The sequence below is a fragment of the Methylobacterium crusticola genome (assembly GCF_003574465.1).
Classification (GTDB): Bacteria; Pseudomonadota; Alphaproteobacteria; order Rhizobiales; family Beijerinckiaceae; genus Methylobacterium; species Methylobacterium crusticola.
In genome coordinates this window covers 1-48,377 of record NZ_QOWC01000032.1, presented here as the reverse complement: position 1 = coordinate 48,377, position 48,377 = coordinate 1, and the positions used below count along the sequence as shown (strand labels likewise).

Here is a 48,377-nt window from a genome sequence, read left to right as displayed (position 1 = left end):
ACACCTTCATCAAGCGCGAGGCCCAGGACGCCGTCGCCTGGGTCTCCCTCGGCGGCGCCACGGCACCCGCCACGACGGCGAACCGCTGACCGGCCGCCGAATCAGGCCTCGGCCGACGCGTGCCGAATTGGAACCAAAGTGCGGCAGGGGCGTTAAATGGGGTTTAAATTTTTGTGTTGAGCCCCGCGCGGGCCCGTGGCAGCTTGGATGCAAGAACCGAGCACACAGGTCGATGGGGCAATGCGGGCAGTGATGGACGGCCTTGGCCGGGCGAGCCACGTCGATCGCCAGGGCCTTCTGACGCGCGGCGCCCGTGCCGCGCAACTCGCTCTCCTCGGAGCGACGCTGCTGATCGGGGGCGCCACCACCCAGGCGCAGACCCAGACCCTCGCCGCCCTGCCGGATGCCAGCGCGGCCATCGAGCGCGGCGGCAGCGCCAAGCCCGTCAGCGCCTGGAACGACTTCTGCAACCGCTACCCGGCCGAATGCGCCGTCGACACGTCCGAGCCCACGACCCTCGCGATGACGACCGCGCTCTGGCGCACCCTCACGGCCGTGAACCGCCGTGTCAACGGCCGCATCCGGCCGATGGTCGACCAGCAGCACTGGGGCGTGGTCGACCGCTGGGACTTCCCGGACGACGGGCAGGGCGATTGCGAGGATTACCAGCTCCTCAAGCGCCGCATGCTGGTCGAGCGCGGCCTCGCGCGCCGGGCGCTCCGCATGACGGTGGTGATCGACGAGATCGGCGAGGGCCACGCCGTCCTGATGGTGCGCACCGACCGCGGCGACTACATCCTCGACAACAAGACCAACGCGATTCTGCCCTGGCAGCGCACCGGCTACACCTACGTGAAGCGCGAGGGCCAGGACGGGCTGGCCTGGGTCTCGCTCAACGGCGTCGCCTCCCCGGTCACCACCGCGAACCGCTGAGCGGCGGCCGGGCGGGGGCCGGTCAGGCGCCCGAGACGAGGTGCGCGAGGTCGAGCACGACCCGGCCCGAGACCAGGCTCCAGCCGCAGGCGATCATCGTCGCCAGCATCACGAACGGGATCGGCCGGCCCTCGATCCTGCGCCCGCGCAGCGTGTTGCGCAGGATGATGAACGGCGCGCCGAACGCCAGCACCGGCAGGCACGCCACCGCGGTCAGGCCCCCGCCCTGCAGGAGCCCGAAGCTGGCCCGCCGCTCCGTCAGGAGCTCGAACGCGTTGGCGAGCAGCCCCGCGAAGGCGAGGCCGAGGACGAGGGTCTGAAGGTTCTCCAGAGCCGTCGGGGTCAGGGTCATGGGCGGGGCCTTCCGTCGGTCACGCGTCCGGCTCGCCAACCCGTGCGCGCGGGGCGCGGTGCCGTCGCGGTCACTCTGCCCGAGCCGCCGCGGCTTGTTGCGGTTAACGACGCGTTATCCACAGCCCGCGCGGGCGCGTCCCGATCCGGTGCAAAGCGGGCGCCCCGGCGGGAGGGGGCCGGCCCCGGGCGGCGGGCCGTGCGTCGAAATCCGGGGATCGCGGGTAGACCGGTAATCCAGCGTTAAGGCTGCCCGCGGATCGTCGCGGATGCGCCGCGGGGCGCGGACGACGGGGACGGGCGCGATGGGGCCTGGAGCGGGTGCCGCGACGGCGCGGATGGGACGCGGCGTCCCGGTCGATCGCCGGATCGGCGTCGGGGCGGTCCTCGTGCTCGCCGGCACGCTCGCCGGCACCGGGCTCGTCGCCGCCTGGCTCGCCGTCCCGCCGACCGTGGCCGGAACCCGCACGGTCGCGCGCCTCGCGCCCGCGCCCCTGTCCCTGCCCTCCGGCTGGTTCGTGCGGCCCGGCAGCGTCGCGGACGCGACGCCCGACCGGCTCGACCTCGCGATCCCCTGGGGCGACCTCGTCGGCGGGAGCGATCCGACCCGCATGCGGGTCACCGTGACCCGCGCCCCGGAGACGGAGGCGCCGCTGAGCCCGGCCCGCCGCTACGCCCGCTTCCTCACCGCCGAGACCCAGCCCCAGCCCGAGGGCCTGATGCGGCGCCGCTTCCGGGCCGGCACGCCGTTCGAGGGGGAGGATCTCTACCTGGCCCAGGCCGACGGCAGCCGCTTCGCGGCCCGCTGCGCCACCGGGTCCGTGCCCGATCCGGAGGCTGCCTGCCTGAGCGAGGTGCGGGTCGGCAATCTGTCCCTGCGCCTGCGCTTCGCCGCCGACCGCCTCTCCTCCTGGAGCGCGGCGCTCGACGGCCTCGAGCGGATCTTCGCCGCGAGCCCGTGAGCGGCCCGCTCACTCCTCCAGGTCGGTGTCGAGGATCGCCATCGAGAAGTTGAAGGAGCGGTCGCCGTCCTCGTCGTCCACGGACAGGACCCCGACGAACTCCTCGCCGATGTAGACCTCGGCCGAGTCGGTCTTCTTGGGACGGGCCACGAGGCGGATGGAGTGGTTCGCGAACGTGCGGCGAAGATAGCCCTCCACCTTCGTCATCTCGGTCTTGTTCACGCTGGCCTCTTCGTGCTGGAGCCTGTCCCGGGGCCGGGACCTCCCGCGCCACCGGACATACGACGCCTCGGCCCGCCCGCGCCCGGCCGGGCCCCGGTGAGGGCCGGTCGCGCGCGCGCGGACGAGAACGCCCCGACGCCCGCCGGCCTCGATCACGGCCGTCGGGCGCAAGGGGCGGCTTGGGGAGGCCCGCCTTGCCACGGCGGGCGCGGGGGAGCAAGGCGCGAGGCGTCGCCCGCGGGCGCCCGGGGCGGGCGCCCGGGTCAGATCCCGTCCATCAGGTGGATGAACTGGTCCATGGCGCGGGCCGGGTCGGCGCAGCCGGCCGAGCCGACCACCCGGGCCGGGACGCCGACGACCGTCGTGCAGGGCGGCACGGGCTGGAGCACCACCGAGCCGGCCGCGACCCGGGCGCAGGAGCCGACCTCGATGTTGCCCAGGATTTTGGCGCCGGCCCCGATCATCACGCCGTGCCGGATCTTCGGGTGCCGGTCGCCGCCGTGCTTGCCGGTGCCTCCGAGGGTGACGTCGTGCAGGATCGAGACCTCGTCCTCGATCACCGCGGTCGAGCCCACCACGAGGCCGGTGGCGTGGTCGAGGAAGATGCCGCGGCCGATCCGGGCGGCCGGGTGGATGTCGGTCTGGAAGACCTCGGAGGAGCGGCTCTGGAGGTAGAGCGCGAGGTCGCGCCGGCCGCGCTCCCACAGCCAGTGGCTCAGGCGGTGCGCCTGGATGGCGTGGAAGCCCTTGAAGTAGAGCACGGGCTCGATCGCCCGGGTGGTGGCCGGGTCGCGGTCCATCACGGCGCCGATGTCGGCCCGCATGGCCTGGCCGATGCGGGCGTCGTCCGCCACCGCCTCGGCGAAGCTCTGGGCAATCAGGTCCCCGGCGAGCGCCGGGTGGCCGAGCCGCGAGGCGACGCGGTGCGCGACGGCCGATTCGAGCGTGCCGTGGTTGAGGATCGTGGCGACGAGGAACGAGGCCAGGCGCGGCTCGGCGCGCACCACGGCCTCGGCCTCCTGGCGCAGGCGCCGCCAGACCGGGTCGACCACGCCGGCGACGGGATCGTGCTCGTGATGAGAGGGGGCTGGGCTGGACGACAACGGCCTTCTCCTCGGCAGCGCCTGCGGGCGAGCGGCGTGCCGGCCAGCAGGTCCATACGCGCAACGACGTTCCCCGCATAGCCTGGAGAGACACCCCGGTTTCATCAAGCCCCGGGGACTTTCAGGCGCGGGCGGGTGTCATGCGCGCGCGGCAGGTCTCTGCTGCTCTCTGCTGCAGGTCTCGGCCGCGCGTCGGGTCCCTGGGCGCCCGGTGGGACGGGGCCGGCCGGAGTCCCGCGGCGGGCACCCCGGCGTCAGCGGCGCGCGGCCGTGAAGTGGCCCTCCACGAGGCCGGTGAGCCGGCCCGCCGTCTCCGCCACGGTGTGGCCGGCGGTGTCGACCACGGCCCGGGCCCGGGCGTAGAGCGGCTCGCGGCTCAGCAGCACCGCCCGCAGCTCGCGCAGCGCGTCGTCGTTGTCGGGAAGCCGCGCCGCGCCGAGGCCCTTGGCGGCCTGCTCGCGCACGCGGTGCATGTGCTCCTCCGGACGGGCCTTGAGCCAGACCGTGAAGAAGGCGGACAGCAGCAGGTCGAAGGTGACCGGCTCGGCGACGATGCCGCCGCCGGTCGCCAGCACCATCGGGCCCGGCCGCTCGGCGAGGCGCCGGAGCGCCCCCTGCTCGAGCCGGCGGTAGGTCTCCTGCCCGTAGATCGCGAAGATCTCCGCCACCGAGAGGCCGTTCTCGCGCTCGATCTCCCGGTTGAGCTCGACGAAGCTCCAGCCCGTCCGCTCTGCCAGGATGCGCCCGAGGGTGGACTTGCCCGCCCCGCGCAGGCCGATCAGCGCCACCCGGCGGGCATCGCTCTCCCCCGGCGCCGCGGAGCCCGACAGGACCCGCTTGGCCTGCGCCACCTGCTCGAGGGTCGCCGATGCCAGGAGGTCGCGCACCACCGGCCAGTCCGGCGGGCTCTCCACGGAGGCGATGAGGTCCTCCAGCCGCACGCCCATCGCCTGAGAGACGCGGCGCAGCAGGATGATCGAGACGTTGCCCTGGCCGCCCTCGAGCTGGGCGATGTAGCGCTCCGACAGGCCCGACGTCTGCGACAGCACCTTGCGCGACATCGCCCGGACGGAGCGCATGGTGCGGACCCGCTGGCCGAGTTCCGCGAGGAAGCGGCTCTCCGGCCCGCCCGAATCGGCCTCCGTCCCGGCCGCGCCGGGTCGCGGGTCCGCCGCGCCGGGTCGCGGGTCGGCCGCGCCGGGTCGCGGGTCGGCCGCGCCTTGCCCTGGGTCGGCTCCGCCTGGCCGCGGCTCCGCCTTGCCGGTCACCGCGCCGTCACCCGAATCGGGCGCCAGGACGGGAGGACCGGCCGCAGGGCGGAGGGACCGGAGGGCCGAGCGAGAGGACATCGGGCATCGTGCGGTTTGCGGGGCGCGCGGGTGGGGGTGTCCCGTCGGCGACGGGCCGTCGGCCGCGCGGCCCAGGGAGGGTTGAGAACGGCGCCTGCTTATCCCACGCGGGGCCGGCTGGCGATGGTGCGAACCGCACACGGGACCGAAACGGGACGATCGTCCCGGTCGAGGGTGGGGGCCGCCCCCCGGCCCGCAAGAAACGGGCCGTTTCCGGCGGGACGGTGCGCGGCGCCGTGCGACCCGGGCTCCCGCCTCAGCCGACCCGCTCGACCGCGAGGGCCACGCCCTGCCCCACCCCGACGCACATCGTGGCGAGGCCGAGGCGCCCGCCTCGGCGCCCCAGCTCGCGGGTGACGGCGCCGGCGATGCGCGCGCCCGACATGCCGAGCGGGTGGCCGAGCGCGATGGCGCCCCCGTGCGGGTTGACGTGCTCGGCGTCGTCCGGGAGCCCGAGCCCGCGCAGGCAGGCGAGCGCCTGCGAGGCGAAGGCCTCGTTCAGCTCGACGGCGTCGAAGTCGCTCGGCTTCAGACCGAGGCGGGCGCAGAGCTTCTCCACCGCCGGGATCGGCCCGATGCCCATGACGCGGGGCGGCACCCCCGCCGAGGCGAGGCCGAGGACGCGGGCGAGAGGCGTGAGGCCGTGGCGCTCCGCCGCCTCCGCGGAGGCGAGCACCAGGGCGGCGGCGCCGTCGTTGACGCCCGACGCGTTGCCGGCCGTGACCGTGCCGTCCCGGCGCACGAAGGGCTTCAGCTTGGCGAGCCCCTCCGCGGTCGTGTCGGCCCGCGGGTGCTCGTCGCGCTCGACCCGGGTGTGGGTGCCCTTGCGGTCCGGGATCTCGACCGCCGCGATCTCGGCCGCGAAGGTCCCGTCGTCCTGGGCCCGGGCCGCCCGCGCCTGCGAGCGCAGCGCGAAGGCGTCCTGGTCGGCCCGGCCGATCTGGTAGTCCTCCGCAACGTTCTCGGCGGTCTCGGGCATCGAGTCGATGCCGTACTGGTGCTTGAGCACCGGGTTGATGAAGCGCCAGCCGATGGTGGTGTCGTGGATCTCGGCCTGGCGCTGCCAGGCGCCCTCGCTCTTGCCCATCACGAAGGGCGCCCGGGTCATCGACTCGACGCCGCCCGCGAGGGCGAGGTCGAGGTCGCCGGACCGGATCGCCCGCGCGGCGGCCCCGACGGCGTCGAGGCCCGAGGCGCAGAGCCGGTTCAGGGTCACGCCCGGCACCCGCTCGGGCAGGTCGGCGAGGAGCACGGCCATGCGGGCGACGTTGCGGTTGTCCTCGCCGGCCTGGTTGGCGCAGCCGAGGAAGACCTCCTCGACGCCGTCCTTCAGGCCCGGATGGCGCCGGACCAGCTCGCGCAGCGGCACCGCCGCGAGGTCGTCGGCGCGCACCCTCGCGAGCGCCCCGCCGTAGCGGCCGATCGGCGTGCGCACGTAATCGCAGATGTAGACGTCCCGTGCCGCGCCCATGCGGGTCTCCCTCGGCGGTTGCTCGGGCTTCGGCGCCCGTTTCGAAAATCCGGTACGGCGCACCATAGCGGCGATCGAGCCCGGACGAAATCCGGTCCGCCGCCGGCCGCACGCCATGCTGCGCTGCACAAAGACCGTCTGACACAATGTCGCGGTCTCTTGCGGCACCGTCCCGGAACTCCCACTGTGACGCTCTGTGAAGGTTCTCTGCACATCACTGGCCCGGACCTGCGCGTCGGCTCTGATCGGGCTCGTCCTCGCGCTGGTGGCGGTCTCCGCCGCGGACGCGGCCCCGGGCCGGAACGGCCCCGTGCTGCGCGCCGGCAACGCCCCGGGCGTCCTCGCGAGCCTGCACGCGCAGTGGGCGAAGTCGCCGGCCTGCACCCTGTCGGCGGCGGGCGTGGACAATCCCCGCCCGGACGACGGGGGCGCCGCGGGCGAGCCCGCGGCCGGGCTCGCCGACGGGCAGCGGCGCGCCGCCGTCACGCTCCTGCCGCCGCGCCGCCTCGGCTCCGGCGCCCTCGCCGGCCCGGCCCGGCTCGACAGGCCCCCGAAGACCGAGGCCTGACGAGAGGCCGCCCGCCCGCGTCCCGCCGCCCGGCCCGCATCGTGCCGGCGGCGCGGCCCCGCCCGGTCGGCCCCGCCCACGCCCACGCCACCGCCCCGGATCCCGGAGCCAGGGTGCGCCCCTGCGCCCGTCCGGGAGGCGCGACCGCGTGGGCGCCCCCGCCATCGCCGACCACTTGCCGAGAGCCGCGGGCCGCGCGACATGCACGCCACGCAGGAAAGACCCGACACCGTGACGCACAGCCGCCGCATCCTCATCGGGGCGTCCGCCCTCCTCCTCGGGCTCGCCGCCTGCAAGCCGGCGCAGCAGGCGGGCGCACCCGCGCCGCCGCCGCCGCCGGAAGTCGCCATCGTGACGGTGAAGAATCAGCCGATCCCCTTCGAGCGCGACCTGCCCGGCCGCGTCGCGCCGATGCGCATCGCCGAGGTGCGGGCCCGGGTCGCCGGCCTCGTGGTCAAGCGCACCTTCGAGCAGGGCAGCCAGGTCAAGGAGGGCGACATCCTCTACAAGATCGACCCGATGCCGTTCCGGGTCGAGCTCGACAGCGCCGAGGCCACCCTCGCCCGCACCGAGGCCGCCCTGGTGCTGGCGCGCCAGCAGGCCGAGCGCCTGGAGACCCTGCTCACCCGCCAGACCGCGAGCCAGGCCCAATACGACACCGCCTACGCGGCCCAGAAGCAGGCCGAGGCCGAGGTGGCGGGCGCCAAGGCGATGCGCGACCGCGCGCGGCTCAACCTCGGCTACACGGACGTGCGGGCGCCGATCTCGGGCCGCATCGGCCGGGCCCTCGTCACCGAGGGCGCGCTCGTCGAGCAGGGCGGCGCCAGCAACCTGGCGACGATCCAGCAGCTCGACCCGATCTACGTCGACATCACGCAGTCGGTCGGCGAGCTGAACAAGCTGCGCCGCGACCTCGCCAGCGGCGAGCTCGACCGCCTCGCCCCCGACGTCGCGGGCGTGCGGGTGATCATGGACGACGCCTCGCTCTACCCCGAGCCCGGCCGCCTGCTGTTCTCCGACGTCACGGCCGATCCCAGCACCGGCCAGGTCACCCTGCGGGCCGTCGTCCCCAACGCGCATTACGAGCTGTTCCCGGGCATGTACGTCCGCGCCCGCATCAAGCAGGGCATCGATTCCGACGCCATCGCGGTGCCCCAGCAGGCGGTCCACCGCTCGAACGACGGCCGCGCCCAGGTCTGGCTCGTCGGCGAGGGCGACAAGGTCATGCTCCACCCCGTCGAGGTCGGCCCGGTGGTCGAGGGCCAGTGGGTGATCCGCGACGGGCTCAAGGCCGGCGACCGGGTCGTGGCCGAGGGCTTCCAGAAGATCGTCGCCGGCACGCCCGTCGTCCCGGTGCCGTGGCAGACCGCCACGATGGCGGCGGCATCCCCGCCCGGCAAGCGCTGAGGAGCCGCCCGTGGCCAGCTTCTTCATCGACCGGCCGGTCTTCGCCTGGGTCCTCGCCCTCTTCATCTGCCTGGGCGGCGCCCTGACGATCCCGATGCTGCCGGTGGCGCAGTACCCGATCATCGCGCCGCCCTCGATCGCGCTCTCGACCGCCTATCCGGGCGCCTCCGTGGAGGACCTCTACACCGGCACGACGCGCCTCATCGAGGACGAGCTCAACGGCGCGGCCAACATCCTGAGCTTCGAATCGGCGAGCGATTCCTTCGGCGTCGTCGAGATCACCGCCACCTTCCAGCCCGGCACCGACCCGGGCTACGCCTCCGTCGAGGTGCAGAACCGCCTCAAGCGCGTCGAGGCGCGGCTGCCGGCCGAGGTGCGCCAGCAGGGCATCCTGGTGGAGGAGGCCTCCGCGGCGACGCTCCAGATCATCACCCTCGTCTCCAAGGACGGGTCGATGGACGAGGTCGCCCTCGGCGACTTCCTGATCCGCAACGTCATCAACGAGATCCGCCGCATCCCGGGCGTCGGGCGCGCCACCCTGTACTCGACGGAGCGCTCGCTGCGGGTCTGGATCGACCCCGACAAGCTCCGGGGCCTCGCCCTCAACGCCTCCGACGTGACGAAGGCGATCCAGCGCCAGAACGTCCAGATCGCCTCGGGCGCCGTCGGCGCGCAGCCGAGCCCGGCCGCCCACGCGGTCAACTTCCCGATCCTGGTCAAGGGCCAGATGCGGGCGCCCGACGAGTTCGGGGCCGTCGTGCTGCGGGCCAACCCCGACGGCTCGACCGTGCGCCTGCGCGACGTCGCCCGCATCGAGCTCGGCGGCGAGGACTACAAGTTCACCACCCGCCTCAACGGCGGCGAGGCCGCCGGCATCTCGGTCACCCTCGCCCCCGACGGCAACGCCCTTCAGACCGCCAAGGCCATCCGGGCGAAGATGGAGGAGCTGTCGCAGTTCTTCCCCGACACCGTGAGGTGGGACATTCCCTACGACATCACCCCGGCGGTCGAGGCCTCGATCGAGAAGGTGCTGCACACCCTGGCCGAGGCCGTGGCGCTGGTGTTCGTGGTGATGTTCCTGTTCCTGCAGAACATCCGCTACACCCTGATCCCGACCATCGTGGTGCCGATCGCGCTCCTCGGCACCTGCACCGTCATGCTGCTCGCCGGCTTCTCGGTGAACGTGCTCACCATGTTCGGCATGGTGCTGGCCATCGGCATCCTGGTCGACGACGCCATCGTGGTGGTGGAGAACGTCGAGCGGATCATGAACGAGGAGGGCCTCTCGCCAAAGGAGGCCACCCGCAAGGCCATGAGCCAGATCACCGGGGCGATCATCGGCATCACGCTCGTGCTCGTCGCGGTGTTCATCCCGATGGCGTTCTTCCCCGGCTCCGTCGGCATCATCTACCGGCAGTTCTCGATCGCGATGGTGACCTCCATCGCGTTCTCGGCCTTCCTGGCGCTCTCCCTCACGCCCGCCCTGTGCGCCACGCTCCTGAAGCCGGTCCAGAAGGGGCACGGCCACGCCAAGGGCGGGGTCTTCGGCGGGTTCAACCGCTTCGTCGACCGCGAGACCTCCCGGTACGGCCGCGGCGTGCGCTGGCTCGTGGCGAAGTCCGGGCGGATGATGATGATCTTCCTGATCCTCGTCGTCGGCGTGGCCTACGCCTTCGCGCGCCTGCCGGAGGGCTTCCTGCCCGTCGAGGACCAGGGCTTCTTCACGGTCGACATCCAGACCCCGCCGGGATCGTCCTTCAACCGCACGCTGGCGGCGGTGAAGAAGACCGAGGAGTACCTGATGGCCCAGCCGGGCGTCGCCACCGTGACGATCGTCAACGGCTTCTCGTTCTCCGGCCAGGGCCAGATGACCTCGCAGGCCTTCGTGACCCTGAAGGACTGGTCGGAGCGCGACGCGTCGAGCTCCGCCGCGGCGCTGGTCGCCGGCACCAACAAGGCCCTCGGCAGCTACAAGGACGCGGTGATCCAGGCCCTCGAGCCGCCGCCGATCGACAACCTCGGCAACGCCTCGGGCTTCAGCTTCCGCCTCCAGGACCGGGCCCAGCGCGGCTACGCCGCCCTGATGGCGGCGCAGGACCAGCTCCTCTCCCTCGCCAAGAAGAGCCCGGTCCTGAAGAACGTCTACGTCGAGGGCCTGCCGCCCGCCCCGCAGGCGGAGCTGGTGATCGACCGCGAGAAGGCCGCCGCCCTCGGCGTCAGCTTCGAGGACATCAACGAGACCATCCAGGTCAACCTCGGCTCGGTCTACACCAACGACTTCCCCAACCGGGGCAAGATGCAGCGGGTGATCGTCCAGGCCCAGGACGCCCAGCGCCTGAACGCCACCGACCTCCTGAATTACGGCGTCAAGAACCAGCAGGGCACGATGGTGCCGATGTCCTCCTTCGCCGACCTCAAGTGGAGCGTCGGCCCGGCGCAGATCATCGGCTTCAACGGCTACCAGTCGGTGCGCTTCACCGGCGAGCCCGCCGCCGGCTTCACGTCGGGCGACGCGATCGCCGAGATGGAGCGGCTGATGACCCAGCTCCCGAAGGGCTTCGGCCACGCCTGGACCGGGCAGTCGCTCCAGGAGAAGCAGGCCGGCTCGCAGGCGACGCTCCTCCTCGCCCTCTCGGTCCTGATCGTGTTCCTGTGCCTGGCGGCGCTCTACGAGAGCTGGTCGATCCCCCTCGCGGTGATGCTGGTCATCCCGCTCGGCGTCGTCGGCTCGGTCGCCGGCGTGATGCTGCGGGAGCTCCCCAACGACGTCTACTTCAAGATCGGCCTGATCACGATCATCGGCCTCTCGGCCAAGAACGCGATCCTGATCATCGAGTTCGCCCGGGAATTGTGGCGGCCGGGCACCCGCCTCGTCACCGCCACGGTCGAGGCCTCGCGCCTGCGCTTCCGCCCCATCGTGATGACCTCCCTCGCCTTCATCTTCGGCGTGGTGCCCCTCGCCATCGCGACGGGCGCGGCCTCGAAGAGCCAGCGGGCGATCGGCACCGGCGTCATGGGCGGCATGATCTCGGCGACCGTGCTCGCGGTGCTGCTCGTGCCGGTGTTCTTCGTCGTGGCGATGCGGCTGTTCCAGCGCCGCCGGGTGCGGGAGGAGAACGCCGGCGGGACCCCGGACCCGATCCCGGCCGGGGCGTCGCCGGAGCGGGAGCCCGCGCATTGAGGGGATCGGGGGCGGGCGAGGTGCGCCCGGGTCATCGGATCGCAGTCAAGCGCTCCGGGCGGATCCCGCTCGAGCATTCAGCGATGCCGGCACCCGGCGACGAACCACCCCGCTCGGGGTCTCTCACGGACGATCGAGCTTCTTGAGCCAGGCCGGAGCGGCACCGAGCAGGACGGGCCGCCGCTCCTCGATATCGTAGACGACGGGAACACCGAGCAACGATGCAGGCGGGATCGCGTCCGGTGGCCGAGGCAGGACGACCTTGAGGCCGAACCCGGCCCCGCAGCGCGTGACGCCGATGACGCTGGGCCGCATGCGCAACTGCGACTGGACGGCCTGCCAAGCCTGTTCCTTGACGGCATCCACTTCGTGGAAGGTAGCCATTTCACCCCAGCTCCATGCCCGGCAGCGCGCTCAGAATCGTCGATAACGGGATGATGTAGCCCACGCTCTGGGACTCGCGGCCAGGCGTGATCTTGCTGCGACTCGCACCGACGACGCAGAGTCCGTACGGCTTGAGGGTTCCTCTATCCTCGATGCAGACGAGGGCTCCGCTGTCACCCGGAGCAAGCATCCTGCCACGCCCTTCGAACTCCACCTCGACGGCTACGGTGATCCATGCCGCACCGCCGCGGACGTCGTCGATCGCCTCGACGATCGCGTTGGTGGCCGTCACCCTACCATAGAGTTCTCCAGAACTCGCCGCAGCCTTGACGACGCGCAGGCCATTGTCCACCACGGGATTCCAAGGATGGATCCTGTCCGCGAAGCCCCGACGTCCGATCTGCCTGCGTATCGCCGGCTTGGGGACGGAGCCCGGTTCGAGTGCCACTAGCCCGAAATCCGGTGCCGTGCTCTCGGGCGTGAGTGGGCCGGCATTGAACTGCACGCGCGGAGGCAGCGAGACATGGTTCACGTGTCCGATGTGGGCCGTCGCCCGGGGTGGGTGGTTCTGCGGTAGGCAATAAACGTGCTCACCCGGCCTACCCGCACCGCCGTCTTCGAGGGAGTGGCCCGCGGTCACGGCGAAATACGTGCGATCGCGCTGGAGAAACAATCCGACCGAGCCGATGCAGCCGCCCGCGACGTTGATCGGCGAGCCGATACCCAATTGCTCGGTCGGACCGCGCCAATGGGACCATCGGTCCGGGATGCCGCCGTTCAGCAGCGTGACAGGACTGATCCAGCATACCGAGACGAACGGCCCGATCGATCGCAGGTACTCAGCCTTGATCGCATCCAAGATCTTGTCCCGTAGGTAGCGCCGGGACTGGATCCGGATCGCGACACCAAATCCTCCGTCTCTGACCGGGAAGATGCCGGCGCCGACCGTGAAGGGTCGTTCGTGGATCCAGGAATAGGCCGTACCCGGCGCCGGCCCCCTCGATCCGCGCGCCTGTGGTAGCAGGTCGCGGGACTTGATGAAGAGGTCCTCGGGCGGGAGCCCGGAGAAGTCGGAGAGGTCCGTACGGTCGATGAATCGGCTCACGACGCGATGAGCCACCTCGGCTGCATCGCCCTTCCGCAAAGCGCCTCCGGGCCTCTCGGACGAGAGACCCTCCAGCAGGGAAGACCGCTCGGAGGGTAGGCTTCTTCCGGTGGTCCGCCCGATCCGGGATTGCGGGGCGCCCTCGGCTGGTCCTGACGCCGGCGGCGGCAGTCGAGACGGTCCTCCCGTGCGGCCTCTGCCCGGCGGCCCATCCCGCAGCTTGAGCGTAATGCCGTCGGCCACGACCTTGACGATATCTGTGACACCGTCCGGGATACCCGGAGTGAACCCGATGTACCCGTCGCCGGTCTTCAAGTCGTAGCGTCCTTCGAGCTTGGCGACACCGAGAAGGATCGCGATCGCGCCGACGAGGAGCGCCGTGGACGCGACGCTTACGCCGCCGTGGAGCGATCTGCCACGCTCCACGATCCCGAGCGCGCGTCGTAGCGCCTCCTTGTTGTCCGCGTCGAGGTCGGCCCAGCGAGAGAGCGCAGCGTCGAGGTGCGGGACGAGGCTCTCGACGGCCTCGTCAGTCACGTTCAAGCGTCGAGCGTCCAGGAGAAGCGAGTCGATCGCTGCATCGGCCTCCTCCCGAGCATAACCATTTTCAATAAATGTAGAGAATAGAAATTCTCGCCCAAGGATTGTGGAAACGCCCAGCGTCAGCGCTGCCGAATCGTTCTTCTGATTGTCCTCACTGCTCTCGCTCATGGCTCGACGCTCTGGCTCACATTTGAGTGTATGGCATCCAACTTAAAACCCAATGCCCACGCGCAGGACGAATGATTTTCCCGGCTGAAACGGACGCGCGTTCACTTTCGAGTGGCACCCGACGTGCGAGTTTGCCGACGATCGTTGGCGGTTGATAGGTTCTTGTCTGCGTTGACTCAAGGAGATTGTGCGCCAGGCACGAGTTTCCAGAGTGTCTCACGACAAGTACGCAGGTGCCGTCACGCGGCTCACCCGTAGCGCCGTGCGGCCTCGATCGTCAGCCCCATCCCCACCGAGCCGAACGTGTCGCCCTCGACCACGCGGGCGTCCGGCGCCGCGCGCAGGATGGCGCTGCGCACCGGGGCGAGGCGGGTCGAGCCGCCGGTGAGGAACACGGCGTCGATGGCGCCCGGCGGCAGGCCGGCCGCGCGCAGGCAGGCGCCGATGCAGGCCGCGATGCGCCGGGCGAGATCGGCGGTGTGGCGCGCGAGGTCGTCCCGGTCCATCGCGGCCGCCAGGCCGGCCTCGATCCAGCCGAGGGGCAGCGCGGTCCGCTCGGCCTCCGACAGGGCGATCTTGGCGTCCTCCACCTCCATCGCCAGCGTGTGGCCCCGCTCGGCCTCGATCACGGCGGCGAGCCGGTCGAGGAGGTCCGGCCGCGCCGCCTCGCGGCGCAGGGCCCGCACCTCCCGCAGGGTCCGGCCGTCGTAGAGCCGGTTGATCTGGGACCAGGTGGCGAGGTCGTGGAAGTAGGCCGAGGGCACGTCGAGGCCCGGGCGCCGCATCGGGCTGCCGAGGCCGAGGAGCGGCATCACCCGGCCGAGGCTCAGGACGCGATCGACGTCCGTGCCGCCGACCCGCACGCCGTCGTTGGCCAGGATGTCGCCCGCGCGCTCGGTGCGGGCGTGCCGCGCCGGGCTCAGGCGCACGACCGAGAAGTCCGAGGTGCCGCCCCCGATGTCGGCGATCAGCGCCACCTCCTCGCCGGCGAGCCCGCTCTCGTAGTCGAGGGCGGCGGCGATCGGCTCGTACTGGAACGAGATCTCGCGGAACCCGATCTCCCGGGCGATGCCGGCGAGCGCGGCCTGCGCCCGCCGGTCGCCCTCCGGGTCGCCGTCGACGAAGTGCACCGGCCGGCCGTGCACCACCCGCGTCAGCGCCGCTCCCGCCTCCGCCTCGGCCCGCGCCTTCACGGCGCCGAGATAGCGGGCGATCACGGTCCGGAACGGCAGCCTCTGGCGCCCCACGGGCGTCGTCTCGTCGATCAGGGCCGAGCCGAGCACGGACTTGAGGCTGCGCATCAGCCGGCCCGGCACGCCCTCGACGTACTCGCCGATGGCGGCCCGCCCGATCGCCGCCTCCCCGCCCGGCGGGAAGAAGATCGCGCTCGGGATCGTGACCGCCGGGCCCTCGAGCCGCGCCAGGCCGGGCCCCGTCTCCCGCAGGAGCCCGAGGGTGGTGTTCGAGGTGCCGAAATCGAGGCCGCAGGCCGCCATGCCGTGATCCGCCAGAAGGCTCGGGGAAAGCGCGGCACCGTGCCCGGCCGCGAGCCTCGGGGCTCGCGGCGACGCGGTGCGGGAGGGGGCGCGGCGTACAGGGTTCCGGGCGCCCGGTCCAGCCCGCGGCGCGACGGCGCGCGAGAGGGCTCGTCCGTGCCGCAACGGAACAATGCCGCGCCTGGGCGGTTCGATGGACCTCAGCAGCGTGAACGCTGCCGATCGAGGAGAGGTCCCATGAGCAGCACCACCGACAAGATCAAGGGCCTGGCCAACGAGGCCGCCGGCAACGTCAAGCAGGGCATCGGCAACGTCACCGGCGACGACAAGTTGAAGGCCGAGGGCAAGGCGCAGGAACTGAAGGGCGAAGCCCAGAAGACGGTCGGCGATGCCAAGGACGGCATCAAGAACGCTGCCGACACGGTGAAGAGCAAGCTCTGATCCATCGTCAGACGAGGCGCAGCCGCGTTCGTTCCGACCGGGACGGACGCGGCGTGCGAGCCGCGATGGCCGGCCCCGCGCGGCCGGCCATCGGATCCGGGAACGGGCCGGCGCTGCGCCGTGGCGCGCGCGTGACCGGCCCTCTTCGTCTCAGCCACGCGGCGACAGGTGAGCGATGAACAGGGATCAGATCGAGGGCGGCCTGCGCCACCTCAGGGGCCGGGGACAGACGGCGCTCGGCGCCGTCGCGGGGCGCGTGCGGCCCCAGGCCGAAGGGGCCTTCAACCAGGTCGTCGGGGGCGCCCAGTACGCCTACGGGCGAGGCCGCCGCGCGGCCGAGGAACTGTCGCGGGACGGCACCGTCCTCGCCGGCGAGATCGGCGCCCACGGGCGCCAGGCCTACGACGGCGCGCGCGCGCGGGGCCGGCAGGTCCTGCACCGGGCCGAGACGCACCGCACCGAGACGCTGCTCGTGGTGGCGGGGCTCGCCTTCGTGGTCGGCTGGCTCGCGAAGGGACGCCGCTGAGGCGGGGGAAGGCGCCGGGCATGGACGGGCGCCCGCGCGTGGCCGGCGCGGGCCGCGACGCCGGACTTGGGAAAAAAAGTGATGTCGCGGCCGGCATCGAGGCGCCGGCCGGCGCGTTCGCCCTCGCCTGCGGGGAACTTATGGTCTAGCTTGGCGCGACCTCGCGCCAGCCGATCGACCGATGACCCAGACCTCCCAGCCCGGCCCGTCGCGGGCCGCCCCCGCACTGCCCCACGAAGTGCAGGAGCACCTCGGCAACCAGTTGCGTGCCGCCTACGAGGCCCTCGGCGAGATCGAGGCCCCGTCCTCCTTCGCCCGGCTCATCGAGCGCCTCGACGCGGCGCTCGCGGCGCGCGGCGCCTCGAAGGCGGACAGCTTCCGCGACGAGCTCCTCGCCGCAGCCTCGTCGCTGCGCCGCTTCGCCCTCACCCTGACGGCCAATCCGGCCCGGGCCGACGACCTCGTGCAGGACACGATGCTGAAGGCCTGGCAGAGCCGCGGCCGATTCGAGGCGGGCACCAACCTGAACGCCTGGCTGTTCACGATCATGCGCAACGCCTTCTACTCCGAGCACCGCAAGCGCTCGCGGGAGGTGGAGGACGGCGAGGGCGTCTACTCGTCCCGCCTGACCACGGCGCCCAACCAGGGCGACCGCCTCGACGTGCAGGACCTCCAGACGGCGCTCAACAAGCTCGTGGCCGAGCAGCGCGAGGCCCTGATGCTGGTCGCGGTGGGCGACCTCTCCTACGAGGACGCCGCCGCGCTGATGCAGTGCAAGGTCGGCACCGTGAAGAGCCGGGTCTGCCGGGCGAGGGACAAGCTCGCCGAACTCCTCGGCTACTCCACGAACGAACTCGGGGCCGACCGCCTCACGCGCTCGGCGCTCGGCCACGCGGGGTCGGTCGCGCTCGAGGGCTGAGGCCCGGGCCGCGCGGCCGGGGCCGTCGCGGCGCACGGGTCGCGCTCGCGCGCGCGCCCCGCGCCCGCTCGCCGGAGGCGGATCCCGGTCGGCCCGGCACGGGCGCGGGAGAGCGCCGGGCCTTGGGCCGCCGGTTCGCGTGCGTGGCGAGCCCGGATCACCCTTGGCAGCCCTTGCCGGTTGCCGCGTCGGCCGGGTGCAGGACGCGACGCGCGCCGGAATTCTGGGTGCGGGGCCCGCCGGATGGTCGAGGCGCGGCCGGGCCGGAGCAGCGGGTTCCACTGCGGCTGGTCGAGCGCCGCGACGGCGGGCGTGGCGGCTCCCGGCACGGCGTCCGCGGCGGCGGGACAGCGCCCGAGGCGACCGCCCGGCGCGCCGGCCGGGCTCATCCGCGTGCGGCCCGGGCACCGGCCGGCCCGGCACGCGGGGGGATTTTCCGGTCAGGGTCGACTTCCGGACAGACAGGACATGACGGGCCCGCTACAGCGGAGAATGACCTGGCGGGCGCCGGACTGTTCTAGGCCTTTGATACTGACGCGTTTTCCGATGCGGTTCTGAGACGCCTCGATGGGCTTCGCCCTCAGCCGCCGAGCCTGGAGATGTCTGCGTGAGTGCGCCCCGTGAGCCACAGCCCGGCGAGGCAGGCCTGTTCGAGGGAAATCTGCTCCTCGAGGCGCTCGACGCGCCGGACCGGGCCCTGCTGGCGCCATACCTGGAGCGGGGGCAGCGGGCCCGCGGCGACATCCTCTTCCACGTCGGCGACGACGTTTCCCACGTCACCTTCCCGGTGTTCCAGACCATCGCCACCCTGGTCACGCCGATGCGCGACGGCCGCATGATCGAGACCGCCACCGTCGGCCGCGAGGGGGCGATCGGCGGGGTGGTGAGCCAGGGCTACCTGCCGGCCTTCAGCGAGGCGGTGGTGCAGGTCGCCGGCCCGGTCCTGCGCATGGACGCCGAGCGCCTGACCCGGGCGAAGCTCGCCTCCCCCACCCTGCGCGACCTGTTCGTGCGCTACGCCGACTGCCTGCTCGCGCAGGTGCTCCAGGCCGTGGCCTGCAACGCCGTCCACCCGATCGAGGAGCGCTGCCTGCGCTGGCTCCTCACCTTCCAGGACCGCCTCGGCAGCGCCACGCTGCCGGTGACCCACGAGACCCTGGCGGAGATGCTGGGCGTCCGGCGGACCTACCTCACGGGGGTGCTCGGGAGCCTGCAGCGCCGCGGGCTGATCGCGGTGCGCCGCGGCCAGGTCATCATCCTCGACCGGCCCCGGGCCGAGCAGGCCGCCTGCGAGTGCCACGACAAGGTCAGGCAGCACTTCCGCAGCGTTCTCGGCGCCTACGCCAAGGCCCGCACGATCGTGCCCGTCGACCCGGGAGCGGCCCCGACCCTGCCGGCGTGAGCCCGCACGAACTGATCGGGGCCCGCCGTCACCCCGCGAGCTTGAGGCCCAGGATGCCGGCCACGATCAGCCCGATGCAGCCGAGGCGCAGCGCGGTGGCGGGCTCGCCGAACAGCGCGATGCCGAGGAGTGCCGTCCCGACCGTGCCGATCCCGGTCCAAACCGCGTAGCCGGTCCCGACCGGCAGCGTCCGGAGGGCGAGGCCGAGCAGGGCCACGCTCGCCACCATGCTGGCGCCCGTGAGCAGCGACGGCAGCAGGCGCGAGAACCCGTGCGTGTACTTCAGGCCGATGGCCCAGCCGATCTCCAGGAGGCCGGCGACGAAGAGGAAGAACCAGGCCATTCCGGAACCCTGCCGCCGCGGGGGGCCGTCCCGGCGGGCAATCGCGCCGCGGCGGCCGCCCCGCGCGGCCCGCCGGCCGGGTCGTCCCGGCCCGCCCGAGATGGGAGCGCCGCCGCGGCCTGCCAAGAGCACGCCGGGCGCCCGGCGCGTCGGCGGCGACGTGCCCGGCCGCACGGACGTGCCGTCCGGTCACCCGCAATCTTTGAACCGTCGCCCGCACGATCAGCCGAGGGCGATCGACCGAACCCATCCATCCTCACCGCAATGGAGACCTCGATGGCCACGTTCCCCCGGCGGACCGGCGCCGCGCTCGCCCTGTCCGCGGCGCTCCTCGGCGGAGGCCTCGCGGCCTCGACCGGGGCCTCCGCGGGCCCCCTCGGCTCCTGCAAGTTCCATCCCTGCCACGGCTACCGCGCCTGGAACCCGGGCTACGCCGCGGCCGCGGTGGCGGGCGGCCTCGCCCTCGGGGCGATCGCGGCGGCGGCCGCCTACGCGCCGACCTGCTACGTCGCCCGTCGCCCCGTCGTCGATGCCTACGGCAACACCTACCTCCGCCGCGTGCGCGTCTGCGAGTGAGCCGGGCCGCGGGGCCGCGGTCCCGGCCCGCGCCCGAGACGACCGCCCGGGAGGGCACCTTCGGGCGCATCCGCTGCGCCAGCCGTGACGACGCGTTCACGCACCCGGTCACGGGCGGGCCGGGCCTCGTCTCGGGCATGATGATGCCGTGGCGCGACGGCAGGCAGCGCGCGATCCGGCCCGCCGAGGGCGCCAACGGCACGACGACTGGCCCGGGCGTCGTCAGGGCCGGCACGCCGCGGAGCGACGCGTGCCGCGCCGGACCTCGACGCACCCGGGCGCGAGCCATGCGCGCACGCGATAGCTCGGCGGTTCGTCCACGCTCGACCGACCAATCGGTCGATCGAGCGCTTGTGATCGGCGAAATCGACGCTAAACTCCCGCCCGAGCCGCGACGCCATTAACCTAACAGCGGCAGCGAAGAGGAACCGTCATGATGGTGTCCGCACCGGTCGCGAAGCGTCGATTGATCAAGGCTCTGCTTGGATCGACCATTCTCCTGGCCGCCAATGCTTTGGCCTCGTCAGTCCAGGCGGCGGACCCGATCCGCATCGCGGTGATCGCGGAGGCGCAGGCGCTGGCCGGGGCCTCGATCCCGCAGGCCGCCCAGCTCGCCGCCGACGAGATCAACGCCAAGGGCGGCATGGACGGGCGCAGGATCGAGATCATCCCCTACGACAACAAGAGCTCGGCCGCGGATTCCGTCCGCGCCTTCCAGCGCGCCGCGAGCGAGGACAAGGCGCACGCCGTCATCGCGAGCTACATCAGCGAGGTCGTGCTCGCCCTCCAGCCCTGGTCGGCCCGCCTCAAGCTGCCCTTCATCACGCCCGGCGCGGCCTCGAACGAGATCCCGCTCAACGTGCGCAAGGACTACGCCCGCAACAAGTACTCCTTCCACGGCTACCTCACCTCGAAGGCGCAGTCCCAGGCGGTCTGTGACGCCGCCAAGGCGATCCTGGCCGAGGGGCGGCAGATGAAGACCGCCGTCATCATGAGCGAGGACGCGGCGTGGACGAAGCCCCTGGACGAGGGCTACAAGGAGTGCCTGCCCCAGGCCGGCCTCAAGGTGCTCGACCACATCCGGTTCTCGCCCAGCACCACGGACTTCAACCCGATCTTCAGCCGCATCGAGGGCGCCAAGCCCGACGTGATCGTCACGGGCATCTCGCACGTCGGCGTGCAGCCGACCGTGCAGTGGCGCAGCCAGCAGGTGCCGATCCCGATGATCGGCATCGCCTCGCAGGCCACCAACGCCACCTTCTGGAAGGAGACGAACGGCTCGACCGAGGGCGTGCTGTTCGAGATGTTCGCGGCACCCGGCACCAACGTGACGCCGAAGACCGCGCCCTTCGCCGAGGCCTTCAAGGCGCGCTTCGGCAACTACCCGAGCTACGCCGGCTACACGGCCTACGACGAGGTCTACTACATCGCCGACGCAGTGAGGCGGGCGGGCTCGACCGATCCCGACAAGCTCGTGGAGGCGCTCGAGGCGACCGACTGGGAGGGCACCCTCGGGCGCATCCAGTTCTACGGCCGGGACGACGAGTTCACGCACTCGATCAAGTACGGCCCGGGCCTCGTGTCGGGCATGATGATGCAGTGGCTCGACGGCAAGCAGCTCGCGATCTGGCCGCCCAACCTGGCCAACGGCAAGATCGCGTTCCCGAGCTTCGTCAAGGCCGGCACGCCCGCGAACTGAGCGAGGCTTCCGAGGTTCGCCCGGGGCCGCGGCGCCCCGGGGATCCGGCGGAGGAACCGCGTTTCCTCCGCGCCCCCCAGTCGCGCGGGTCACCATGACGGCCATCCAGATTCTCATCGACGGTTTCGCGATCTCGGCGCTCTACGCCCTCGGCGCCACCGGCTTCACCCTGATCTTCGGCGTGTCGGGCGTGCTCAACCTCTCCCACGGCGCCCTGATGGTCACGGCCGCCGTGGTGGCCTGGGCGGCCTCGAGCGAGCTCGGCCTCGGCTCCTACGGGGGGGCCGCCGTCGGGGTCGCGGTCGGCACGGTGCTGACGCTCGCCACCTACTTCGTGGTCGTGAAGCCCATCGACCGCTCCCGGGCCATCCCGCCCGAGGAGAAGGAGATCTTCATCCTCACGGGCACGCTGCTCTGGGGCATCATGATCCAGGAGTTCATCGCCTACCTGTTCACCAGCAACGCCAAGACCGTGATGCCGATCGTCGAGGGCGTCGTCGTCATCGCGGGCGTGCGCACGCCCTGGAACCAGATCTTCACCGCGGTGATCTGCTGGGGCACGATCGGGCTCCTGTGGCTGCTCGTGAACCGCACCCGCACCGGCAAGGTGGTGCTCGCCGCCTCGATGAACCCCCGCGGCGTCACGCTGCTCGGCTTCGAGCTGTCGAACATCTACGTGGCGATCTGGGCCATCTACGGCGTGCTCGCCGGCATCGCGGGCGTGCTGCTCGGCCAGTTCCTCGGCGTGTCGAGCTACAGCGTCGGCCCCCTCACGGCGAGCGCCTTCTCGATCGTGGTGCTGGGCGGGCTCGGCAGCGTCTCGGGCTCCCTCATCGCCGCCTACGTGGTCGGCTACCTCGAGACCCTCACGGCCTACCTGATCTCGCCGGCCTACCGCACGATCCCGGCGCTCCTGCTGCTCGTGGCGGTGATGTACGTCCGCCCGCAGGGCCTGCTCGGCCGCCGCTGACGGCGGCGGCGCAGGCCCGTCGGACCCGGGCCGCCCGCGGGCGGCCGCAGGGTCGAGAACCCATTGTCCCGAGGGCTCGATGCTCCGCAAGATCGTCACCAACCCGCTGTTCTGGCTGACGCTGGTCGGCCTGGCGCTCGCCTCCGTGCTGCCGCTCTGGGTCTCCGGCTACATCCTGGGCCTGCTCACGGTCGCGTACTATTTCGGCGTCTTCTCGATGGCCTGGGACCTGCTGTTCGGCTTCGCCGGCGAGGTCAATTTCGGGCCGACCTTCCTGATCGGGCTCGGGGCCTACACGGCCGGCATCCTCAACGGGCACGGCGTCTCGATCCCGCTCTGCCTGGCGGCCGGCGCCGCGGCGGCGGTGATCGGCGGCCTCGTCCTCGCCCTGCCGGCGCTGCGGGTGCGCGGCCCCTATTTCGGCCTCACCACGGTGGTGGCGGTGCTGATCCTCCAGAACCTGATCGTGGTCTTCGCCGAGACCACCGGCGGCGAGATCGGCCTCACCGTCCCGGACGTGATCAGCATCGACGCGGCCACCAACTACTGGATCGCCCTCGGCTTCATGGCGGTGAGCGGCCTGATCCTGTACGCCATCGCGGTCTCGCCCGTCGGGCTGATCCTCCAGGCGAGCGGCCAGGACCCGGTCGAGGCCGGGGCGCTCGGCTTCAACGTCGCCAAGCACAAGCTCGCGGCCTTCTGCGTCAGCGCCTTCTTCTCCGGCCTCGCGGGGGCGCTCCTCGTGTTCTACATGGGCACGGCGTCGGTCGGCACGCTCGTCGACGTCTCGGTCGGCGTGCAGGTCATCATCGGGGCGGTGCTCGGCGGCCGGCGCACCATCGTGGGCGGCGTTCTGGGCGCGGTGTTCCTGATCGCCGCCGGCGAGCTCCTGCGTCCCCTCGGGGCCCTGTCGACCTTCGTGGTCTCGGCCGCGGCCCTCGCGGTGATCCTGTTCGTGCCGGCGGGCCTCCTCGGCATCCTCACCCGCCAGGGGCAGCGCGCGTGAGCCGCCGCCCTCCCCGCCCCGTCCAGTCCGAGGTGCGTTCATGACCGCGGCCGTCCTGCAGATGCCGTCGCAGACGCCCCTTGCATCCCCGGCCCGCCCGCTTCTGGAGGTCGAGGGCCTGGCCAAGCGCTACGGCGGCCTCGTCGCCGTGAAGTCCATCGGCTTCTCGGTCAAGCCGGGCGAGATCCTCGGCCTGATCGGACCGAACGGCTCCGGCAAGTCCACCGTGATGAAGCTCATCATGGGGCTGGAGCGGCCGAACGCCGGCAGCGTCCGGCTCGACGGCACCGAGATCGCCGGCTGGCCCTCGCACCGGGTGGCGCGGGCCGGCATCGGGATCGTGTTCCAGCACTCCCGGCCCCTGCACCGGCAGACGGTTCTGGAGAACATCAAGCTCGCGCTCCTGCCCGACAACCTCTTGCGGCTCTTCGCCGATCCGGGCGTCGAGACGCGGGCCCGGGCCATCGCCGAGCGGGTGGGGCTCGGCGCCGTGACGGAGCGGCGGCCCTCCACCCTGCCCTTCGCCGACCTGCGCCGGATGGAGCTCGCCAAGGCCATCGCCCGCGACCCGAAGGTGGTGCTGGTCGACGAGCCCTTCGCGGGGCTGACCTCCGGCGAGGTCGCGGACTTCTCGCAGCTGATCTGGGGGTTCCGGGACGAGGGCAAGGCCGTGCTCCTCGTCGACCACAACGTGAAGAGCGTCGCCGCCCTGGTCGACCGGGTATTCGCCATGTACCTCGGTGAGCGCGTGGCCGAGGGTTCCGCCGCCGAGGTGATGCGCAACGAGACCGTGCGCCGGGTCTACCTCGGCGGCAGCATCGAGACCGCGGCGCGGCCCCAGAGCGCCTTCTCGGGCGAGCCGCTCCTCAAGATCGAGAACCTCGACGTGCTCTACGGCAAGGCCCAGGCCCTGCGCGGCGTCGGGCTCCACGTCCACGAGGGCGAGTTCGTCTCGGTCGTGGGCCTCAACGGCGCCGGCAAGACGACGCTGTTCAACGCCATCTCGGGCCTCGTGGCCCATAGCGGGTCCATCGCCTTCGCGGGCGAACCCTTGAGCCGCCGCACGCCGGCCTCGATCGCCCGGGGCGGCATCGTGCAGGTGCCGGAATCCCGCGAGCTGTTCGGCGAGATGAGCGTGCGCGAGAACCTCGACCTCGGCGGCCAGCACCTGCCCAAGGCCGAGAGCGCCCGCCAGCTCGCGTGGCTGTTCGAGCTGTTCCCGATCCTCAAGAGCCGCGGCGGCCAGATGGCCCGCACCCTGTCGGGCGGCGAGCAGCAGATGCTCACCATCGCGCGGGCGCTGATGATGAAGCCGCGCCTGCTGATCCTCGACGAGCCGACGCTCGGCCTCGCGCCCGTGATCCTGGAGCAGCTCTCGAAGGCCCTCGAGCGCCTGCGCCAGACCACCCCGATCACCGTCCTGCTCGGCGAGCAGAACGTGACCTTCGCGCTGCCCCACGCCGACCGGGTCTACGTGCTGGAGCACGCCCGCATCGTCTGGGAGGGCTCCCCCGACCGCTTCGCCGCCGAGGCGGGCACCGGCTACCTCTAGAACAGCATCCGATCACCCTGCGATCGGCCGCTGCTCCAGGTTTTTGAGTCTGCCGCATGTTCTGCGGCGAACCGGTGTCCACTTCGCGGGACAATGCTCTAGCGGCGCGGGGGAGCCGGCGCGGCGCGCTCCCGCGGCGGACCGACCCCGGGCGGGCGGCGCCCGCTTGCCTGTGACGTCACGTACACCCGAGGACCGGCGCCCCTTGATCAGGGTTAAGGCGACCTCCCGCGGCACCCGGTACCGCTCGGAGGCGCGATCCTCACGGGAGCACCGGATGTCCTGCTACTACTTCCACTTCCAGGTCGGCAACCGTCTCATCAGGGATAAGCGCGGCATCGAGCTGGCCGAGCCGCACGAGATCATCGGCTGCTCGGCGCACATCGCGGTTCTTCTGAAGCGCCGCGCCTGCCGCGAGCCGGAATGGAAGGAGGCGATCATCCACGTCGAGGACAAGGAGCGGCGCTTCAGCCTCTACCTCCCGATCACGCGCTTCGCCGACGCCATCCCGCGGCTCCAGGCCGCGCCGCCGCAATCGCACTGAGGCTCCCGCGCCCATTGCGGCGCCCGCGCATCGACGCGCTCACGGTGCCCGCGCATCGACGCGCTCACGGCGCCCGCGCGATCTCGAGGGCGAGCAGGGCGGCGAGGCTCAGGAGCGCCAGCGGGATCTGGGCCGGGCGCAGGCGCGCGAAGTGGCGCGGGGCCTCCCCGCTCTCGGCCGCGAGGGGATCGAGGCACACGAGCGCGCCGTACCCGACGAGGAGCAGCACGGTCCCGGCGAGCGGCCGGCCGGCCTCCACCGCCACGAGGGCGCAGAAGCCCGTGCCGTAGAGGCCCAGCATGGTGGCCATCTGGACGAGCGTCGGCCCGCCCCGGGTCCGGAAGCTCAGGCCCCGCCGCACGCCGGCGAGGAACATCAGGATGCCGCAGGCCCAGAGCAGCGTGAGGGTGAGGACGAGGCCCCGCGGCTCGCCCGGCAGCGCCCAGGCGGCCGCCGCCCCCGCCAGGAGGGGCAGCATCGGGCCGAACCCGAAGACCACGCTGAGCCAGGGCACCTGCGGCGAGGCGTCCTCCGGGACGTCGGCGGGCCGGCGGTTCACCGCGCGGCCCCGGTCGCCGGGCCGCGGCCCGGGTCGCGGCCGTCGAGATCCGGGTTGCGCCGCGCGATGTCGGCGGTGAGGACGTCGCCGAACACCGACCACAGGGTCAGCGGGACCCCGGTGGCGGCCGCCGCCGGGTCGACGCCGCGGGCCCGCGCCACGAAGGCGGCGCCCGCGGCCGCCACCATCGCGCCCTCGAGGGTCGCCCCGGTCAGGCTGCGCCGGCCGAACAGGATCGTATTGTAAGCCGTGACGAGCGCGATGGTGGCGGCCCAGAGCGCCACCGCCTGGTCCCGCTCCGGTGAGCGGGGCGCGCGCATCAGCCGGTAGGCGCCCGCCGAGATCAGCAGCATCAGCACCGGCCAGACCCCGCCGAAGACCGGGTCCGGCGGCGTGTAGGCGGGCTTCTCGAGACTCCGGTACCAGCGGGCGATGCGCGGATGGCTCGGATCGGGGCTGGTGCGCCGGCTGATCAGGCCGCTCAGGACCAGCACGCCGCCGATCGACAGGAGCGCCACCGTCGGCGAGAGGCCCTCCCGCCGCGGCGCGCGGCGGGGCTCGGTCGGATCGTGGGCTTGTCCGGCAGGCATGGCTTGAGACCTCGGAGGGATCGCGCCCGGCAGGCCCGGGCCGTCAAGGCCTCCAACGCCGTCCGCCTGCACCCGTTCAACCGCGGCCGGGGCGGCCTCGCGTCGGCGCCCCCGGGGACGTCGCCGGTCAGGCGGCCTTCACGTCGGCCACGAAGCCGCCGACCTCGCGCTCGAGGTTCACGGCGTGCTGGGCGAGATCCTGCGCCGCCCGCAGCACGCGGGAGGCCGCCGCCCCGGTCTGGGCCGCCCCCTGCTGCACCTCCTCGACGTGGCCGGTGACCACCTGGGTGCTCTGGGCCGCGTGCTGGATGTTGCGGGCGATCTCGCCCGTCGCCGCGCCCTGCTGCTCCATGGCGGCGGCGACGCCCGCCGCGATGGCGTTCATGTCCCTGATCGTCCGGGTGATCGCCTCGATGGCGCCCACCGCGTGGCCGGTCCGCTCCTGGATGCCGGCGATCTGGCCGGTGATCTCCTGGGTCGCCCGGGCGGTCTGGTTGGCGAGGTCCTTGACCTCGGCGGCCACCACCGCGAAGCCGCGGCCGGCATCGCCGGCCCGGGCCGCCTCGATCGTGGCGTTGAGGGCGAGCAGGTTGGTGCGGGCCGCGATGCCGGTGATGAGCTGCACGACGTCGCCGATGGTCTGCGCCCCCGCCGCCAGGGCCCGGACGGTCGCCTCGGCGCGGGTCGCCTCGTCGTCGGCGCGCCCGGCGATGCGGGTCGAGTGCGCGACCTGCTGGACGATCTCGCCGATCGAGAGCGACAGCTCCTCGGTGGCAGTCGCGACCGAGTGCACGTTGGCCGAGGTGCGGCCCGCCGCCGTCCCGACCCCGGCCGAGAGGGTCGTGGCCTGCTCGGCGGTGGCCGTCATGGAGCGGGCCGTCCCCTCCATCTCGCCCGCCGCCGCCGCCAGGGAGGCGGCGAGGACCGCCACGTCGCGCTCGAAGCCGCACGTCAGGGAGTCGAGCAGGAGGGCCCGGCGGACCTTCGCCTCGGTCTCGCTCCGCTGCTCGGCCGCCAGCCGCTCGGCCTCGACGAGGCCGTCCCGGAAGACCGCGACGGCGCGCGCCATGGCGCCGATCTCGTCCCGGCGCTCGAGCGCCGGGATCGCCACGGCCCGCTCGCCCCCGCCGAGGGCCGTCATGGTGCCGGACAGCCGCAGCAGCGGACCCGTGATGGAGTGCGCGAGCCGCAGGCTGATCAGGATGCCGATCGCGAAGATCGCGCCGGCGGCGCCCAGGAAGGTGGCGTTGCTCCGCCCGACCGTGTCGATGAACGCGCTCTCGCTCTCCGCCGAGTCGCGCGCCGCGAGCGCCATCAGGTCGGACGAGGCGGCGGCCGCCGCGTCGCGGGAGAGGCGGGAGGCGGTGAGGTGCCGGCGCCACTCCTGCGAGAGCTCGCTCACCTGCTGGAACGAGGCCCGCCAGGCGTCGAGGCGCGCCCCGAGGGTCGGACCGTCCCTCTCGCGGGCGCCCGCCAGGGCCGGGTCGGCGCGCAGCTTCGCCTGGACGGCGCTCGCGGCCCGCCCGGCCGCCTCGATGGTGCCGGCATCGGTCTCGGCCCTGAGCTGCAACGCCACCGTGTGGGCCGCCTGGAACGCATCGGCGATGTCGCTCAGGAGGCCGATCCGGTCGCGGTCCCCGGCCTCGAGCGCCCGGGACCGCAGCTGGCGCAGGATCTGCGCGATCTGCGCGCCGGACGGGTCGATCTCGCCCGCGCGCAGGGCGGCGTCGGCGAGCTGCACCCGGTGCAGCTGGCGCCACTCCGCCTCGTAGACCCGGAGCGAGGTCTTGATCCGCTCCGCGGCCATCGCCTGCGCGTCGGAGAGGCCGAAGCGCGCCGCGGCGTCGACGGTCCGGATCGCCTCGGCTAGGAGTTCCCCGGCGCGCTTGGCGGCCGCCGGCTCGAAGCGCTGCAGCCAGCGGCTCATCTCGAAGCGCGCGTTCATCATCGCGAGGTCGATGGTCCGGATGTGCTCGACCGTGTTGCGCGTGTCCTGGTAGCCGGCGAAGCCGGAGGTCACCCGCGCCATCAGCAGGAACCCGACGAGGGCGACGGCCGACGCCATCGCCAGGATGAGCCCGAAGCCGCCGAGGATCCGCGCCCGGATCGACAGGCGCGCGAGCCGGCCTGCCGCAGCGACAGAATGATTACCCATCGTCGATCTCGCCCTGATGTGAGCCTCTCGTCGAGGGTCTAGGCGATCGCCGCTAATTTAAGCTTAAGTTGCCGGTCCGCCCGGCGCGGGCGGCCGGGCGTCTCCTTGGGGCAGGACGGGATCGTCCGGGATCTCGAGGTCGAGGAGCGCCGAGCTCAGGCCTTTGCCGTGGGCGTCGAGGGCGAGCGAGCGGGTCACCCCGCCCCCGAGGGCGCCCCCGAGCACGAAGTTGAGGGCGCCGAGGGCCGGCAGCTCGTAGCGGGTCACGGCGCCCGTCACGATGCCGGCGAAGTGCGCCCGCACCCGCTCGGCCGTGACGTGCGCGGCGAGGCGCGGGTAGTCCGCCGGGTCGTACGCGATGACGGAGATGTTCGAGGTGTTGCCCTTGTCCCCGGTGCGGGAATGGGCGAGGGCGGACAGCTTCATCGGGATCACGCCTCCAGGATGGTCACGCGGGGCCGCGCGAGGTCCGCCGGCACCAGCACCGAGACCACGCCCACGACCTCGCGGGCCGATTTCCAGGCACCGCCGCCGCCGGCCGGGCCGTTGGTGTAGAGCGTCTCGACCTCGTTGCCGATCCGCACCGCCTCCGCGAGGCTGTCGGTGCGCCCGGCCACCCGGGCCCGCACCTCGTAGGGCTCCCGTCCCGCCGCGAGCCGCTCGCCGTGGAGCGCGTCGACGCCGATCAGGTCGAGGCGCAGCTCGCGGGTCGCCACGCCCGTGAGCGCCAGGCGCTCGCGCACGATCTCGAGGGCGAGGCGCCCGCGGGCGACGGCGCCGGGCCCCGCGTAGGAGATCTGGCCCTCGCCGATGTAGGAATCGATGATGCCGACCGAGACCTTGAGCAGCCCCGTCGCCGGCGCGCCCCGCGCGCCCGTGGCCCGGACCCGGTCGGGGCCGGCCTCCTCCATGCGCACCGCCGAGAAATCCGCCACCACGTCGGGCTGGAAGTAGCGGGCGGGGTCGTGGACCTCGTAGAGCAGCTGCTCCTTGCAGGTCGCGAGCGTCACGGCGCCGCCCGAGCCCGGCACCTTGGTGATCTCCACGGTTCCCGCCTCGTCCACGATGCCGACCGGGAAGCCGAGGCGGGCGAGGCCCGCGACGTCCTTGCGGCCCGGATCCGCGAAGTAGCCGCCCGTGACCTGGCCGGCGCATTCGAGCAGGTGGCCGGCGAGGGTCCCGCGCCCGAGGGCGTCCCAGTCGTCCATGGCCCAGCCAAAGGCGTGCACGAGGGGCGCGAGGAACAGGGCGGGGTCGCCGACCCGGCCGGTGATCACGACGTCGGCGCCCTCCGCGAGGGCCCGCACGATCGGCCCGGCGCCCAGATACGCGTTGGCGGAGATGATCCGGTTGCCGAGGTCGCGCACGGCGCCGCCGGTCTCCTCGACCCGCCACTCCCCGGCCTTGACGGCGTCGAGGACGTCGTCGCCGGTGACCGCCGCGACCTTGAGGCCGGCGAGGCCGAGGTCGCGGGCGACCGCGCGGGTGCGCTCGGCGGCGGCCCCGGGATTGGCCGCCCCCATGTTGGTGACGATCCGGATGCCGCGGCGCCGGCAGGGCTCCAGCACCGCCCGCATCCGGGCCTCGAGGAGCGGGTCGTAGCCGGCGCCCGGGTCCCGGAGCCTGGCCTGCTGGGCGAGCGCGATGGTGCGCTCGGCCAGGCACTCGAAGACGAGGTAGTCGATCTCGCCCTTCTCGGCGAGCTCGACCGCGGGCTCGATGCGGTCGCCGGCGTAACCCGCCCCGGCACCCATTCGGACGGTTCTCATCGGGGATCTCCGGTTTCTGAGCCTAGAGGGGAAAGACGCCGAGGGCGACGCACGCGAACGTCATCACCACGGAGGCGGCGAACAGGAGCGGGGCCGTGAACTTCTGGTGGTCGGCGAGATCGATGCCGGTGAGGCCGCAGACCAGGAAGGTCGCCGGCGTGAGCGGGCTCACCGGGAAGCCCGTGGTCATCTGGCCGAGGAGCGCGCCCTGCGCCACCTGGAGCGGCGGCACGCCGAGCTGGTGGGCGACCTCGGCCACCACCGGCAGCACCCCGAAGTAGAACGAGTCGGGGTCGAACAGGAGGCTGAGCGGCATCGACACGAGGCCGAGGACGAACGGGATGTGGGTCGCCATGCCGGGCGGCACGAAGGCGACCGCCCCCTGGGCCATCGCCTTCAGCATCCCGGTCCCCTGCATGATGCCGGTGAAGACCCCCGCCGCGAGCAGGATCGACGCCATCAGGATCGCCGCCTTGGCGTGCGCGTCGACCCGCTGACGCTGCGCGTCGACGCTCGGGTAGTTGATCATCAGGGCCAGCGCCGTGCCGAGCATGAACATCAGGGCCGGGGGCACCTTCTCGGCCATCAGCACCATGGTGCCGAGCACCGCGACGGTGAGCGCGAGGTTGAGCCAGAACCGGTCCGGCCGGCGCAGGGCCCGCTCCGCCTCCGTCAGGGTGCGGGCGCCCGTCCCGGCCGGCAAGGGGGCGCCCGTGCCGGCCGGCGAGGCGGCGCCCGTCCCGGCCGCGGCGCCGGCCTCCGGGGCCGCGCGCGGCGCCCGTGCGAGGCGGCGCTCCTCGCGCCGCCCGAGCCAGTACGAGACCGCGAAGATGAACGCGAGGCCCACCGCCTGCACGGCGACGAGGGGCGCGAAGATCTCCGGGATCGGCAGCTTGAGGGCCGCCGAGGCCCGGATCATCGGCCCGGTCCAGGGCAGGAAGTTGACGCCCGCCGCCAGGGAGGCGGCGCAGGCCAGGATGCGCCGGTCGATGCCGACCCGGTCGTAGAGCGGCAGCATCGCCGGGATCGTGATCAGGAAGGTCACGGCGCCCGAGCCGTCGAGGTGGATCAGCAGCGCCAGCAGCGTCGTGCCGGGCACGATGCGGCTCGGGCGCGTGCCCACCGTGGCGAGGATGCGGTCGATGATCGGGTCGAGCAGGCCGGCGTCGCTGACGATGCCGAAGAACAGGATCGCGAACACGAACATGCCGACCACGCCGGCGAGATTCTGGATCCCGGCGAGCACGAAGCGGCCCGTGTCGAGGCCGAATCCCCCGACGAGCGCGGCCGCGACCGGGATCACGATCAGCGCCACCAGGGGCGACAGCCGCTTCGACAGGATCACGGCGAGGAGCAGCAGGATGGTGCACAGGCCGAGCAGGGCCAGCATGAAATCCTCCCGGACGTCTCTTTGCTTGGCGGCGATCAGATCCCGGGTCGATCGATCACGCAATTGATAAGTTTGGATCGCAGTGATAGCGGTCCGTTATGGATCTCAACCTGCGCCAGGTCCGTGCCTTCGTGTCCGTCTCGCACCTGCGCAGCTTCACGCGGGCGGCTGGCCTGCTGCACCTGTCGCAGCCGGCGCTGACGGTGCAGATCCAGCGGCTGGAGGAGGCGCTCGACGTGCGCCTCCTCGACCGCAACAGCCGCAGCGTCGCCCTCACGCGCATCGGCCGCGAGCTGCTGCCGGTGTTCCAGCGCGTCCTGCGCGAGCTCGACGCCGTGGTGGTCGACACCCGCGACCTCGCGGCCCGGCGCCACGGCGTCGTGCGGCTCGCCTGCCTGCCCTCCTTCGCGGCCGGGCTCCTGCCCGACGCGATCGTGGCGTTCCGGGCCGAGCACCCGCGCATGTCCTTCGTGGTCAAGGACGTGATCGCCCGGCGCGTGATCGACCTCGTGCGCCGCGAGGAGGTCGACCTCGGCCTCACGGGCGGGGAGGTCCAGGATGCCGAGCTGACGGTGCTCGACCGGCTCACCGACACGCTGCACGTGGTCTACCCGGAGGGACACCCGATCGGGAGCGTCCCGGAGGTCACCCTGGAGCACCTGGCCGAGCATCCCCTGGTGCTGATGGACGCCGAGACCAGCGTCCGGGCCGTGGTCGACGCCGCCTTCGTGGCGGCGGGCCGGCTGCCGGCCGCGGCCTGCGAGGCGACCTACATGATGACGGCCGTGGGCATGGTGCGGGCGGGGCTCGGGCTGACGATCCTGCCGGGCTCGGCCCGGGAGGTCCGCGCCGAGCCCGGCCTGCGCGCCCGGCCCATCCGCGAGCCGAGCTTCGTGCGCCCGGTCTGCCTCGTGGCGAAGCGCAACCGCACGCTTCCGGCGGCGGCCGAGCTCTTCCTCGCGGCCCTGCGGCGGGCGCTCGCGCAGGGCCGCGAGCGCGCCTGAGCGGCCCCGTGCGCCAGAGCACGCGGCCTCCTCCAAGTAGACGATGCGCGCCGCGAAGCACTGGCATCTCTCTGGATCCCACGGGCGTCGCAGCACGCCGCGGGGCGCCGTCCCGGCGGGCCCGCCCTCCTGGGGATGCCCGATGCTCGATGCCGAACCCTTCCCGCGGTTCCTCGCGACCCTGCTCTCCTCCTACGCCCTGGTGCTGGCGGTGCCCGGCCCCAACTGGCTCGTGGTGCTGCGGGCGAGCCTGGTGACGCCCGGGCGCGGGCCCGCCTGCGCGGCCCTCGGGATCGCCTGCGGGGCCGCCCTCGCGGCGGCGTTCGCGGCGGGGTGCGCCTCGCTGCTGCCGACGAGCCGGCTCGTCACCGGCCTCGGCACCGCCCTGTTCGCCGCCCTCTTGGTGCGGGCCGCCCTGCGCCTCCTGAGCGGCCGGGCGCAGGCCGCCGTCGACGCGCACCGCCTCTCGCCCGGGCGGGACTCGGCCACCTTCGGGCTCGGGCTCCTCGCGGCCGTCTCGAACCCGGTCAGCCTCGCCTACTTCGCCGGCTTCTTCCTCGCCCACCCCCGGCCGGAGGGACAGGGGGCCCTGCCGGTCGTGGGCGCCGCGGTCTTCGTCATGGCGGCGACGTGGTTCGGCCTGCTCGGTCTCCTGTTCACCCACCCGGCCTGCCGCCACCTCTTCGCCCGGGCCGGGCGCTGGATGCATTATGGCATCGCGGCCGGCCTCGTCGCGTGCGCGGCGCTGGCGGTGTGGCGGGCGGTCGGGGCTTGAGGACCCGCGGCCCGGCCGCGCTGCCCGCGGGTCCCGCCCTCGCGGGTTCGTCGTGACGCGCCCCCCCCGCTCAGGCGTCCGGCGCGAAATCGGCGGCCCGCGCCGCGAGGTCGTCGAGGTTGCGCCGGAACTGCTCCAGGCAGAACGCGATCCAGAAGATGCGGCCGACCCCGTCGGTCGAGAGGTCCCGGGTGACGTGGCGCCGGCGCAGGTCGTCGATCGCGCCCCGGTAGGCGGCGATCGCCCCGGCGAGCGCCGCGTCGTCGCCCGCCGGGGCCGCGCGGTCGGCGAGGGCGCGGGCAAGGGCGCGCAGCCGGTCGGCGCCGGCGGCGGCGACGGCCCCCCAGGCCTCCGCCACGTGGACCCGCAGCACGTCCTCCTCCGCCTCCCGCACGGCGCGCCGCAGCAGCACGACGTCGTGGCGCAGGCGCATCAGGGTGCGGGCGAGCGGGTCCGGGTCCGGCGCCGCGGAGAGGCGGCTGCGCCGCTCCCGGGCGGCCTCCGCCGCCAGGGTCTCGAGGCGCGCGAGGCTGCGGCGGGCGGCGAGCGGCAGGGCCCGGGTCTCCGGCCCCTCGTCCTCCTCCAGGCGCCCGAGCGCCTCGAGCTGGCCCGCGAGGAGGCGCGCGGTCTGGGCCGCCTGCGCGGTGACGGCCCGGGCGGCCCGGGCGGGCGCCACCACGAGGGAGACCGCGAGGCCGACGACGCAGCCGAGCCCGATCTCGAGGATGCGGTCGAGCGCGAAGGCGAGCGGGCCCAGGGTCGAGCCCGTGGTGCTGAGGAGCACGATGATGGCGGTGATCGGCGCGATCCGGAAGCCCGCCGAGAACGCCGCCGCGACCGACAGCGGCGCCACGGCGGCCGTCAGGGCCGCCAGGGTCGAGGCGCCGCCGTGGTGCGGGACCGCGTAGGCCACGACGCCGCCGTAGATGGCGCCGACGACCGAGCCGAGGAAGCGGTCGAGGGCGGCCTTGAGCGATCCCCCGACGCTGCTCTGGGTGACGATCAGGGCGGTGATCACCGCCCAGTAGCCCTGCGGCAGCCCGAGGGCGTCGGCGAGCCAGAACGTGGCGAGGCTCGCCACCGTCATCCGCACGGCCTGGATCAGCCGCGCCCGATGGCGGGCGAGCGCCGCGCGGACCCGCGACGCCGCGGATGCGCGCGGCGCGCTCCCGATTCCGGGATCCGGTCCCGCGGGTCCCCGCCCTGCGCCCTCGCCGCCCATGCGCCGAACGAGGCCGAACCGCGGCCGGTGTCAACCGCTTTGTGGCGCCCCGGCCGCCCGCCCGGGCTTTACCGCGGCGGCGGGATGTCCTTAAGGCATGGGAGCGGTTCTGGCGACGGGAGGAGCAGGGATGGGCAAGCGTGCGACGGTTCTGTGGGTGCTGGTCAGCCTCGGCGCGGCGGCGCCGGCGGCGGCCCGGCCTCTCGCGGCGATCAGGCAGGAGGGCACCCTGCGGGTCGGGCTGACGGGCGACTACGCGCCCTACTCCCTGCGCGGCCCGGACGGGGTCGTGAAGGGCGCCGACGTGATCATGGCGCAGGACCTGGCGCGGACGCTCGGCGTCACGGTCGAGATCGTGCCGACGACCTGGAAGACCCTGAAGGACGACCTCGTGGGCGACCGCTACGATGTCGCCATGGGGGGCGTCAGCGTGACGCCCGACCGCGCCGCCGTGGCCGACTACTCGGTGCCGGTGATGACCGACGGCAAGCGCCCGATCGTGCGCTGCGCCGACAAGGAGCGCTACACCTCGCTCCAGGCCATCGACCGGCCCGAGGTGCGGGTGGTGGTCAATCCCGGCGGCACCAACCAGCGCTTCGCCGACGCGAACTTCCCGCACGCCTCCCTGCGGGTGCACCCCGACAACCGCACCATCTTCGAGGAGGTGGCGGAGGGCCGGGCCGACCTGATGGTCACGGACGGCGCCGAGGTCGATTACCAGTCCCGCCGGCACGCCGGCGTGCTCTGCCCCGCCGCCGTGCCGGACTCGTTCGACCACGCCGACAAGGCCTACTGGATGACCCGCGACCCCGCCCTCAAGGCGGCGGTGGACGCCTGGCTCACGCAGGCGCTGCGGACCGGCGCCTACGACAGGGCGCTCGCCGCCGCCGCGGAGTAGGGCCCGCGGCTCGACGCCATCCCCGCGTCGGGGGCGGACCGGGCGCGCCCGGTCCGCCGGGGGCCTACGTGGCCAGGAACCCGATCGAGATCCACGGCACCAGGATGACGATGGCGAGGCCGATGAGCAGCGCCACGATGTAGCCGATGATCGGCCGGATGCCGGCGTCCGGGTGGATGCGGCTGATGGCGCAGGCCGCGTAGTAGCCGACCCCGAAGGGCGGCGCGAACAGCCCCACGCCCATCGCGAGGATCACCACCATGGCGTAGTGCACCTCGTGCACGCCGACCTGGCGGGCGATCGGGAACAGGAGCGGGCCGAACAGCACGATCGCCGGGATCCCCTCCAGCACCGAGCCCAGGATCACGAAGGCCACCGCGGAGACCACCAGGAAGCCGAGCGCCCCGCCCGGCAGGCTCTTCATCATCACGGCCAGGCTCTGCGAGAAGCCCGACTGCGTCAGCGCCCAGGCCATGCCGGTCGCCGCCCCGATGATCAGCAGGATCGCCCCCGAGAGCGAGGCCGTCGAGACGAGCATCGGGTAGACCCGCCGCCAGTTGAACTGGCGGTAGATCAGCAGCCCGGCGAAGATCGCGTAGACGATGCCGATGGTCGAGACCTCGGTGGCGGTGGCCACGCCCTCCACCACGGCGGCCCGGATCACGAAGGGCAGCGCCAGGGCCGGGAAGGCGATGACCAGCGTCTTGCCGATCTCGCCCCAGGTGGCCTTGCGGACGTGGCTCAGATCCTCGGCCCGGTAGCGCCACCAGACCAGCGCGCAGAGGGTGACGCCGAGCACCACGCCCGGCAGCAGGCCGCCGGTGAAGAGCGCGGTGATCGACACGCCCGTCACCGACCCGATGGTGATGAGCACGAGGCTCGGCGGGATGGTCTCGGTCTGGGCGCCGGTGGCGGCGAGCAGGGCCACGAGGTCGCCCTCCTTGGCGCCGCGCTTCTTCATCTCGGGGAACAGCACGGGCGCCACCGCCGCCATGTCGGCGGCCTTGGAGCCGGAGATGCCCGAGACGAGGTACATGGCGCCGACCAGCACGTAGTGCAGGCCGCCGCGGACGTGGCCGAGCAGGCTCGCGAGGAAGCCCACCATCGCCTTGGCCATGCCGGTCATCTCGATGAGGAGGCCGAGGAAGACGAAGAGCGGCACCGCGAGCAGGATCAGGTGGCTCATGCCCTCGTCCATCCGCCCGACCACCACCATGGCGGGCGCCCGGGTGGTCAGCATCAGGTAGCCGAAGGTGGCGAGCCCGAACGCGAAGGCGATCGGCACCCCGGTGAACACGAGGGCGCCGACGCCGAGCACGAAGAAGATCAGCAGGTTCCAGTTGCCGAGCGTGCGCAGGAGCGGCTCGGCGAGCATCAGCCCGCCGACGATGAGCCCGGCCAGCACCAGGGCGCCCACGGCGTGGCGCCAGTCGGCGCACTCGATCAGGCGCAGGGCCGCGATCACGAACATCAGCGCGAAGCCGACCGGCAGGGCGGCGGCGCGCCAGGCGTTGGTGATCTCGAGGGCCGGCGTCTGGACGAAGACCTCCTCGCTGGCGAACTCGTAGGCCGGGTGGAGGAGCAGGACCACGAAGGCGAGGCCGGCGGCGAGCGCCACCGCCTCGAGGAAGGCCTGCCCGCGCGGCGAGGCCATGCTGACGAGCGCCGTCATGCGCATGTGCTCGGCGCGGCGGTAGGCCACCACGCTGCCCAGCATGGCGAGCCACAGGAACAGGATCGAGGCGAGCTCGTCCGACCAGACGATCGGGGCGTGGAAGACGTAGCGGCTCACCACGCCGGAGAGCAGCACCAGGACCTCGGCCACGACCAGGAGGGCGGCCGGCACCTCGACGAGGACGCCGAGGGTGTCGTCGAGAGTCTTCGCCCACGCGCGCTTGCTGCCACGAGACAGCATCGCCGGGGTCTCCGTCGCGATGTCGACCTGCATGTCGCCCTCCCTCAGGCCAGCTTGCCGGAAACCGCCTCGAGATGGTCCCAGGCCGCGTCGCCGTACTTGCTTTTCCAGTCCTTGTAGAAGGTCGTGCGGCCGAGCGCATCGCGAAACTTCGCGCGATCCACCTCCAGGAAGGTGATGCCCTTGGCGGTCAGGTCGGTGCGCAGCGAGGCGCTCAGGCGCACGATGTCGGCGCGCTGGTCGTCGGCCGAGCGGTCGAGCTCGCGCGTCACGATGGCCCGCAGGTCCTCCGGCAGGCGCTGCCAGGAGCGCTTGTTGCCGAGCATCCAGTAGCCGTCCCAGACGTGGCCCGTGAGGCTGCAGGTCTTCTGCACCTCGTAGAGCCGGGTCGTCGCCGTGATGGCGAGCGGGTTCTCCTGGCCCTCGAAGATCTTGGTCTGGAGCGCGGAGTAGAGCTCGTTGAAGTTGAGCGGCGCCGCCCCGGCGTCGAGCGCCTTGAACAGCGAGGTCAGCATCGGCGAGGGGGGCACGCGGATCTTGAAGCCCTTGAGGTCCTCGGGCGTGCGGATCTCGCGGGTCGAGGAGGTGATGTGCCGGAAGCCGTTGTCCCAGGCCTTGGACACGGTCAGGATCGGCGTCTTGGCGATCTGCTCGCGGATGTAGGTGCCGAGCCCGCCGTCCATCGCCTTCCAGACCGCGTCGTACTCCTTGAACGCGAAGCCGGTGTTGGCGAGGCTCGCGGCCGGCACGAAGGTGGAGAGGATCGAGGCCGAGAGGTTGAAGAACTCGACGCTGCCGTTGCGGACCTGCGAGAGCAGGTCGGTGTCGGAGCCGAGCTGGTTGGCCGGGAACAGCTTGATGTCGAGCCGGCCGCCGGAGGCCTCGCGGATGCGGTCGAGGGCCTCCTGGGCCCGGGTGTTGACCGGGTGGGTCGGGTCCTGGCCGGTGGCGAGCTTGTACTCGAACTCCGCCGCGAAGGCCGGCCGGCTGAGGATGGCGCAGAGCGGCATCGCGGCGGCACCCGCGAGGAGGCTGCGGCGGGTCGGCCGCGGGGGGGTGGACTGGCGCATGATCGGGCTCCCTGGGAATGGCGTGCGTGGCGGGCCGGTGGCGCGGGCCGGTGGCCCGGCCTCGTGTTCTCGTTTGCCCGCGCGGCATCCGGCGCCGGGCGTCCGGTGCCGAAGCGGCGGGCGCGGCGCCCGGGACAGATCCCCGGGCGCCGTGTCGCGGGCGTCGCGGGACGCGGCTCAGGTCCCGTTCAGGGCCCGGTACGAGCCGATCACCTGGCTGTCGTCGGCCGCGCCCTCGCCCCGCCCCGAGGCGGCGAGGAAGAGCTGGTGGGCGAGGGCGGCGAGGGGCAGCGCGGCCTTCTCGCCGCGCCCCGCCTCGAGCACGATGCCGAGGTCCTTCACGAAGATGTCGACGGCGCTCGTGACGCGCGGCGCCTCCTCGAGCATCCGGGGGCCGCGGTCGCGCAGCATCCAGCTCGAGGCCGAGGAGCCCGAGAGGATCTCGAGCACCACCGCCCCGTCGACGCCGACCTTCTCGGCGAGGGAGAGCGCCTCGGCGGCGGCCGCGAGGTTGACCCCGCAGAGGAGCTGGTTGACCGCCTTGACGGTCGCCCCCTGGCCGGCCTGCGGGCCGACGTGGAAGACCTTGTCGCCCATGGCGTCGAGCGCCGGCCGCACGTAGGCCAGCACCTCGGCGGGCGCCCCCGCCATGATGGTCAGGGTCGCGGATTCCGCCCCCACCACCCCGCCGGAGACCGGCGCGTCGACGAAGCGCCGGCCGGTCGCCCGCACCCGCTCGGCCAGCGCCGCCACGGCGCCCGGCGGGCAGGTCGCCATCAGGATCACGGCGGCGTCCGGCGCGAGGGCGTCGAGGGCGCCCTCCCCGAACAGGACCTCCTCGCCCTGGGCGGCGTTCACCACCATCAGGATCAGGATGCCGGCGCCCGCGCTCGCCTCAGCGATCGTCCCGGCCGTCCGTCCGCCGGCATCCGCGAAGGCCGCGCGGCCCTCGGGCCGGACGTCGTAGCCGCGGACCTCGAACCCGCGGCGCAGGAGGTTGCGGGCCATCGGCAGGCCCATGGAGCCGAGGCCCACGAAGGTGACGGCCGGCGTCACAGCCATGCGCGGATGCTCCCGGCCATCGCGCTCGTCGAGATGCCGTAGCGGTCGTGCAGGGTCGGCAGCGCCCCGGCATCCAGGAACGCGTCGGGCAGGCCGATCTGGCGGAAGCCGTGCGGGACCGTGCCGTTGCGCAGGAGCGTCGCCGCCACCGCCTCGCCGAGGCCGCCGACCACCGTGTGGTTCTCGGCCACCACCACGAGGCGCCCGCCCCGCCCGGCCTCGCGCAGGATCGTCGCCTCGTCGAGCGGCTTGATCGTCGCGACGTGCAGCACGCCGGCGTCGATCCCGTCCGCCTTGAGCGCGTCGGCGGCCTCGAGCGCCCGCATGGTCATCAGGCCCGAGGAGATGATCAGCACGTCGCGGCCGTCGCGGATGGTCTTGGCCTTGCCGACCTCGAACGTGTAGCCGTACTCGTCGAGCACCAGGGGCACGTTGCCGCGCAGGAGCCGCATGTAGACCGCGCCCGGATGGGCCGCGATGGCGGGCACCGCCTGGGTGATCTCGTGGGCGTCGCACGGGTCGATGATGGTCAGGTTCGGCAGGCCGCGGAAGATCGCGATGTCCTCCGTGGCCTGGTGGCTCGGGCCGTAGCCGGTGGTCAGGCCCGGCAGGGCGCAGACGATCTTGACGTTCAGCCCCTCCTCGGCGATCGCCATGCAGATGAAGTCGTAGGCGCGCCGCGCGGCGAACACCGCGTAGGTGGTGGCGAAGGGCAGGAAGCCCTCGCGGGCGAGGCCCGCCGCGGCGCTCATCAGCACCTGCTCGGCCATTCCCATCTGGTAGAAGCGGTCGGGGTGCTCCTTGGCGAAGATGTGCAGGTCGGTGTACTTGGCGAGGTCCGCCGACAGGCCGACGATCTCGGGGCGCTCGTGGGCGAGGGCCGCCAGGGCGTGGCCGAACGGCGCGCTCTGCGTGCGCTGCCCGGGCGCCGCCAGGGAGGCGATCATCGCCGAGGTGGTGAGGCGGGGACCGCCGCTCTCGCCCGTCAGGTGCGCGGGCCGCTCGTACTTCGACCGCCTCATGGCGTCCTCCCCTCGGAAGCGTCCCTGCCCTCGGCCAGGACTTTCAGGGCCTGCTGCCACTCGTCCGCCTCGACGCGCAGGAAGTGGTTGCGCTCGCGGGCCTCGAGGAAGGGCACGCCCTTGCCCATCGTGGTGTCGCAGATGATGATGCGGGGCCGGGCCTCCGCGTGGTTGCGCGCGGCGTCGAAGGCCGCGACGAGCGCCGGGATGTCGTTGCCGTCGACCCGCTGGACGAACCAGCCGAAGGCCTCGAACTTCGCCCCGAGCGGCTCGAAGTTGAGGATCCCGAGCGACGGCCCGTCGGCCTGCATGCCGTTGACGTCGACGATGCCGATCAGGTTGTCGAGGCGGTGGGAGCCGGCCGACAGGGCCGCCTCCCAGGTCGAGCCCTCGTCGAGCTCGCCGTCCGAGAACAGGTTGTAGACGAAGCTGCGCGAGCCCTTGCGCTTGAGCCCGAGGCCGATCCCGACCGCGATGCCGAGGCCGTGGCCGAGGGAGCCGCCGGTGATCTCCATGCCGGGCGTGTAGGCCGCCATGCCGGACATCGGCAGCCGGCTGTCGTCGCAGCCGTAGGTCTCGAGCTCGTCCTCCGGCAGGATGCCGGCCTCGATCAGCGCCGCGTAGAGCGCGATGGCGTAGTGCCCGATCGACAGCAGGAAGCGGTCCCGCTCCTCCCATTCCGGGTCGTCCGGGCGGAAGCGCATGGCGTGGAAGTAGGAGACCGCCAGCACGTCGGCGACGCCGAGGGCCTGGGCGATGTAGCCCTGGCCCTGGACCTCGCCCATCCGCAGCGCGTTGCGGCGGATGCGGTAGGCGCGCTCGGGCAGCGAGACGTTCGAGCCCGCGCGCGGCGAATCGTGCGCCGTCTGCATGATGTGTCCTCCCTGGGAACGGACCGGACGGTCAGTGGATCAGCATGCCGCCGTTGACGTCGATCACCGCGCCGGTGGTGTAGGCGGAGAGGTCGCAGGCGAGGAACAGGCAGGCCTTGGCGACGTCGTCGGCGACGCCGAGGCGGCCGAGGGGGATGCCCTTGGCGATCTCGACCTTGAGCTCGTCCGTGAGCTTGCCGCCGGTGATGTCGGTCTGGATCAGGCCGGGCGTCACGGCGTTCACCCGCACGCCGTCGGGTCCGAGCTCCCGGGCCATCGCCTTCGTGAGGCCGAGCACGCCGCCCTTGGCGGCGCTGTAGTGCGGGCCGCCGAAGATGCCGCCGCCGCGCTGGGCCGAGACCGAGGACATGCACACGATGGCGCCGGCGGCCTGCGCCCGCATCTGCGGGATCACCGCCTGGCTCATGTAGAGCGTGCCGCGCAGGTTCACGTCCGTGACGGCGTCGTAGTTCGCCGGCTCGATCTCCATGATCTTGAGCGGCTGGGTGATGCCCGCGTTGTTGACGAGGACGTCGATGCGCCCGAGGCGCGACACCACCTCCCTGGCCGCCGCCAGGCAGGCGGCCTTGTCGGTCACGTCGCAGGCGAGCCCGAGATGGCCCGGACCGATGTCCCGGGCCGCCGCCTCGGCCTGGCCGGCATCGAGGTCGAGGATCACGACCTTGGCCCCGAACTCCGCGAACAGGCGGGCGGTCGCCCGGCCGATGCCCCGCTGGGAGGCCGCGCCGGTGATCAGGCATACCTTGTCGGTGAGAAGCATGTGTCCCTCCCCGGGGCGGCCGCTACCGCGGGCCCGGCGTCGCTCTGGCGCTGACGCGAGAGGGAGGTCCTGGCGCTGCGACGGCCCGTCGCCGCCTGGCGCCGCCCGGAGGCCTGAAGGGCCTCGGGGCGCGTCCTCCCTTCACATCGTTGCCAGCACCCTGCCGTCCCGGCGCCGCGATGGCAAACGCGCGGTTTGCAGGGCCAAGTGAATCCGGCTCATCTGACGCGCCGGGCGGTCGCGCCCGCCCCTCACGCAAGGTCCGCCGCGAGGTCGATCCGCATCTCCTGCGCCATCCACTGCGCGAAGGTGCGCAGCGGCGCGCGCCGCCGGGTCGCCGCCGGGAAGACGAGGTGGTGGCCGACGTAGTCGACGTCCCGGGCCCGCCCGAGGAGCGGCGCGACGAGGCGCCCGCTCGCCAGTTCGCGCTCGGCCAGCAGGGTCGATTCGAGCGCCACCCCGAGCCCGTCCGCCGCCGCCGCGATGGCGAGGAAGCTGCGGTCGAAGCGCACCCCGAGGGGCCGGGGTGCCGGGAGGCCGTTGCGGGCGAACCACAGCGGCCAGCGCACCTGCTTGTTGTCGCTCTGGATCAGCACCTGCGTCAGGAGGTCGGCGGGCTCCCGGATGGCGGCGGCCCGGACCGGGTCGCAGAGCGGCCGCACCGTCTCGGTGCAGAGCGGCACCACCACGAGCCCCTCCCCGCGCGGCGGCCCGTACACGATGTCGGCGTCGAACTCGTCGGTGGTGAAGCGGGCGTAGTCCATGCCGGCGGCGAGCCGCACCTCGAAGCCCGGATGCGCGGCGAGGAAGCGGGCGAGGCGCGGCGTCAGCCACTGCGCCGCGAAGCTCGGCGCGCAGTGCAGGCGCAGCAGTTGCGGCCCCCGCGCCGCCACGAGGTGGAGGCCGCGGTCGAGCTCCTCGAAGGCCCGCCCGACATGCTCGAGCAGCGCCTCGCCGGCCGGGGTCGGCACCACCCCCTGGCCGTTGCGCTCGAACAGGGCGACGCCGAGCGCCTGCTCCATCTTGCGGATCGCGTGGCTGACCGCGCTCGCCGTCAGGTTCAGCTCCGTCGCCGCCGCCTTGAACGAGCGCCGGCGCGCGGCCGCCTCGAAGGAGCGCACAGCGGAGAGGGGCACGTGCATCAACAGGGACATGCCGGCACGATGGGCGAAGGGGCCCCCGATTGGCAATCGCGTCCGGTCGCGCCGGGCCGGCGCGACGCGCTCAGGTCTGCGCCCGGTCCGGGAGGGTGATGCGGAAGCGCGCCCCGACCCCGCTCTCGTCGAGGGCGAGCACGCCGCCGTTGAGGCGCACCAGCTCGGCCGCGATGGCGAGGCCGAGCCCGGTGCCGCCGGCCCGGACGGCGCCCTGGAAGGCCTCGAACAGGTGCGCCCGGGCCCGCTCCGGCAGGCCCGGGCCGTTGTCGCTCACCACCATCGTGACCGTGCCGCCCCGGCGCGTCGCCTCGATGGTCACGCATGGGGGCGCCCCGTCGCCGGTGCCGGCGAGCCCCAGCGCCTGCACGGCGTTGCGCACCAGGTTGACGAGCACCCGCGAGAGCTGGTCGGGATCGGCGTCGACCAGGAGGTCGTCGGGCGTCCGGTCCTCGATCCGCACCGCCGCGCCCGGCACGAGCCCGGCGAGGTCGAGGGCGTCGGCGAGGATCGGCCGCAGGGCGGTGCGCCGGCGCTCGGGCAGGCGCTCGGCGGCGCGGCCGTAGGCCAGGGTCGCCTCGCAGTAGCGGATCGCCCGGCCGAGCGTCGCCACGAGGCGCGGTGCCACGCGCTGCACGCCGGGATCGGCGGTGTGCTCGAGCCTGTCCACCAGCAATTGCGCGGTGGTGAGGAGGTTACGCAACTCGTGGTTGATCTTGCTGACCGAGAGGCCGAGCTCGGCGAGGCGCCGCTTCTGGCGCAGCTCGCCGGCCAGCACCGCCTCCATGCGGGCGAGCGCCGTCTCGGCCACGCCGATCTCGTCGTTGCGCCACGAGGGCGTGATGCGCCGCGAGGCGTCCTCGGGATCGTCCGCGAAGGCCGCGATGTTGCGGGTGAGGCGCCGCACCGGCCGCACGATCGAGAGCTGCAGCGCCAGGAAGACGAGGCCCGCGGTGATGCCGGAGATCACCAGGGAGGTGAGGAGGATGCGCCACGAGAAGGCGATCATCGCCTCGCGCAGGGGGGTGGGATCGAGGATGAGCTCGACGAAGTCGACGCCGTCCATGCCGTGGCCGACCACCCGCAGGGGAGCATCGGCGGGGTGCGAGAGCGTGTGCCAGGCCCCGGCGATGAGCTCGAGCCAGCCGGCCTCGCGCAGGTCGACGGACTCGCCGACCTCCGGCGGCATCGCCGCGAGGTTGAGGAGGCGGCGGGCGCCCCCGGCCTTGAGGGCGATCGCCCGGGCGCCGACGCCGGTCAGGAGGCGGCGGGCGAGGTCGTCCGACACCCGCTGCTGGGGCGCCGCGTCGAGGACGAGGGCCGCCACCTGCGCGGCCGCGACCCGGTCCGAGAGCCAGTTGCGCCGGAAGTTCGCGACGCTCGGCACGTAGATCAGCACCTCGGCGAGCAGCACGAACAGGATCGTGAGCAGCAGCAGGCGGCCGGAGAGCCCGATCCGGTCGGCGATGCCCCGCAGGGCGCCACGCCCCCGCATGGCATCGGCGAAACGCACGATCGTCGGCCCTCCCGCATGCGGCGCACCCGGCCGCATTGTGCGCCGCGCCGCGCCCGCGCGCGACTGTCTCAAGGTCTCACTCCGGCGCCCCGCGAGGCCTCTCGCGCCCCGCGAGGCCTCCGGCGCGGCGGCGTCGGGCACCGCCTAGATAGGAGCGCCCGTCGGGCAGGGTAAGGGCGCCCGCGCGGCCCCCGTCCTGCCGCCGGCGCCGTGCGGCGATCAGGGGCCGGTCGGCAGGCGCCGCCCGCCGCCCCGCAGGCGCCGCCAGGCCACCGGCAGCAGGGCGAGCGCCCCGAGGGCCAGCAGGGTCAGGATCAGCCCCGGCGTGATCACGGCGCGCAGCGACAGCGCGTCGTCGCAGGCCGCCTCCCCAGCGGCGAGGCACGCCGCCCTGGCCTCCTGGTGGGCGGCCACCACGGTCTCGATGCCGGCCCCGGCCGAGGCGTAGATGAAGGCGCCCGGGCTGATGCCGATCAGGGTGGCGAGGGCGAACGTGCGCAGGCGGACGCCGAACACCGCCGGGCCGAGATTCGTCATCCAGAACGGGAAGATCGGCAGGAGGCGCAGGAACAGCACGTACGAGAAGGCGTCGCGCTGGAAGCCCTCCGCGAGGCGGCGCAGGCGCGAGCCGGTGCGCTTGAGCAGGAACTCCCCGGCGGAGGTGCGCCCGACCGAGAACACCACGACGGCGCCGCTCGTCGCCGAGGCGATCGCCAGCAGCGCGCCCGTGACGGGGCCGAACAGGAAGCCGCAGAGCGTCGTCATCACGACCGAGACCGGCACCGAGACCACCACGGTGCCGACATAGGCCAGGTAGGTGCAGAGCAGCGCGCGCCAGAAATCCTCGGCCACGAGGCCCTTGGCCCAGGCCCGGGACGCCAGGAGCTGGTCGAGGCTGAACCACCGGGTGACCCCGCCCGCGAGCAGGCCGGCCGAGACCGCGACCAGGACCGCGAGCGGCAGGAGCCGCAGCCAGCCCCGCCAGGCCGGCGCCGCGACGGCGGCGGGCCCGGCCTCCGGCGCGGGGCGCGCGGGACCTTCGCCGGAGACGGGCGGCTCCCCGGGGGGCTCGCCCACCTAGGCCTTGCGCATGCGCAGGATCTTGAAGAAGCCGCCCGGGAAGGTCGGCCGCACGCCGATGAACGTCACCCCGTTGCGGTGCGCCCAGGCCTCGATGCGGGACGCCTTGAAGTCCGAGCTCCAGCCGATCTTGGAGCAGAGCGGGGCCACGATCTCCTCGACGCGGGCGACCGCCCCGTCGGCCTGGCCGAAATGGTTGGCGAGCACGATCATGCCGCCGGGCCGCAGCACGCGCAGGAACTCGTCGAGGGCCCGCTCGGGGTCCGGCACCAGGGTGATGAGGAACTGCGCCACCACGGCGTCGAAGCTGCCGTCGGCGTAGCCGAGGCGGCAGACGTCCATGACCTGGAGCCCCTTCACGTGGGAGAGGCCCCGGCGCAGCACCTTGCGGCGGGCGCGCCGGAGCATGTCCTCGGACAGGTCGACGCCGTAGAGCTCGGCGTCGGCCGGGTAGTAGCCCAGGGACAGGCCGGTGCCGACGCCGGCCTCCAGGATGCGCCGGCCGTTGCCGAGCGCCGCCTCCACGGCGTCGCGGGCCGCGGGCTCCGTCAGCTTGTCGTAGACCACGTCGTAGACCGGCGCCCAGCGGGCGTAGGCCTTGCGCATCAAGGCGGTGGTGGGTCCCGCCTCCCGCGGCTCGCTCAGCATGTAGGATCGCTCTCCAGGTTCGCGGACCGGGTCCGCATGGCGTCAGGCGGCGGCGCGGCGCTCGGCCTCGACCCGCAGGATGGTGCCGCCGCCCAGAACCCGCGCCCGGGGGCCGTCGTCGGCGTAGATGACGCAGGCCTGGCCCGGCGACACGCCGTCCTCCGCCGCCGTCAGGGTGATCTCGGCGCAGCCGGCCCGGGGATCCCAGGTCAGGGTGGCGGGGCGGGGCTCGCGCGTCGAGCGCACCCGCACCGCCACCGGGGCGTCCCGCAGGTCCGCGAGCGGCGCGTCGCCGAGCCAGTTCGGGTCGCCGAGCCGGATGATGGAGGTCGCCAGCGCCTCGCGCGGGCCCACCACCACCCGGGCCTCGCCGGGATCGAGCCGCACGACGTAGAGCGGCTCGCCCGTCGCGAGCTTGAGGCCCCGCCGCTGCCCGACCGTGAAGCCGATGATGCCCTCGTGCCGGCCGAGCCTGCGGCCGTCGAGGTGGACGATCTCGCCCGGCCGCACCGCGTCCGGGCGCAGGCGGGCGATCACGTCCCGGTAGCGGCCCTGCGGCACGAAGCAGATGTCCTGGCTGTCGGGCTTGTCGGCGACCGCGAGGCCGAACGCCTGCGCGAGGCGCCGGGTCTCGTCCTTGGGGCGCTCGCCGAGGGGGAAGCGCAGGAAGGCGAGCTGCTCGGGCGTGGTCGCGTACAGGAAGTAGCTCTGGTCGCGGGCCGGATCGTGGGCGCGGTAGAGGGCGCGCCCCCCGCCCCCCGGAAGCGGCCGGCTGGCGACGTAGTGCCCGGTGGCGAGGGCGTCGGCGCCGAGGTCCCGGGCGGTGGCGAGGAGGTCGCGGAACTTGATCGAGCGGTTGCACTCGACGCACGGGATCGGCGTCTCGCCCCGGAGGTAGCCGTCGGCGAAGCGGTCGATCACCGCCTCGCGGAAGCGGTCCTCGTAGTCGAGCACGTAGTGCGGGATGCCGAGGGTCTCGGCGGCCCGGCGCGCGTCGTGGATGTCCTGCCCGGCGCAGCAGGCGCCCCGGCGGTGGGCGGCGGCGCCGTGGTCGTAGAGCTGCAGCGTGATCCCGACCACGTCGTAGCCCTCGCGCTGGAGGAGGGCGGCGGCGACGGAGGAATCCACGCCCCCGGACATCGCCACGACGACGCGGGTGTCCTGCGGGGCCTTGGGCAGATCGAGCGAGTTCATGACCGTGCGGCGGGGTTTCTCGATGAGCATCGTCCGGCGACGGGCGGCCCGGCGCGGCGATGCGACGCAATCCGGGCCCGGGAGCCGCGCCCGTTCCGACCGGAACGGAGGCGGTTCGCGCGGCGGCCGCCCCGATCGTTCCGGCGCCGGCGGGTGAGTCTATAGCGATCCGGCGGTGTTTCTGCCAGGGCGCTCGGCGCCGGATCCGTGCCGGCAATTCCTGCCGGGGACCCGGCAGGATCGCGCCGGCGGGCGCGGGACCGGGTGCCGCGGCGCCCGGATTTGCCGTGCCTCCCCAGCGCCTTGGCGGCGCGGGCCGCTGGCCTGCCGCTTGCCTCGCCCAAGCTCCGGGAGAGGGCAGCATGACGATCAGGGGTGCGGGGGACACGCTGCGGAGCGGCGGGCGCGAGCCCGCCTGGGCCGGCGCGGCGCGGCGGGCGCTGCCGGAGCCCGGCTTCGGCATCGAGGCCGAGGCCGCCG

At 73.3% G+C, this 48,377-nt stretch carries 45 protein-coding genes and 1 pseudogene; 19 read left to right on the top strand and 27 right to left on the bottom strand.

The genetic code is table 11. The annotated features are described in order from the left end of the window. Together DT057_RS36825 and DT057_RS15785 are read left to right on the top strand one after the other, a co-directional pair. Positions 1-89: pseudogene (locus DT057_RS36825) on the top strand (transglutaminase-like cysteine peptidase); the annotation flags it as partial. A 151-nt stretch (positions 90-240) separates the two neighbouring features. Then, the gene (locus tag DT057_RS15785) at positions 241-933 is read left to right on the top strand and encodes a transglutaminase-like cysteine peptidase (protein ID WP_128563058.1); all 693 of its coding nucleotides are present in this window, start codon (positions 241-243) and stop codon (positions 931-933) included. A gap of 22 nt (positions 934-955) precedes the next feature. Here DT057_RS15785 and DT057_RS15780 read toward each other — a convergent pair whose 3' ends face one another. Continuing rightward, on the bottom strand, positions 956-1,285 hold the full coding sequence (locus DT057_RS15780) for a DUF6949 family protein (protein ID WP_128563057.1): 330 nt from the start codon (positions 1,283-1,285) through the stop codon (positions 956-958). A 337-nt stretch (positions 1,286-1,622) separates the two neighbouring features. Here DT057_RS15780 and DT057_RS15775 point away from each other — a divergent pair, with 337 nt between their 5' ends. Further along, on the top strand, positions 1,623-2,246 hold the full coding sequence (locus tag DT057_RS15775; RefSeq protein WP_238313345.1) for a hypothetical protein: 624 nt from the start codon (positions 1,623-1,625) through the stop codon (positions 2,244-2,246). Positions 2,247-2,255: 9 nt separating this feature from the next. On the opposite strand, the gene DT057_RS15770 is transcribed toward DT057_RS15775, so the two are convergent. The 4 genes from DT057_RS15770 to pcaF form a co-directional block, all read right to left on the bottom strand. Beyond that, positions 2,256-2,453, bottom strand: coding sequence for a DUF3126 family protein (locus DT057_RS15770; protein WP_407068095.1), 198 nt, complete (start codon positions 2,451-2,453; stop codon positions 2,256-2,258). A 278-nt stretch (positions 2,454-2,731) separates the two neighbouring features. After that, the gene (gene cysE / locus DT057_RS15765; protein ID WP_128563054.1) at positions 2,732-3,571 is read right to left on the bottom strand and encodes a serine O-acetyltransferase; all 840 of its coding nucleotides are present in this window, start codon (positions 3,569-3,571) and stop codon (positions 2,732-2,734) included. Positions 3,572-3,825: 254 nt separating this feature from the next. After that, positions 3,826-4,839, bottom strand: a complete 1,014-nt coding sequence (locus tag DT057_RS15760) for a helix-turn-helix transcriptional regulator (RefSeq protein ID WP_128563053.1) — start codon at positions 4,837-4,839, stop codon at positions 3,826-3,828. A 337-nt stretch (positions 4,840-5,176) separates the two neighbouring features. Then, entirely contained in the window at positions 5,177-6,391 is a 1,215-nt protein-coding gene (pcaF, locus tag DT057_RS15755; protein WP_128563052.1) for a 3-oxoadipyl-CoA thiolase, read from the bottom strand. 196 nt (positions 6,392-6,587) lie between these two features. Here pcaF and DT057_RS15750 point away from each other — a divergent pair, with 196 nt between their 5' ends. The 3 genes from DT057_RS15750 to DT057_RS15740 all read left to right on the top strand — a co-directional run bounded on the left by DT057_RS15750 (position 6,588) and on the right by DT057_RS15740 (position 11,547). After that, positions 6,588-6,959 carry a hypothetical protein gene (locus DT057_RS15750; protein ID WP_128563051.1) on the top strand — a complete coding sequence of 124 codons (372 nt, stop codon included), beginning with the start codon at positions 6,588-6,590 and terminating at the stop codon, positions 6,957-6,959. A 201-nt stretch (positions 6,960-7,160) separates the two neighbouring features. Then, on the top strand, positions 7,161-8,366 hold the full coding sequence (locus DT057_RS15745) for an efflux RND transporter periplasmic adaptor subunit (protein WP_128563050.1): 1,206 nt from the start codon (positions 7,161-7,163) through the stop codon (positions 8,364-8,366). A gap of 10 nt (positions 8,367-8,376) precedes the next feature. Next, positions 8,377-11,547: a multidrug efflux RND transporter permease subunit gene (locus DT057_RS15740; protein WP_238313341.1), complete on the top strand. Its 3,171-nt coding sequence runs from the start codon at positions 8,377-8,379 to the stop codon at positions 11,545-11,547. Positions 11,548-11,670: 123 nt separating this feature from the next. On the opposite strand, the gene DT057_RS15735 is transcribed toward DT057_RS15740, so the two are convergent. From DT057_RS15735 to DT057_RS15725, 3 genes are all read right to left on the bottom strand, one after another. Beyond that, a complete protein-coding gene (locus DT057_RS15735; protein WP_128563049.1) occupies positions 11,671-11,931 on the bottom strand; it encodes a hypothetical protein in 261 nt (86 codons plus the stop codon). A 1-nt stretch (position 11,932) separates the two neighbouring features. Further along, a complete protein-coding gene (locus tag DT057_RS15730) occupies positions 11,933-13,747 on the bottom strand; it encodes a chymotrypsin family serine protease (protein WP_128563048.1) in 1,815 nt (604 codons plus the stop codon). A 248-nt stretch (positions 13,748-13,995) separates the two neighbouring features. Further along, positions 13,996-15,243 (bottom strand): Hsp70 family protein, encoded by a 1,248-nt coding sequence (locus DT057_RS15725; RefSeq protein ID WP_128563047.1) that lies wholly within the window; start codon positions 15,241-15,243, stop codon positions 13,996-13,998. Between the two features lie 237 nt (positions 15,244-15,480). Here DT057_RS15725 and DT057_RS15720 point away from each other — a divergent pair, with 237 nt between their 5' ends. The 4 genes from DT057_RS15720 (at position 15,481) to DT057_RS15705 (ending at position 18,531) form a co-directional block, all read left to right on the top strand. Then, positions 15,481-15,684, top strand: a complete 204-nt coding sequence (locus DT057_RS15720) for a CsbD family protein (RefSeq protein WP_128563046.1) — start codon at positions 15,481-15,483, stop codon at positions 15,682-15,684. A gap of 175 nt (positions 15,685-15,859) precedes the next feature. Further along, entirely contained in the window at positions 15,860-16,210 is a 351-nt protein-coding gene (locus DT057_RS15715) for a CsbD family protein (protein ID WP_128563045.1), read from the top strand. Positions 16,211-16,391: 181 nt separating this feature from the next. Further along, positions 16,392-17,129, top strand: a complete 738-nt coding sequence (locus tag DT057_RS15710) for a sigma-70 family RNA polymerase sigma factor (RefSeq protein WP_128563044.1) — start codon at positions 16,392-16,394, stop codon at positions 17,127-17,129. Between the two features lie 607 nt (positions 17,130-17,736). Further along, positions 17,737-18,531 (top strand): Crp/Fnr family transcriptional regulator, encoded by a 795-nt coding sequence (locus DT057_RS15705; RefSeq protein ID WP_238313339.1) that lies wholly within the window; start codon positions 17,737-17,739, stop codon positions 18,529-18,531. A 28-nt stretch (positions 18,532-18,559) separates the two neighbouring features. On the opposite strand, the gene sugE is transcribed toward DT057_RS15705, so the two are convergent. Then, positions 18,560-18,874, bottom strand: a complete 315-nt coding sequence (gene sugE, locus DT057_RS15700) for a quaternary ammonium compound efflux SMR transporter SugE (RefSeq protein WP_128563043.1) — start codon at positions 18,872-18,874, stop codon at positions 18,560-18,562. A gap of 276 nt (positions 18,875-19,150) precedes the next feature. On the opposite strand from sugE, the gene DT057_RS15695 reads away from it, so the two are divergent. From DT057_RS15695 to DT057_RS15670, 6 genes are all read left to right on the top strand, one after another. Next, on the top strand, positions 19,151-19,450 hold the full coding sequence (locus tag DT057_RS15695; protein WP_128563042.1) for a hypothetical protein: 300 nt from the start codon (positions 19,151-19,153) through the stop codon (positions 19,448-19,450). Positions 19,451-19,883: 433 nt separating this feature from the next. Beyond that, complete coding sequence (locus DT057_RS15690; RefSeq protein ID WP_128563041.1) at positions 19,884-21,149, top strand: ABC transporter substrate-binding protein; 1,266 nt, start codon at positions 19,884-19,886, stop codon at positions 21,147-21,149. A 94-nt stretch (positions 21,150-21,243) separates the two neighbouring features. Further along, on the top strand, positions 21,244-22,119 hold the full coding sequence (locus DT057_RS15685; RefSeq protein ID WP_128563040.1) for a branched-chain amino acid ABC transporter permease: 876 nt from the start codon (positions 21,244-21,246) through the stop codon (positions 22,117-22,119). A 79-nt stretch (positions 22,120-22,198) separates the two neighbouring features. Further along, positions 22,199-23,125 carry a branched-chain amino acid ABC transporter permease gene (locus DT057_RS15680; protein ID WP_128563039.1) on the top strand — a complete coding sequence of 309 codons (927 nt, stop codon included), beginning with the start codon at positions 22,199-22,201 and terminating at the stop codon, positions 23,123-23,125. A 40-nt stretch (positions 23,126-23,165) separates the two neighbouring features. Next, positions 23,166-24,677, top strand: a complete 1,512-nt coding sequence (locus DT057_RS15675; protein ID WP_128563038.1) for an ATP-binding cassette domain-containing protein — start codon at positions 23,166-23,168, stop codon at positions 24,675-24,677. 277 nt (positions 24,678-24,954) lie between these two features. Continuing rightward, positions 24,955-25,221 carry a DUF6894 family protein gene (locus DT057_RS15670; RefSeq protein ID WP_128563037.1) on the top strand — a complete coding sequence of 89 codons (267 nt, stop codon included), beginning with the start codon at positions 24,955-24,957 and terminating at the stop codon, positions 25,219-25,221. Between the two features lie 64 nt (positions 25,222-25,285). Here DT057_RS15670 and DT057_RS15665 read toward each other — a convergent pair whose 3' ends face one another. The 6 genes from DT057_RS15665 to DT057_RS15640 all read right to left on the bottom strand — a co-directional run bounded on the left by DT057_RS15665 (position 25,286) and on the right by DT057_RS15640 (position 31,684). Beyond that, entirely contained in the window at positions 25,286-25,780 is a 495-nt protein-coding gene (locus tag DT057_RS15665) for a DUF3429 family protein (RefSeq protein ID WP_238313337.1), read from the bottom strand. Beyond that, entirely contained in the window at positions 25,777-26,370 is a 594-nt protein-coding gene (locus DT057_RS15660; protein ID WP_128563036.1) for a TspO/MBR family protein, read from the bottom strand. Before DT057_RS15660 ends, DT057_RS15665 begins: the two co-directional genes overlap by 4 nt. Before the next feature lie 127 nt (positions 26,371-26,497). After that, positions 26,498-28,525 carry a methyl-accepting chemotaxis protein gene (locus DT057_RS15655; protein WP_128563035.1) on the bottom strand — a complete coding sequence of 676 codons (2,028 nt, stop codon included), beginning with the start codon at positions 28,523-28,525 and terminating at the stop codon, positions 26,498-26,500. 63 nt (positions 28,526-28,588) lie between these two features. Continuing rightward, positions 28,589-28,951, bottom strand: coding sequence for an AtuA-related protein (locus DT057_RS15650; RefSeq protein WP_128563034.1), 363 nt, complete (start codon positions 28,949-28,951; stop codon positions 28,589-28,591). A 5-nt stretch (positions 28,952-28,956) separates the two neighbouring features. After that, positions 28,957-30,294: an acyclic terpene utilization AtuA family protein gene (locus tag DT057_RS15645; RefSeq protein ID WP_128563033.1), complete on the bottom strand. Its 1,338-nt coding sequence runs from the start codon at positions 30,292-30,294 to the stop codon at positions 28,957-28,959. Between the two features lie 22 nt (positions 30,295-30,316). Next, positions 30,317-31,684 (bottom strand): CitMHS family transporter, encoded by a 1,368-nt coding sequence (locus tag DT057_RS15640; protein ID WP_128563032.1) that lies wholly within the window; start codon positions 31,682-31,684, stop codon positions 30,317-30,319. Positions 31,685-31,782: 98 nt separating this feature from the next. On the opposite strand from DT057_RS15640, the gene DT057_RS15635 reads away from it, so the two are divergent. After that, on the top strand, positions 31,783-32,688 hold the full coding sequence (locus DT057_RS15635) for a LysR family transcriptional regulator (RefSeq protein ID WP_128563031.1): 906 nt from the start codon (positions 31,783-31,785) through the stop codon (positions 32,686-32,688). A 142-nt stretch (positions 32,689-32,830) separates the two neighbouring features. After that, entirely contained in the window at positions 32,831-33,463 is a 633-nt protein-coding gene (locus tag DT057_RS15630) for a LysE family transporter (RefSeq protein ID WP_162501420.1), read from the top strand. Positions 33,464-33,533: 70 nt separating this feature from the next. On the opposite strand, the gene DT057_RS15625 is transcribed toward DT057_RS15630, so the two are convergent. Continuing rightward, a complete protein-coding gene (locus DT057_RS15625) occupies positions 33,534-34,637 on the bottom strand; it encodes an FUSC family protein (RefSeq protein WP_269153018.1) in 1,104 nt (367 codons plus the stop codon). Between the two features lie 178 nt (positions 34,638-34,815). Between DT057_RS15625 and DT057_RS15620 the strand changes: the two genes are divergently transcribed. After that, complete coding sequence (locus DT057_RS15620) at positions 34,816-35,583, top strand: transporter substrate-binding domain-containing protein (RefSeq protein WP_128563028.1); 768 nt, start codon at positions 34,816-34,818, stop codon at positions 35,581-35,583. 64 nt (positions 35,584-35,647) lie between these two features. Here the strand turns inward: DT057_RS15620 and DT057_RS15615 are convergent, their stop codons facing one another. From DT057_RS15615 to mnmA, 11 genes are all read right to left on the bottom strand, one after another. Continuing rightward, entirely contained in the window at positions 35,648-37,498 is a 1,851-nt protein-coding gene (locus tag DT057_RS15615) for a TRAP transporter large permease (protein WP_407068094.1), read from the bottom strand. A 44-nt stretch (positions 37,499-37,542) separates the two neighbouring features. Then, positions 37,543-38,568: a TRAP transporter substrate-binding protein gene (locus DT057_RS15610; protein WP_128563026.1), complete on the bottom strand. Its 1,026-nt coding sequence runs from the start codon at positions 38,566-38,568 to the stop codon at positions 37,543-37,545. Between the two features lie 177 nt (positions 38,569-38,745). Further along, positions 38,746-39,630 carry an NAD(P)-dependent oxidoreductase gene (locus DT057_RS15605; RefSeq protein WP_128563025.1) on the bottom strand — a complete coding sequence of 295 codons (885 nt, stop codon included), beginning with the start codon at positions 39,628-39,630 and terminating at the stop codon, positions 38,746-38,748. Then, complete coding sequence (locus DT057_RS15600) at positions 39,621-40,652, bottom strand: transketolase family protein (RefSeq protein WP_128563024.1); 1,032 nt, start codon at positions 40,650-40,652, stop codon at positions 39,621-39,623. Before DT057_RS15600 ends, DT057_RS15605 begins: the two co-directional genes overlap by 10 nt. After that, a complete protein-coding gene (locus DT057_RS15595; RefSeq protein WP_128563023.1) occupies positions 40,649-41,524 on the bottom strand; it encodes a transketolase in 876 nt (291 codons plus the stop codon). The genes DT057_RS15600 and DT057_RS15595 overlap by 4 nt, the downstream gene beginning before the upstream one ends. Before the next feature lie 31 nt (positions 41,525-41,555). Then, positions 41,556-42,305, bottom strand: coding sequence for an SDR family NAD(P)-dependent oxidoreductase (locus tag DT057_RS15590; protein ID WP_128563022.1), 750 nt, complete (start codon positions 42,303-42,305; stop codon positions 41,556-41,558). 251 nt (positions 42,306-42,556) lie between these two features. Further along, entirely contained in the window at positions 42,557-43,459 is a 903-nt protein-coding gene (locus DT057_RS15585; RefSeq protein WP_420870311.1) for a LysR substrate-binding domain-containing protein, read from the bottom strand. Positions 43,460-43,529: 70 nt separating this feature from the next. Continuing rightward, entirely contained in the window at positions 43,530-44,954 is a 1,425-nt protein-coding gene (locus DT057_RS15580; protein WP_128563059.1) for a sensor histidine kinase, read from the bottom strand. A gap of 240 nt (positions 44,955-45,194) precedes the next feature. Further along, positions 45,195-46,052: a TVP38/TMEM64 family protein gene (locus tag DT057_RS15575; RefSeq protein WP_128563021.1), complete on the bottom strand. Its 858-nt coding sequence runs from the start codon at positions 46,050-46,052 to the stop codon at positions 45,195-45,197. Then, complete coding sequence (locus DT057_RS15570) at positions 46,053-46,703, bottom strand: class I SAM-dependent methyltransferase (protein ID WP_128563020.1); 651 nt, start codon at positions 46,701-46,703, stop codon at positions 46,053-46,055. A 42-nt stretch (positions 46,704-46,745) separates the two neighbouring features. Continuing rightward, on the bottom strand, positions 46,746-47,897 hold the full coding sequence (mnmA, locus tag DT057_RS15565) for a tRNA 2-thiouridine(34) synthase MnmA (RefSeq protein WP_128563019.1): 1,152 nt from the start codon (positions 47,895-47,897) through the stop codon (positions 46,746-46,748). Positions 47,898-48,377: the final 480 nt, after the last annotated feature.

Excerpts from the sequence above, each read along its gene's own strand:
- DT057_RS15635 (WP_128563031.1), top strand. The coding sequence starts at position 31,783 with ATGGATCTCAACCTGCGCCAGGTCCGTGCCTTCGTGTCCGTCTCGCAC.
- DT057_RS15590 (WP_128563022.1), bottom strand. The coding sequence starts at position 42,305 with ATGCTTCTCACCGACAAGGTATGCCTGATCACCGGCGCGGCCTCCCAG.
- DT057_RS15640 (WP_128563032.1), bottom strand. The coding sequence starts at position 31,684 with ATGCTGGCCCTGCTCGGCCTGTGCACCATCCTGCTGCTCCTCGCCGTG.
- DT057_RS15630 (WP_162501420.1), top strand. The coding sequence starts at position 32,831 with ATGCTCGATGCCGAACCCTTCCCGCGGTTCCTCGCGACCCTGCTCTCC.
- DT057_RS15690 (WP_128563041.1), top strand. The coding sequence starts at position 19,884 with ATGATGGTGTCCGCACCGGTCGCGAAGCGTCGATTGATCAAGGCTCTG.
- sugE (WP_128563043.1), bottom strand. The coding sequence starts at position 18,874 with ATGGCCTGGTTCTTCCTCTTCGTCGCCGGCCTCCTGGAGATCGGCTGG.
- DT057_RS15570 (WP_128563020.1), bottom strand. The coding sequence starts at position 46,703 with ATGCTGAGCGAGCCGCGGGAGGCGGGACCCACCACCGCCTTGATGCGC.
- DT057_RS15720 (WP_128563046.1), top strand. The coding sequence starts at position 15,481 with ATGAGCAGCACCACCGACAAGATCAAGGGCCTGGCCAACGAGGCCGCC.
- DT057_RS15675 (WP_128563038.1), top strand. The coding sequence starts at position 23,166 with ATGACCGCGGCCGTCCTGCAGATGCCGTCGCAGACGCCCCTTGCATCC.
- DT057_RS15670 (WP_128563037.1), top strand. The coding sequence starts at position 24,955 with ATGTCCTGCTACTACTTCCACTTCCAGGTCGGCAACCGTCTCATCAGG.
- DT057_RS15610 (WP_128563026.1), bottom strand. The coding sequence starts at position 38,568 with ATGCGCCAGTCCACCCCCCCGCGGCCGACCCGCCGCAGCCTCCTCGCG.
- DT057_RS15605 (WP_128563025.1), bottom strand. The coding sequence starts at position 39,630 with ATGGCTGTGACGCCGGCCGTCACCTTCGTGGGCCTCGGCTCCATGGGC.
- DT057_RS15615 (WP_407068094.1), bottom strand. The coding sequence starts at position 37,498 with ATGCTGTCTCGTGGCAGCAAGCGCGCGTGGGCGAAGACTCTCGACGAC.
- DT057_RS15600 (WP_128563024.1), bottom strand. The coding sequence starts at position 40,652 with ATGAGGCGGTCGAAGTACGAGCGGCCCGCGCACCTGACGGGCGAGAGC.
- DT057_RS15585 (WP_420870311.1), bottom strand. The coding sequence starts at position 43,459 with ATGTCCCTGTTGATGCACGTGCCCCTCTCCGCTGTGCGCTCCTTCGAG.
- DT057_RS15645 (WP_128563033.1), bottom strand. The coding sequence starts at position 30,294 with ATGAGAACCGTCCGAATGGGTGCCGGGGCGGGTTACGCCGGCGACCGC.
- DT057_RS15685 (WP_128563040.1), top strand. The coding sequence starts at position 21,244 with ATGACGGCCATCCAGATTCTCATCGACGGTTTCGCGATCTCGGCGCTC.
- DT057_RS15780 (WP_128563057.1), bottom strand. The coding sequence starts at position 1,285 with ATGACCCTGACCCCGACGGCTCTGGAGAACCTTCAGACCCTCGTCCTC.
- DT057_RS15650 (WP_128563034.1), bottom strand. The coding sequence starts at position 28,951 with ATGAAGCTGTCCGCCCTCGCCCATTCCCGCACCGGGGACAAGGGCAAC.
- DT057_RS15775 (WP_238313345.1), top strand. The coding sequence starts at position 1,623 with ATGGGACGCGGCGTCCCGGTCGATCGCCGGATCGGCGTCGGGGCGGTC.
- DT057_RS15680 (WP_128563039.1), top strand. The coding sequence starts at position 22,199 with ATGCTCCGCAAGATCGTCACCAACCCGCTGTTCTGGCTGACGCTGGTC.
- DT057_RS15785 (WP_128563058.1), top strand. The coding sequence starts at position 241 with ATGCGGGCAGTGATGGACGGCCTTGGCCGGGCGAGCCACGTCGATCGC.
- DT057_RS15745 (WP_128563050.1), top strand. The coding sequence starts at position 7,161 with ATGCACGCCACGCAGGAAAGACCCGACACCGTGACGCACAGCCGCCGC.
- DT057_RS15770 (WP_407068095.1), bottom strand. The coding sequence starts at position 2,453 with ATGACGAAGGTGGAGGGCTATCTTCGCCGCACGTTCGCGAACCACTCC.
- DT057_RS15620 (WP_128563028.1), top strand. The coding sequence starts at position 34,816 with ATGGGCAAGCGTGCGACGGTTCTGTGGGTGCTGGTCAGCCTCGGCGCG.
- DT057_RS15715 (WP_128563045.1), top strand. The coding sequence starts at position 15,860 with ATGAACAGGGATCAGATCGAGGGCGGCCTGCGCCACCTCAGGGGCCGG.
- DT057_RS15595 (WP_128563023.1), bottom strand. The coding sequence starts at position 41,524 with ATGCAGACGGCGCACGATTCGCCGCGCGCGGGCTCGAACGTCTCGCTG.
- DT057_RS15655 (WP_128563035.1), bottom strand. The coding sequence starts at position 28,525 with ATGGGTAATCATTCTGTCGCTGCGGCAGGCCGGCTCGCGCGCCTGTCG.
- pcaF (WP_128563052.1), bottom strand. The coding sequence starts at position 6,391 with ATGGGCGCGGCACGGGACGTCTACATCTGCGATTACGTGCGCACGCCG.
- DT057_RS15695 (WP_128563042.1), top strand. The coding sequence starts at position 19,151 with ATGGCCACGTTCCCCCGGCGGACCGGCGCCGCGCTCGCCCTGTCCGCG.
- mnmA (WP_128563019.1), bottom strand. The coding sequence starts at position 47,897 with ATGAACTCGCTCGATCTGCCCAAGGCCCCGCAGGACACCCGCGTCGTC.
- DT057_RS15660 (WP_128563036.1), bottom strand. The coding sequence starts at position 26,370 with ATGCCTGCCGGACAAGCCCACGATCCGACCGAGCCCCGCCGCGCGCCG.
- DT057_RS15710 (WP_128563044.1), top strand. The coding sequence starts at position 16,392 with ATGACCCAGACCTCCCAGCCCGGCCCGTCGCGGGCCGCCCCCGCACTG.
- DT057_RS15730 (WP_128563048.1), bottom strand. The coding sequence starts at position 13,747 with ATGAGCGAGAGCAGTGAGGACAATCAGAAGAACGATTCGGCAGCGCTG.
- DT057_RS15735 (WP_128563049.1), bottom strand. The coding sequence starts at position 11,931 with ATGGCTACCTTCCACGAAGTGGATGCCGTCAAGGAACAGGCTTGGCAG.
- DT057_RS15580 (WP_128563059.1), bottom strand. The coding sequence starts at position 44,954 with ATGCGGGGGCGTGGCGCCCTGCGGGGCATCGCCGACCGGATCGGGCTC.
- DT057_RS15725 (WP_128563047.1), bottom strand. The coding sequence starts at position 15,243 with ATGGCGGCCTGCGGCCTCGATTTCGGCACCTCGAACACCACCCTCGGG.